This is a genomic window from Rahnella sp. CG8 (genome assembly GCF_023701875.1).
Lineage (GTDB): Bacteria > Pseudomonadota > Gammaproteobacteria > Enterobacterales > Enterobacteriaceae > Rahnella > Rahnella aceris.
In genome coordinates, this window is the sequence record NZ_JABAED010000011.1 from 115344 (window position 1) to 173014 (window position 57671).

Here is a 57671-nt window from a genome sequence, read left to right on the forward strand (position 1 = left end):
TTGCCAGCGTGTCGCCAAGGCCAGCAGCCAGCCAGCGCAACGGGGCAACAGCCAGAATTTCGCTGTCGATGATCACCGAAGCCGGTGCCTGTGGCAGCGGGAATAAATCCCGGAAATGACCGTCGTCGTGGTAACGGATGGTCAGCGGCGTGACGGCGGCGCAGGTCGCGGCAATCGTCGGAATCGTCACAACCGGCACATTGGTTTCCACGCCAACGGCTTTGCAGGTATCAAGAGATTTGCCGCCACCCACACCAATCACGATATCGGCTTTTTTATCTTTAACGATTTTAGCCAGGCGGCTGATATTGCCCTCACTGCTTTCCCCGCCAAACCATTCGCTGCCGACCAGTTCCACGGCGGAACCTTCAAGCTGGTGGCGGATTTTATCCCCCACGGCGGCCAGTGCCTGATGGCCACCAATCACCAGCGTACGCGTACCCAGCAGTGCGCAAATGTCACCAAGCTGAGAGATAACGCCGGGTCCGCGCAGGATTTGCGCCGGGAAGATAATATTCTGTGCCTGCATAACTGCCTCTCCGTGATTTTTGTATTTGACGGGTCTGATGGAAATTCTCTGAAGATGCTTTTGTTATTACTTCAAATCAATAGGGTTGTTGACGCAACAAATGCGGCCCAAGCTGGCGAACCGACGTGCAGCCAAGCTGCGCCATCGTGCGGTCAACTTCCTGCAAAATAATCTCCAGCGCCCGTTGCGCGCCCGCCTCACCGGCTGCGGCGACACCATATAACATCGGTCTGCCGAGCAGCACCGCATCCGCGCCCAGCGCCAGGGCTTTCACCACGTCAGTGCCACGGCGAAAACCGCTGTCGATGAGGATCGTCGCCTGCGAACCGCACAGCTTGCGGATTTCCGGCAGCACTTCCAGTGCACTTACCGAACCGTCGAGCTGACGCCCGCCGTGATTTGACAGCACAATGCCATCGGCTCCGCTCGCAAAAGCGAGCCGTGCATCTTCCGGCGCGAGGATCCCTTTGATCAACAATGCGCCCTGCCACTGGCTGCGGATCCAGCGCAGGGTTTCCCAGTTCAGACGGGTATCCATTTGCTCTGAAAAGTAGCTCGCCCCGCCCGCTCCTCGTTGTTTATCTGCCGGAACGTAGGGTTTGAGATTGCCGAAACCAGGCATTCCTGCCGGTTTTAAGGTTCGCCAGACCCAGCCCGGATGCAGCGCGACATCAATCATGCTCAGCACCGATAGCTTCATCGGCCGCCGGTAATTACGCTTATCTTTTTCGCGGTTACCGAAATGCACCGCATCAACCGAGACCACCAGCGTGGTGCAACCGGCTGCTCTGGCCCGCTCCAGCAGGCTGGTGGTGACGGTCCGGTCTTTGAGCACATACAACTGAAACCAGTGCTGTGGCAGATTTTGTGCCGCGATTTCTTCAAGCGAAGCGGTTGAAACCGTGCTCTGGATATAGGCGATACCCGCGCGTTTCGCTGTACGGGCCAGCATGGTATCCGCGCCGAAACGCAACATGCCGTTATAGCCTGTCGGTGCAATCAGTAACGGTGCAGAAAGCCGCTGCCCGCACACCGTGACGGACAAATCGCGCTGGCTTGAATCGTTCAATACCGGCGGAATAAAGCGCCAGCGGCCAAAAACCTCACGGTTATCCTGCAGCGTTTGCTCATCATCCGCCCCGCCTTCAACATAGCTAAACGCAAAACGGGGCAAGGCGCATTTCGCCCGCCGGCGCAGATCGTCAATGTTCAGCGCAGCACGTTTCACTCCGCCTCCTCCGTCAGGATACGTTTCAGGCTGTCGATAAACTGCCGGTTATCCTGTTCATTACCGATGGACACGCGGATCCAGTTTTCATAACCGGTTTCACGCCAGGGTTTGATAATCACGCCATAAGTAAGCAAGCGTTGTGCCAGTTCCGTAGCCGGGCGGCCGCAATCGAAGAACAGGAAGTTGGCATAGGATGAGGCGACGTTAAAACCGAGCGCGGTAAGTTCGGCCGCCATGTCCTCACGCAGTGCGGTGACCAGCGCAATGCTGTCGCGGACATGCTGTTTATCCTGCAATGCCGCCACGGCAGCCACCTGCGCCGAACGGTTGATGTTGAAAGGTGTCCGCACCCTGTCCAGCAAATTCACCAGTTCAGGGTGACTGGCTAAACCATACCCCACCCGCAGCCCGGCCAGCCCGTACGCTTTCGAGAAAGTCCGCAACACAATCCACGGTCGTGGCTGCTCAGCCAGCACCAGCAGACTGTCAGGATAGGCAGCGTCGGTTTCACAATATTCGAAATAGGCTTCGTCAATCACCAGGACGCAATCCGCTGGCGCAGCATTAATAATACGGGTGAATCCTTCCCGGTTAAGCATGCAGCCCACCGGATTGGACGGGTTGCTGAAAATCAACATTTTGGCCGGTGTGCGCAGTGCGGTTTCCCAGGCTTCAACATCAAATTCCTGCTGTGCATTCACGCCGACCATCGTGACATCCGCCCCCATCATGCGCGGGAAGATTTCGTGTAAACCAAAGGAGGGGATCAGCGTCACAACACGATCGCCGGGGTTAAGAAACGCCAGCGCCAGCATATGCAGAATGTCTTCGGAACCGTTGCCGATAACAATATTTTCGGCTGCCACGCCGGTATCCGCTGCCAGCGCGTCACGCAGCACCGCACTCGATGCATCAGAATAAATCGCACTGAAACGCGCATCCGCTTCTAACGCCACCACCACCTGCGGGCTGGCACCAAGCGGGTTTTCATTACTGGCCAGTTTGGCAATATGAGTCACGCCGTATTTTTTTTGCACAGCATCAGCCGAAAGCCCGGCGTTATAAACGCTCAGTGACCGCGCCCCGGGCCTTGCCAGATTTTTCAGAAGCTGTTGCTGCTTTTTAAATGCCGAATCAAGAACTGCCAGATCTGAAGCCATTACTTACCTCACACTGTAGATATGCTCCCGAGTATGCCGTAAATCAGCGGATTTTTACGCCACTTTTTGCAGCATTTTCCGAATGTTTTTGAAACAAAACGGGCAACGGCCTGCGCCACTGCCCGTGAGGTTTGTTCAATTTAATGTCTCAATGAATTAATCACTTACCATTATTACTTTGCGAGCATTGGCAAATTCAGGTGATGACGTTCAGCACAGTCTTTTGCCTGTTCATAGCCAGCGTCTGCGTGACGCATCACACCGGTTGCCGGGTCGTTCCACAGCACGCGGTGAAGGCGAGCATCGGCTTCCCGGGTACCGTCAGCCACAATCACCATTCCGGCGTGTTGCGAGAAGCCCATCCCGACGCCACCACCATGATGCAGACTGACCCACGTTGCGCCGCCCGCAGTATTGAGCAAAGCGTTCAGCAGCGGCCAGTCGGAAACTGCATCAGAACCGTCTTTCATGGCTTCCGTTTCACGGTTTGGTGAGGCAACAGAACCGGTGTCGAGATGGTCGCGGCCGATAACCACCGGCGCTTTCAGCTCGCCGTTACGTACCATTTCATTGAATGCCAGACCGGCAATATGGCGCTCTCCCAGCCCCAGCCAGCAAATACGCGCCGGTAACCCCTGGAAAGCGATACGTTCGCGCGCCATGTCCAGCCAGTTAATGAGGTTTGCGTTGTCGGGGAACAGTTCTTTCAGTTTGGCGTCGGTTTTGTAGATATCTTCCGGGTCCCCGGAAAGCGCCACCCAGCGGAACGGGCCTTTGCCTTCACAGAACAGCGGACGGATATAGGCAGGCACAAAACCCGGGAAATCAAAGGCATTCTCCACGCCTTCGTCTTTGGCAACCTGACGGATGTTATTGCCATAATCGACCGTCGGAATGCCCATCGCATGAAAATCGAGCATTGCCTGAACGTGTTTGGCCATCGACGCACGGGCAGCTTTCACCACCGCTTGCGGATCTGACAGTCGCGCATCCTGCCATTTTTCCAGGCTCCAGCCTTCCGGCAGATAGCCGTTCAGCGGGTCATGTGCCGAGGTCTGATCAGTGACGATATCCGGGCGCAGACCGCCTTCTTTTGCGCGGGCAACCAGTTGTGGCATCACCTCTGCGGCATTGCCCAGCAGCCCCACGGAAATGGCTTTTTTCTCGGCGCAGGCTTTTTCAATCATGGCCAGCGCTTCATCAATGCTGTGTGCTTTGTAATCGAGATAACGGGTGCGCAGACGGAAATCGATGCGCGATTCCTGACATTCAATTGCCAGTACGCAGGCTCCGGCCAGCACGCCCGCCAGTGGCTGGGCGCCGCCCATGCCGCCCAGACCGGCAGTCAGGATCCATTTGCCGCGCAGGTCGCTGTTGTAATGCTGGCGTCCCGCTTCCGCGAAGGTTTCATAAGTACCCTGCACGATGCCCTGCGCACCGATGTAAATCCAGGAACCGGCGGTCATCTGGCCGTACATCATCAGGCCAGCTTTATCCAGTTCGTGAAAGTGATCCCAGTTTGCCCAGTGCGGCACAATGTTGGAATTGGCAATCAGCACGCGGGGCGCATCGGTATGGGTGCGGAAAACGCCAACCGGCTTGCCGGATTGCACCAGCAGCGTTTCGTCTTCACGCAGCTTGCGTAAACTGTCAAGAATGCCTTCAAACGCCGGCCAGTTGCGCGCTGCTTTACCAATGCCGCCGTAAACCACCAGATCTTCCGGGCGCTCAGCGACATCCGGATCGAGGTTGTTCTGGATCATGCGGTATGCCGCTTCAATCAGCCAGTTCTGGCAGCTCAGTTCCGTGCCCTGTGGCGCACGAACAACGCGGGCAATGGCCGTTTTTTGTGGAGCGTTCATCATCATTTCCTTCTCTGAAATAGGGTGTTTGAATCAATCTTTACAGGACAAAAGTCATCAGCCAAAGCTTGGCAGCAGCGCTTCAATCGCCGCAGGCCAATGCTCGCGGGAAGCCCACAGACGCATCATTTCAACGTCCGGTGCCATCAGGCGGTCTTTTTCAAGAAACGCCACGTTTTCACGGATAGCTTTCATTTCATTTTCCAGCGTCGCTGAACTTTGCAGCGGACGAAGGAAATCAATACCCTGTGCGGCGGCCATCGCTTCAATGCCCACGACCACGCTGGTGTTAAAGCACATGTCACCCAGACGGCGGGCGGCGTAGGTTGCCATGGATACATGATCTTCCTGATTGGCCGAGGTCGGCAGGCTGTCAACGCTGCCCGGATGCGCCAGCGATTTGTTTTCCGACGCCAGTGCCGCTGCGGTTACCTGCGCAATCATAAAGCCGGAGTTCACACCGCCGTCATTGACCAGAAACGCCGGTAAACCGGAAAGCCCGGTATCGAGCAGTAACGCCATACGACGCTCGGAAATCGCGCCGATCTCAGCGACGGCCAGCGCGATGATATCGGCAGCAAAAGCCACCGGTTCGGCATGGAAGTTACCGCCGGAAATCACGTCACCGTTTTCGGAAAACACCAGCGGATTATCAGAAGCGGCATTGGCTTCAATGCGCAGGATACGGGCAGCGTGGTGCAGGTTATCCAGACAAGCCCCCATCACCTGCGGTACACAGCGGATGGAATACGGATCCTGTACGCGGCCGCAATCTGCATGAGACGTGACAATGTCACTCCCGGACAGGATCTCGCTCAGTGCCGCCGCCACCCCAATCTGACCCTGCTGGCCGCGGGCTTCATGAATGCGTGCATCCAGCGGTTTTACGGAACCTTTGATGGCTTCCAGCGACAATGCGCCCGCCACCAGTCCGGCAGAAAATACGCGTTCGGCTTCAAACAGACCGGACAACGCCAGCGAGGTGGAAACCTGTGTGCCGTTAAGCAGGGCCAGCCCTTCTTTCGGCCCAAGTTCAAATGGCTTCAGGCTTGCCGTCGCCAGACCTTCAGTCGCCGACATTTTTTCGCCTTGCACCGTGACCTGCCCCTCACCAATCAGCATCAGGGAGAGATGCGCCAGCGGCGCTAAGTCACCGGATGCTCCCACGGAGCCTTTCTCAGGAATACACGGATAAACACCGGCATTGAACAAGGTAATCAGTGCATCGATCACCTCAATGCGGATGCCGGAATGGCCGCGAGACAGGCTCAGCACTTTGGTCGCCATCACCAGACGCACCACGTTATCCGCCAGATCCTTGCCGATACCGACGCTGTGCGACAACACCAGATTGCGTTGCAGTTCCGCCAGACGCGCCGCCGGAATACGCGTCTGTGCCAGCTTGCCGAAACCGGTATTGATGCCGTAGACCACTTTCCCCGACTCAACAATGCGGGTGACCGTTTCCTGCGACGCCAGCACGCCTGCACGCGCCTCCTCAGCCAGTTCAAGGCGGACATTGCCCTGATAAATCTTGCGCAGCATCGGCAGATCAACATGACCTGGTTGCAGGCGGCAAAGGGTTAACGCATTGGATGAAGAAGCCATAATCTATTCCTGTATAGACAAGTGAAACCGGAAGTAAACCCGGCTAAGGACGCAGCCCGCCGGGCATTTACGCATTACATGACGAATCTACAATCTATTCTGTACAGATGCGGGGCGGTGAAATCAGTGGTCCATTGCCTGCATCGTTTCGGTACGAATTTCTTCGGTAACCCGCGCTTTCAGCGCCATAAATTCCGGCGACGTTTTCAGGGTGTAGTCCCGCGGATGCGGGAAATTAACCGCCACTTCGGTTTTGATCCGCCCCGGCCGGGCACTGAAAATCGCCACCTTATTAGCCATGAAAATCGCTTCGTCGATATCATGTGTCACGAACAACACGGTTTTGCGCGAGGATTCCCAAATCGATAACAGCAGTTCCTGCATCATCACGCGGGTCTGATTATCCAGGGCGCCAAAAGGCTCATCCATCAGCAAAATTTTCGGGTCATTCGCCAGTGCGCGGGCGATGGCGGTGCGTTGCTGCATCCCCCCGGAAAGTTGACGCGGGAAGTGCTGCTCAAAACCCCGCAGCCCGACCTTATTAATAAAGTAGTCGCTGCGCTCTTTTTGCGCTGCCTTACTCACGCCACGCTCCTGCAAACCGAAACGGATGTTCTGTTCAACGGTCAGCCACGGAAACAAGGTATAACTCTGAAAGACCATGCCGCGATCGGCACCGGGGCCGTCCACCTGTTCACCATCGAGCCACACTTCGCCATGCGTTGGCTGATCCAGCCCGGCGACAATGCGCAACAGCGTGGATTTACCACAGCCGGAAGGCCCGAGAATGGTGATGAAGTCGTTTTCATCAACCCGATAATCCACCGGCAACAGCGCCTGCGTTTTCTCGCCCTTCGGGCCGGTAAAAATACGTTCAACCTGACGGACACTCAGTTTCGGATGGCTCATCACAATGAACTCCATACAAACAGCCGACGGTTGGCCGCTTTGAACAACAGATCGGAGAGCAAACCAATGCAACCAATCACAATAATGCCGAAAATCATTTGCCCGGTATTGAGCAGTGCCTGACTGTTAACAATCATGTGTCCGATACCGCTCGAGGATCCGATAAGCTCCGCCACAATGACATAAGTCCATGCCCAGCCGAGCACAAGGCGCAGCAACTCAGCAATTTCCGGTGCCGCACCGGGAATGATCACCCTGCGCACCACACTCTGGTTGGTGGCACCCAGCGTATACGCGGCTTCCACCAGGTCACGCCGCGCTGCCCCCACGGTTACCGCCACCATCAGGGTGATCTGGAAGAAAGAGCCGATGAAAATCACCAGAACTTTCTGCATTTCACCAATACCCGCCCACAGGATCAGCAACGGCACAAACGCTGACGCAGGCAGATACCGGCAAAAGGACACAAACGGTTCGAAAAAAGCTTCGATCAGTTTGTAAGACCCCATGAGGATGCCGAGCGGAACGGCAATGGCGCAGGCCAGAATAAAGCCGCCCAGCACGCGCATCACCGTCATGCCTATATCAGTCGTAAAATCAAAATCGGTAAAGAGTAAAATCCCTTCCTGCAACATGCTCGCCGGGCTGGCGAGGAATGTCGGGGAAACAAGGCCGGTAAACGTCACCAGCGCCCACACAGCAAAAAACAGCACAAAGAAACAGAACCCGAGAAACCAGCGACGCCGCGACGCGACCGGACGCAAAGGCACCATCATCGGGTTATGCCAGACTTTTTTGCTTGCCGGCAACGGTGCCGGCTCGCGTAAGGCTGACTGCGAAGTCATATGTTGTTCTGCTGTCTGGCTGACAGGGCTGTTCATATCGCGGTCCTTCATGGCTATTTCACGTACTTCGCGTCATATAACGTATTGATATCCGGCGTTTTACGCAGAATTTTCATCTCAGTCAGCAGGCGCGCAGCTTCGTTAGTGAAGGTCACAATTTCACCGCTGAAGAATTTCTGATTGGCCTCACGATCCTGCCAGCGCAGATAACTGGATTCTTCTGCAAACTGTTTGCCGGTCTCTTTCACTGCTGCGCCCATGATCTCGTTGGATTTCTCCGGTTCTTTCCTGATCATATCCAGCGCTTCAAAGTAGCTGTTCACCAGCGCCTGAGCGGCTTTAGGATTTTTATCCAGCCAGTCTGGCGTACAGCCCAGCGTGTCCATCACCATCGGATATTCCAGCGTGGTTGCCAGAATCTTCCCTTTATCCGGGCTCTGGCGGATGTTGGAAAGATAGGGTTCATAGGTCACTGCCGCATCATTCTGTCCGGCAATAAAGGCATGCGCAGCGGCATCCGGCCCGAGCGTGGCGAGTTTGACGTCTTTCATCGTCATGCCGTTTTTATCGAGGATCCACGCCAGCAGGAAGTAAGAAGACGTACCCGGTGCATCCACGCTGATGGTTTTGCCTTTCAGATCGGTAATCTTGTTGATACCGCTACGCACCGCGATACCATCTGCGCCGTAAGATTTATCCAGCTGTACGATTTGTTTGATCGGCACCCCGCTGGCGTTCCAGGTTAAATAGGTTTCCACGGTGGTCGCCGCACATTGCAGGGAACCGGAAGCGATGGCCAGATGACGCGACTGCTGCGGCACCATTTTCAGCGTGACATCCAGACCGTTCTTTTTAAAGATGCCCGCTTTGTCTGCCAGGGTCAGTGGTGCGAAACCGGTCCAGCCAGAAATACCAATAGCAACCGGCGTGTTCGCCGCTTGCGCCACGCTGACTGTCACACTACCCAGCGCCACTGCCAGCCCTAACAAAGACAACGAACGCTTCAGTACAGCCCTGGAAATCATGTTGCTCATCTGCCACTCCTGCCAAAGTATCTGTCTCGGGGGAAATGCCTGTGGCAGTGAAAGCCGCAGGCAAATTACGCTACTGTATATTCTTGTCTATACAAGTCAGTCGACAATATTTAAGCAAGCTTTATGCCAGTTTCTGCACATGCACTTTTACAACATTCAGCGCCGGTTATGGGACGTTTTGCGCGGGCTGATGAATCAATTCGGTGCGCGCCATGCTCCCTTTTAGCGCAATCTTGTAAGGTATTTATCAGGTGATCGCCGCCCACAACAGCAGGCATCTCTGTTGCTGAGCAACTGGGGTCAGACTCACGGAACCCTGTTGCGATTGTGCCGCTGTCTCAGACCAGTAATATCCCTCGCCCGCCCTCAGCAGCGGGCCATCCGCCAGTTGCCACATCCCGCTGATGACATAAATCACGCCACCTTTTTCCCGCGTCACCGTCAGGTGTTCACGTGCGGCAATCACCCGTGCAGCACATTCAGTACGTCGCGTCATGATGTTAAAATCAGTTGTCACTCCCCCCAGCAGGCGGGCATGGAGCGCAGTATCACCGCTGAAGGCAAAAGGCTCACCAGCGACAACGAGTAAGTGATCGACATCAGGCTGTGCCTGCAAATGCACACCTTCCCCGCTCAGCAAGGTGATGGAACGGTCAATACCGGGAAATGTCGAGAACGGGCCATCCTGTGCGATGGTGGCAATACTGGCGCGCCAGTCAAAATCATGGCCACCGGCAGGGAAACTGAAGATTTCGCGGGTTTCGCCACCGCCGTTACGCCACGGGCTGACCGGCAGGTCATCGAAGGTGAAATGTTGCCAGGCAATCATGCAACGTCCCCCGCCAGCTGACGGAGAAGCGCGAGGAAATCCGCCGCCGCAGCCTGTTGTTGTTCATGCTGGCCGTTCACAATGCGCGCAATACCGCCGACATACACATCACGGATCTGCCCGGTATTACCGGCGAACAGCCAGCGGTTGAGCAGTTCACTGTTTTTTGCGGCGGCAAGATAGGGGTCCTGCCCGTCGAGCACCAGCCAGTCGGCACGATACCCCGCAGAAAGCTGCCCGATAGCCGCGCCGCAAGCCTGTGCACCGCCCTGTAATGCCTGCGTATACAGCACATCGCCTACAGAATTTTGCGCAGAGGTCGTCAGCCGGTTACGTCGTTGGTCACGCAGGCGTTGCCCGTATTCAAACCAGCGCAGTTCTTCAACCACGTTCAGGGAGACATGGCTGTCGGAACCGATCCCCCATCGACCTGACTGCGCCAGATAATCGACGCCGGGGAAAATGCCATCGCCCAGATTAGCCTCGGTGGTCAGACACAACCCCGCGACCGCCCCGCTGTTTGCCATGCTCGCCAGCTCGAAACGGTCAGCGTGCGTGGCGTGGATCAGACACCAGCGGGAATCAATATCCAGATTGTCATACAGCCAGGAAATCGGGCGCTGCCCGCTCCAGCCCAGACAATCGTTCACTTCTTTCTGTTGTTCGGCGATATGAATATGCACCGGCAGGTTTTTATCTGCGGACTGCAACACCTGCTGCATTTGTTCCAGCGTGACTGCGCGCAGGGAATGGAAGCACAACCCCTGATTTTGCAGGCTTTTACCGCTGAGTTGTTTGCGGATAATTTCCTGTTGTTTGAGGTAACTGTCCGTATCCTGAATAAACCGTTTCTGTCCGGCCTGTGCCGGTTGCGCGCCAAATCCGGCGTAACTGTAAAGCACCGGCAGCATGGTCAGTCCGATGCCGGTTTGTGACGCGGCTTCACTCAGATGGGCAGTCATTTCACCGTGGTCGGCATAAGTCTGACCGCTGATGTCGTTATGCAGATAGTGGAATTCAGCCACCTGCGTGTAACCCCCTTTGAGCATTTCGATATACAACTGACGGGCAATGACACCCACCTGCTCAGGTGTGAGGCGCTGCACCATGCGATACATCAGGTCACGCCAGGTCCAGAAGCTGTCCTGCGGATCACCGGCGACTTCCGCCAGCCCGGCCATCACCCGCTGAAAGGCGTGCGAATGGAGGTTCGGCATGCCCGGAACCACCGGACCGGAAAGGGGAAGACACCCCTGCGCATCGTTGTCCGGGGTCACCGCAGTCAGCATTCCGGCTGCATCGACGTCCAGCCGCACGTTATGCGCCCAGCCATCTGAAAGTAAGGCGCGTGAAGCAAAATAAGCAGGCATAACAGCATCATTCCTGAACAGTAAGAAGAAACATAAATGCAATTTTACGGAAACAATTGCAAAACTTTTAACCGACTTGTCTATACATATACATATGCCTGATTGCGCTGTAAACTTGCAACAACCCTTTTTTTTATAAATTTAGTTTTCCGTCACGCCCTTTCCGTTTACTTTCCACTGATGGAAAATGCCGGGCGAACAGGCAAGCTTTCCCAATATTTCTGGAATTTCATTGAGTGAGGTAAGAGACATGTCGGAGCCCACACCACTTTCTCAAAATGGTGCCGCGCCACATCAGGTCACACAACAACAGGGCGTGTCGCAGCAGACATTGTCCGAACTGGCGGCCGCGATGAGCGATACACCCGCACCGATTTATCAGCGGGTGAAACAGGCGATCATCAGCCAGATCCGCGCCGGCGTCTGGAAACCGCATCAGCGGGTACCTTCTGAAAGTGAGCTGGTCAATGAAATTGGCGTCAGCCGTATGACCATCAACCGTGCTTTGCGTGAACTGACCAGCGAAGGTTTTTTGATCCGCATGCAGGGTGTCGGCACGTTTGTGGCCGAAGCCAAGGCCTACACGCCGATGCTGGAAGTGCACAACATTGCCGATGAAATTGCCCAGCGCGGTCATCGCCATGACAGCAAGATTCTGGTGTGTGAAGCGCGGCTGGCGGATGCCGATCAGGCGCTGCAACTGGGTATCGCCACTGGCACGATGATGTTTTATTCGCAAATTGTTCATTACGAAAACAACGTCGCGGTGCAGATTGAAGACCGTTTTGTGAACCCGGAAACCGCACCCGATTATCTGCAACAGGTGCTGAACAAGCAGACGCCCTATACGTACCTGATGGAAATCGCGCCGCTGACGGCGGGTGAACATCGCGTTGAAGCCATCAGTGCCAGCGATGAGCAACGCGAGCTGTTGCAACTGAATGAACATGAGCCTTGTCTCCTGATCCACCGCCGGACCTGGAGCGGCAGCCGCGTAGTGACTTCCGCGCGCCTGATTTACCCGGGTTCCCGCTATCAATTATTTGGACGTTTCACCAGCCACGGCTGATTCCGGCACACCTTAATGGCGGCTTTGTACGGCCGCTATCTCTTCGTTCAAATTTTGGAAGACGTCTCGTAATAAGAAAAAACTATCGCCGGGTGCCTTGCCGGTTTAACGGTTATGCGTTAGGTTGACTTTAGTTGTCTATACAAGATGAATTCAGCCTGGAGCCTGTCATGCCGGTAGCGATATCCCCTTCTTTTTCTTCCGAACCCCCTTCCCGTTGTGACAGCGTATGGCGCGGTGCCACGCTGGTCACCATGCAGGACGGCCATTACAACCTGATTGAAAACGGGGCGATTGCTGTCGCAGGCGGGAAAATCGTCTGGACCGGCCCTGCCGCAGATTGTCCGGTTTTCGCAGGCGCCACACAGCATGAATTCAGCGGCGGGATCATCACGCCGGGCTTTGTTGACTGCCATACGCATCTGGTATTTGGCGGCGACCGCAGCGCAGAATTTGAACAGCGGCTGAACGGCGTCAGCTACGCAGAAATCGCCGCAGCCGGTGGGGGAATTCTTTCCACCGTCAATGCCACGCGCGAGGCCACCGAAGATGAACTTCTGGCTCAGGCGTTGTTCCGCTTACAACCCCTGCTGGCCGAAGGCGTAACCTGTGTTGAGATTAAATCGGGTTACGGGCTGAGTGTAGAGAGCGAGCTGAAGATGCTGCGGGTGATCCGCCGGTTAGGTGTCATGCTGCCAGTCGAGGTGAAATCCACCTGCCTTGCCGCTCATGCCCTGCCGCCGGAATTCAAAGGACGCGCTGATGACTATATTGACCTCATCTGCGACACATTATTACCGGTGGTTGCCAGTGAAAATCTGGCCGACGCCGTCGATGCCTTTTGTGAACATCTGGCATTCTCACCGGCACAGGTTGAACGGGTGTTTAATGCCGCAAAAACCTTAGGTTTACCGGTTAAATTACACGCCGAACAACTGTCTTCCCTGCATGGTAGCGCCCTGGCTGCACGACATCATGCGCTGTCAGCCGACCATCTGGAATACGCCACAGCAGAAGATGCTCAGGCAATGGCCGCCAGCGGCACCGTCGCCGTATTACTGCCGGGGGCCTATTATTTGCTGCGCGAAACACAATGCCCGCCGGTGGATGAGTTCCGCAAACATCGGGTGCCGATGGCGCTGGCCAGTGATGCCAATCCGGGCACATCGCCTGCGCTTTCATTGCGTCTGATGCTGAACATGGGATGTACCTTGTTCCGCCTGACGCCTGAAGAAGCGCTGGCCGGGATCACCTGCCATGGTGCACGTGCGCTGGGTTTACAGGACACGCACGGCACGCTGGAAGCGGGCAAAGTCGCTGACTTTATACACTGGCCACTGTCGCGTCCTGCCGGGCTGGTTTACTGGCTGGGCGGTCAGTTGCCCTGCACTGTTGTTTTTCGTGGAGAAGTACGAGGAGAGTTCCGTTCATGAGCCTTTCAACTGCCAATGTTATCGCTGAACCGTACCATTTTATCCAGGGGACAGCGCCGTTACTGATCAGTATCCCTCACGCAGGTACACATCTGACGCCAGAAGTCGCCAGCAGTCTGAGCGAAGCCGCCCTGCCGCTTTCCGATACCGACTGGCATATCCCGCAACTGTACGATTTTGCGCGCTCACTGGGTGCCAGCATTCTGGTTGGCCAGTATTCACGGTTCGTTATCGATCTCAACCGGCCTTCCGACGATAAACCGCTGTATACCACTGCCACCACGGGTTTGTATCCCGAGACGTTATTTGATGGTCGCGCGACCTTCAAACCAGGCATGACGCCGACAAATACCCAACGCCAGCAATATTTGGATCAAATCTGGCAACCGTATCACCAGAAAATCCAGTCAGAACTGGCGCGCATGAAACAGGAATTCGGTTATGCACTGCTGTTTGATGCGCATTCCATTGCATCGGTGATCCCGCGTCTTTTCGACGGCCAGTTACCGGATCTCAACCTCGGCACCAACAGCGGCGCAAGCTGTTCACCGGCGCTGAGTGAAATCCTTGAGAGAACCTGCCAGCAACAAACCCGCTTCAGCCATGTGCTTAATGGCCGTTTTAAGGGTGGATATATCACGAGGGCTTACGGCCAGCCTGATGTGGATATTCACGCTGTTCAGCTTGAGCTGGCGCAGGTGAATTACATGGAGGAGATGGAGCCATTTGCCTACTCGCCTGATAAGGCGGCTGAATTGCAGGTGTTATTGAAACAGTTGCTGGAAGGAATGGTGAGATGGGGGACGGACAGGTATAAACAAAGCGCTGTTTAATTTCGCTTTTCGCTGGCCGCTAAGGCTTGATCGAGATTATTTCGGTTTCTCAATTGTGGTTATCACCCGGCCTTTCGCGCCGAAATTGTTTTGTTTTTTTAAAAGCCAGGGGCGATTCAGAAATCTTGCTGAACGGAGCGGCCTGGAGACCAAAGGCTCCAGGACCGAGTGAAGGAACCGCAACGCGGCAAGATTTCCAGCCTGTCGCCTTGGTTCCTGAAACATAGCCAGCGAGCGAAGCGCGCAGTGAAAAAGCGCGGGAGTCCAGAGGGCGCGCGCTTACGCGTCCTCTGGGCCAGTTTGGGCGGCGAGCCCAAGGTCTTGAGGTTTAACCGCCATAACCGCTGTTAATAAACCGAAATTGTCTCGATCAAGCCCTCGCTGCAAGCGAAAAACCGCCCTAATGCCCGGTCTGGCATTATTTAAAGTCCGCATACGGCACTAACGGTTCCGGCGGCATATCCAGATCCCCTTGCCAGCCGCTCATCGAATATCTCGCGTAGAGCAGAAAGTGGCTTGGCGTGTAATCCTTCGCCTGCTGAATATCAATCCCCCCGCCGACGGTCCAGTGAGAACTGACGCGCCGTTCGAGCAGTGCCTGCAATGTATAGCCAAAACCGGATCCACTGCTGCCGGTTTCGATAGCATTTTTATCCGGTAATGAATCCGGGATCAGATTCTGGATCGGATAGCGTTTCTGATCGCTGGTTGAGGAGCGCGACCAGGAGACCGAACCGCCAAGCTGCCATGACCAGTTCTCCGTGCGCTGGCGATAACTGACCGGTACGGAGAGTGAGAAGTATTGCTGCGGGCTGTAGTAACCGCCCTGTCCCAGCGTGTAACCGCTGAGATCTTTCTGGTAATGCCAGAGCATGGAGCTGAGCCCCACCGTGGCGCGGCGGTTATCTTCGTTAATGACTTTGTAGTAATAGCCCCCCATCAGGCGTTCGCGGGTGTTGTCTTCGACATTTTCACCGGTCAGCTGATGCGCGCTGAGATCAGCCCACACGCCGTTAGCCTGCCCCTGATCGTAACTTAATCCCAGGCTGGCACCGGTCGCGCGAACGCCGCCCCAGGTGGTGCCGGTACCCGGATCTTTTGCGCCCGCGAAAGAAAGTAACGAACTGGAAACCGGACGGCGCGACACCGTGGTCGTCCAGCCGATATCGCCCCAGTCACCGCTGTAAGCCAGCCCGCCGACCCAGTCTACAACCGGGAAACCCAGTGGCGTGGTGCCTAAATCGCCTTTCCACTTGTCATTTTCCCATCCTGCGCCAAGGCTGACGCCATTGGCGTTCTGGCTGCGGTAACGGCGGCAGTTTTGATCGCTACAGGTCCCAAAACTGGCTTCGTAATTACCGTCTTCGTTATCAAAGGTTCCGGCATCCATCCGCACCCAGTCGGCCCGCAGGAATCCGCGCCCCTGATAAACCGGCATATCCGCCTGCAACATGGTGGTGTTGGCCGTGAGATCAGATTTCCCCGGCGTGCCGCTTGATGTCCACGAATCGGTGTCCAGCGTGAAATTCACATCCTGCTGACGGTACAGATCATGCGCGTCTGAACGGATACCGCGTTTCAGCCAGTCATCCGTGGCATTGTTGCGGGTCAGGCGCGTATAGCTGTCGTTATCTTCTGGGACTTGACCGGTGATGCCGCTGGCGACCATCGCCTGTGCGTAATCCTGACGCGCCGTTTGTGGCTGTCCGAGTTGCTGCTCAAGGTTGGCGGCGTTGCGATAAATCAGCGCCTTGTCTTGTCCGTCCGGCTGCGAACGCGCAGCCGTTTTCAAGGGTTGTAACAGCGCCGCCGCTTTGGTGGTTTCACCGACATCACGCCAGGCCATGGCGACCTGTCGTTGCTGATTCAGGCTGAGTTCATGCAGATCAGCCTGCTGCAACTGCTGTTTCGCCTGCGAGGTATTACCGGCAGCAAGGGAAGTATCAATGGCGGTCAGGGTTTTACCGAGCTGAATGCGCTGCGCCATTTCGCGCATGTTGTCGTCCCATTTCGCCTGCGGCAAGGTATTAAGATGGCGCAGTGCGGCGTCGTCACGATCGGAACCGGACAGATACAACGCATAAGCGTAAACCTGTTGCGGATCCACCGGACGCTTCGCCGCAAGCTGTGCAAAAGTCGCATCCGCCTGCGCCGTATCACCCGCCTCACGCAGGGCACTGGCATAATGGTAGGTCGTCCAGACATCGTCCGGATTGAGTTTCAGCACCTCGCCGTAGCGGTTCGCAGCCTGATTCCAGTTGTGTTCGGCGGCATATTTTTGCGCCTGCGCAGTGACAACGTCACTTTGCAGTCCACGCTGTTTATCGCTGAGTTTCGCCTGCGATGCACCAGGCAATGAATTAATGTAATCCAGCGCTTTTTGCGGCGACTGACGCTGATAGATATTCGCCAGCCCGCGCTGGGCGCTACTGTTATCGTGCTCCAGCTTCAGTGCGCGACGGTAAGCCTGCTCCGCCTGCGTGTCATTTTTGCGCTCAACCGCCACATCCCCAAGCCCGATCTGCGCCCACGGGTCGCGGGAGTCCAGACGTTGCGCCTGGTTGTAAGCCGCTTCGGCCTGATCAAGCAGCCCGGTTTTCAATGCCTTATCGCCCTGCTCGATTTTCAGCCAGTAGCTGTTGGACCGGATCAGGCTGTTCCATTTACCCGCGTTATAGCCATCTGTTTCGGCGGCTTTCGCCCGCTGAAACAAAGTCAGCGCCTGCTGGCGGTTACCGGCGCGGGAATAAGCCAGCCCCATCGCACCGAGGACTTCAGCATCGTCAGGTTGCGCCTGCAATGCCTGCTTCAGCGGCGCAATCGCGCCGGTGGAACCACCATTATTAATCTGCGCCAGACCACGGAGTCGCGCCTGATAACGCGGATCGGCCAGTAACGCCTGCTGGCGCTGAAGTTCCTGCTGCGCGGCAATCACCTGCGGACCGGTGTCGAACGTGGCGATAAACTGTTGCAAGGCATCGACGCTCGGGTTGCCCACAGGCTGGTCCTTAATCTTCTGCAGCCATAAATCAGCGGCCGGAGAACGCCCTTCATTGGTGGCGGCGATTTGCTTAATCAGCCCGACAGCTTTGGCGTTATCCCCTTCGTCAAACGCCATCTGCGCCAGTTGCAGACGTAACTGCACATCACCCGGATACTGATTATTCAGCGCCTGAAGCTGTGCCTGCGCACGGGCTTTTTGCCCTGGCAGCCGCGCAATAAGTTGCCAGTATTCTACTGCCAGATCCAGCGTTGGCGGCTGGCCACCAAACAACTCATCATATTGCGCTTTGGCTTCATCGAGCCGCCCTGCCGTTGCCAGTAACCGCGTCTGCTGGAGTTTTTGCTGCATTTCCGGGGAGGCGATTTTCAGGCTCAGCTGCGCCTGCCGGTATTCATCCGAACCAGGCGAAACCTGTTTAATTTTTTCCAGTTGCTGCTGTGCCTTGGCCTGATCGCCTTCGCGGAGAAGCAAACGTAAACGGGCGGACATGACTTTCGGGTTTTGCGGATCCATTAATTCCAGGCGAAACAGGGACTGACGCACCAGATCGTCCTGATGACTGGCTTCACCGACCCGCACCTGTTCCAGTAACCATTGTTCCGGTGAAACAACGGGGGCTGCAACCGCAGGCGCAGCCAGCAAGGCCAGCCCTATCGTCAGGGCCAGTCTGCTGCGCAAAAACAGATTTGTGCGCTGTGTGTTCACGAACTTATTCCTGGTCATCATCAGACAGACGACGACGGGCCAGAGAACGCAAACCGGTCCACAACAGGATTGCTGCCAGAATCACCACGATCACCGCCATAACCGCCAGCAATACCGGATGGTTCGCCAGGGCGTTCCATACCCGCTCCCACCACGGCAAATGGCCAGCATAATAGGTATCGCCGACTTTCAGACTGCTGACGCCGGAATCACGCACCACCGCCACCGAGCCAAAGACCTGCGCCCTCTGTTTGCTATCCTGCATCGACTTGTTCAGCATTTCGAAGCCCTGCTGACCGTTTGCCATCAGCGCGACCACGCTGCGCTGATCAAAGTACGGCGACTGTAACCCGACAACCGCCGCAATCGGGCCTTGCGCACTGATTTGCGCGCTGGCATCCACCCGCGCATCGCTGGCCGGTGCCGTGTTATCCGGTAACGACGTCTGGCGGACTGGCGTATTCACCGCATCGCGCGCTGCCTCGATCAGTAAGCTGGCCTTTTTCTCATCGCGCATGCTGTCGTCACGCAAATCCGCAGGCAGATTGCCGATCACCAGCAGATCGGCGTCGGTGGATTTTGCTTTTGCCGCATCTTCGGTCAGCCCCACGCCAAGCGCCGGATAACCGGTGAGTGCGCCAATATTGCCCATCGTATCAAGCAGCGTGGTTAACTGAACCGGTTGCGGTTGCGGCTGAACCACAAGCAACGTCTGGGATAAATCCGCCAGGCGGCTGAACGGGAAACCGGCGTTGGCGAAGGCGCGCAAGTCAGGCATCGCCATGAAATGGCGGTAACCGGAGAAGTCGATAGTGGAGCTGTCATCTATCACCACATGATTTGGCACGGTGTTATAGGTTTCACAGCGCCCTTCGGTGCCGCTCGCCAGCAGCGAGGTGTAGTCAAAATCGAAGCGCATCTGGTTAACCGCACCCAGTTTCAGCGCGGGAATATTCAGGTCTTTGCTGCCATCCAGCAGCCCCTGTAACAGGGACAGATGCAGTAATTGTGAATCCTCATCGTGTCCGGTTTTCAGGGTCAGATCCTGCACAAACTGGTTATTCAGGCTGATGCTCAGGCGAGAAGTGTTTTTCAGCTGTGGCGAGGTATAACGGTACTTCAGCCGCATATCGATACCGGAGCTGTTAATCAGGAACAGATCCGGCGGCAGATTAATGTTGAGCGTGATCGGATTCGGCTGGATGCCGTCAGACTGTAACTGTTCCGCATACTGTTTCAGTTCGCCAAAATTCATCGGGCGATCGGTACGCACCCAGTTTGGCGCGTCATACGGCTGGCGTGGCTGGATCCTGTCCACTTTATCGACGCCGATCGTTTCGCCACGAAACAGGATATTCCCCTGCGCAATGCCTTTTACTGCCGTCAGTAAGTCCTGATCATCACGACCGAGGATCAGCAGCATTTTGATGTACGGATTATCCGGGCGGCTGATCATCTGCACCACCGGCCCTTTCACCGGCGGCAATTCTTTGAGGAAATCAGGGCGTTTGCCATTGGTTGCAAACACCACCGCGTGGCCGTCCGGCAACTGGTTATACAACGTCGGGAAGGATTGCCCGCGCCACTGGGCTTTGGTGCCGAACCAGGAGGCCAGAATCGCCGCTGCCTGTTGCTGGCCGGCATCCGGAGACGTGGCAAAGACCATCGGCAGGCTCAGCGGACGACTGTCGCGCGCATCAAAGAACGGTACCGGGAAATGTGCCAGATCGTTGCTCAGCGGCAGTTTCTGATATTGCAGGCTAAGCGAACTGCCCTTGCCGATTTCCAGCCACAGGGTGGTGTTCGCCGGGTTTTCACAGACGTTCTGGTAGTGACCAATAAACTCCAGACGGATGCGGTTGAAGTCGGTGACATAACGCGGGTCAATGGTCATCTGCAGGTGATTTTTCTTGCCGAGCTGGTCTTTATCAATCACTTCAACGCCCATCAGTTGGTCGTTGAGATACACCTTAAGATGCGACTGAACCGGGATCAGCGATGGCGACGGCGTGAACTCGAGATTCAGTGTGGCCTGTGTCACGACTTCGTCACTGCGCACACCGAACTCAATCTGTCCGTTCGGCTGAATACCGCGCAAGGTGATGGCACCCGGCCGCGGTGCCACATCGGCAAAAGGTAATGTCACGCTGCGCACCGGCGCACCCGGAATAATCATCGGGTTTACCGCAGGCGCCACCATCGGCAGGGTCACTTCAGGCGCAGGCATGGCGTTGCCCGGTAAAACCGGTGCAGGCGCCTGTTCACTGAAGGCCGGAGCCACAGAACCCAACGCCAATGTCATCAAGGCAGATGCCATAAAAGTGGTTAACGGAAGTCTTTTCATTGTTTTGTCATCATCAGGTTGTATTCATCAGGCTGAACGGCAAGCGGCGGATTACGCGGAGCGAAAGACAGCAGCCAGCGGCCAAACGTTCGGGTTCCGGACGCCAGCGGACGGTAGCGTTGCGGGGCGATGTCCAGCATCCGCAGATAGCCACGGATCCCCAACCCCAGCACCTCACGCAGGCTTTCCATCGGTTTGTCTTCAGGGAAGTTGTCTTCGCGTAATACCCAACTGTCGGCCCGGGCAAACGTACATTGGATGAAATCGATATGTTGTTGGGTGGTTAATGGCAGTAACTGCATGCCGATGCTTTCACCAAACACGCGGCTGATCTGCATCGGGAAGGTATATTCCTGTTGTCCACGGTGAAGCAGTAACGTGACGTTGTCACCGGCATGAAACTGGCTTGCGCTCTGGGTTTCCAGTCCGACACCGTTGTCGGAGTAGTCCTGAATGGTGCAGACATAAATGTGTCCGTCGGGTTTTAACAGTGACGCGGGCATTCTGGCTTCTACACGATGTGCCTGACGCACCTGTTTGGATTCGAACGCCACGGCAATCGCCCCGCCCAGAATAATCATGTTGTAAATCACCCACGCCATACTCACCAGCACCGTCAGGATTTCATCCGGGCGGCCATAGACAATGCGGTAGGCACCGAAGAATAAACCGGCCAGATTGAGCAACATCAGGATTTGATACGGGCGGCTGATTTTCCAGTCAACGTAAGCGTGCTTATTCAGGCCGCCTTTGGCCGTGACGTTGAAAGCCCCGGCATGCGGATTAAACAACGCCACGGTGGTCGGCCTGGCGATATACCAGGCCAGCACGGTTTCGTAGATTTCATTCCAGAACGAATGGCGGTATTTGCCCTGTACGCGGGAGTTAGTCAGGCTGGCATGGATCATGTGCGGCAAGACATACAGTGCGATGGCAACGGCCGGTGCATAAATGATGTAAGCATGCAGCAGCAGAAACGCCAGGGGCGCTGTGAGGAAGATCAGGCGCGGAATACCGGCCAGAAAATGCAACATGGCGTTGGCGTAACACAACCGTTGCGCCAGCTTCAGCCCTTTACCAAACATCGGATTGTCGAGGCGGAATATCTGTACCATGCCGCGCGCCCAGCGGATCCGCTGGCTGATGTGAGCAGAGAGGCTTTCTGTCGCCAGCCCCGCCGCCTGAGGAATACGAATATACGCCGACGTGTAACCGTGGCGGTGCATCCGCAGAGACGTGTGCGCATCTTCAGTGACCGTTTCTACGGCGATACCGCCGATTTCATCAAGCACATCGCGGCGCAATACGGCGCAGGATCCACAGAAGAAACTGGCATCCCACAGGTCGTTGCCGTCCTGCACCAGTCCGTAAAACAGTTCGCCTTCGTTTGGCGTGCGGCGCATACGGCCCAGATTACGTTCGAACGGATCGGGCGAGAAAAAATGATGCGGCGTTTGCAACATGCTGAGTTTTTTATCTTTAAAGAACCAGCCGACCGTCAGTTGCAGGAAAGAACGGGTCGGCACGTGGTCGCAGTCAAAAATCGCCACAAGCTGGCTTTTCGCCTGTTTCAGTGCGTTATTGATGTTGCCCGCTTTGGCATTTTCACGCGTTTCACGGGCGATGTATTTCACACCAATTTCATGGGCAAAATCGGCGAATTCCTGCCGGTTGCCGTCATCAAGCAGATAAATGGTCAGTTTGTCCCGGGGCCAGTCGAGACCCAGCGCGGCGTACAGCGTCGGTTTCACGACGCTGAGATCTTCGTTATACGTCGGGATCAGCAGATCCACCGTCGGCCACGTCGAGACATCCGCAGGCATCGGCACCGGTTTACGGTTGAGCGGCCAGAGGGTCTGGATATAGCCCAGCACCAGCACCGTCCAGGAATAGGTTTCGGCACCTAACAGAAGCAGGCCGCAAATCAGACTCAGCGGATCTTCCCAGTTCAGCGTTGAGGTGTAGCGCCACCATAAATAACGGCAGGAAATGGTCAGCGACAACACGATCATCATCAGCGCCGGGAAGCGGCCCGGAATACGGCGAATAATCATCGCAATGCTCCACAGCAGCACCACGAAGACGAACTGTGCGATGTAACTAAAAGGCTGAGAAATACAGAACATCGCCAGGGTGAGCGCCACCAGTGCGGTCATCCAGACCAGAATACGTTTACCGAGACGGCTCATTTTGCCGATACGGCGCGTGACCTTAATTTCCAGCGGACTGTGTGTGACCTGTTCAGGTAATAATTCGAGCCACAAATGGACTTTTTTGCGCAACTGCTGTGGCCAGCGGGTGTGAATCACACGTCCGCGCCGGCTTTCAGCAGGCAGGATGATCAGCAACCACAGGCTTTGCACGATATAGCGCAGCGGATCGGCCAGACGCGGGCGCGACGGCGAAATTTGCGGATACCAGCGGGTGCGTTGTGCTTTAGCACGCTGCCAGACTGGGGATTCAAAACGCAAAAACAGCCAGCTAAGCGCCACGCAGAAAATCATTACGCCAGCGGCGGTCCGTGAGGAGTGGCTGGCGCGATAGTACCGGTAGCGGTTTTGTAATTCGAAAACTACCGGCGGCACCAGAAACAGGTTGAGCACGCGGTTCATTTTTCCGGACTCCGCCCCATTGTCTGGCTATGCACATCCCCTGAATGGCGCAAATGCAGCAGGAACCAGTTCGCCAGCGTGTTAATTTCGCGACTGATTTTACTGTTACTATTCCATTCCCCTGCCGGTTGTTTCGCCGCCAGTGACTCCGCCATGGCTTCGTCGCGGTGCAGAATTACCGGAATCAAAACGGGCAAAGTTTCCTGCCATAACAGCAAAATATCCTGCTGTAACTGACTGGAAGGAATGAACTGATTGAGCAGATAGCGCCCGTTGGCTGGCAGCACATACTGATGTAAACGGGTGTGTGACTGGGTATCGGCGTGGAGAAGCACTACCGTACTGTCGGCAATTTTTTGCGCGGTAAGCGGATCGGCTGCCGGAGAGTCGATCAGGATCCAGTCATATACGCCGGTATTTTTAAGCTGAGTGATCGCCTTTTGCCAGTCAAAATCCGGCTGACTGGCGTCGCCGGTCGTGGCATGCCCGTAAGGCAGGAAATCAAGATGAGAGTGGTAACGCAGTGCGGAGTTTTGCCACGGCTCTCCTGTATTGTGCGCATAGCGCCATCCGCGAGCCTGAGCGAAAGGCATACCAAAGTGCAATCGCAGTAAGTTTTCCGGTGAAAAGTCGATGACCAGAACCTTTTCATTTAATTGCGCAAGACCCCAGGCCAGCGCAGCCGTGACTGAAGTGGTGCCCGTACCGCCACGAATTCCCTGTAAGGCAATGACAGCCATATTATTTTTTCTCCGCGCCGCGTTCACCGTATTGCGCCAGCTCAGCCAGTAGCGGCCAGCGGGACATTAGTTGCGGAATCTTTTCTTTACGGGCTATATCGACATAATTTAATTCTGACAAAGAAAAAAGGTGACTCAGTGCAAAGAAATCATCATCTTTCGTCGGTTCGGATTCCTCCGGGTCTACAATATTGGCTCCCACCGATTCTTTCTCCCTGCTTCAATCTAAATACTGATACCACGACAGCCAAAATGCGCTTACCTGTCTGGGCTTTTTAGTATCAAACATTATTGTGAAGTATTATGATTATTTAATGTAGCAATGATAGAATTTATTATACTCACATTTCTCAGTGTGTCCCAAGCAGACTTTTAATCAAAAACGATACAAGCAGATTAACTATATGGCACTCTCCTTTTCATTGGGCATGAAGCAATTCTGGAATGGATTAGCCCGGATGCAGGCTCAGGGGCTTTACTGGGTTAACACCGAAAGTCAGGAAGCCGCTTATCATCTTTGCGGACAAACGGTTGAGGCTCAGCAAGGTGAAGTTCCGGTCAACGTTTTTTTCCCACAGCACAATTTAATTTGCACTGCACAAGAAAACAGGCTATCTGACGATGATATCCTTCTCACTTATTTAAAAAAATATCAGAAAAAAACGTTTTATTACCTGTTAGCGAATGGGAAGAAAGCATTTCTCTCTCTTGCAGCGGATATTAATCGTTTGCCTGCTCACTCAGCCTCATTAATGATTCTATTACTTCCGGTCAGTACCTGGCAGGCAGTAAATGATAAACAATGGGTCCGCTGGCTGAGTGAAATGAGCGCATGTGTCAATAATAAAGGTGCAACAATCCTTATTATCTGCTATGGAGCCGGTATTAATGCGGTTAAAACTCAGCTTCATTTATACCATCGCAATATATGCGGTCTTGCGGATTTGAAAACAGATGTTGAACCGAACCAGTGGGGCGTTTCCTGGTGGCATGACAATTTGGGGGCAGAAGCTAATACGCTTTATCCACTGACGCGCCGCCTGACCGGCTGGGAAATTCAAAAGAACGCCTCTGCCGCTGTTTCCGAACAAACCGGCGATGATCAGTGGATGCTGCTGGCCGAACGCTCAGTGCTTGAAGGCGCACCTGCACTTTCAGAACGCTGGTTCCTGTTCGATGATAATGAAGCGCTGAGCGACCGCGCGGCACATGCGCGATCGGCGACGGTCATTTTCGCCCTCACCGGTAATGACGAAGTCGAAGTGCTGGCCCGTCAGGTTCATCGTTTACGCATGCAGCGTGGCAATGGTTTAAAAATTGTCGTGCGCGAAATGAATTCTTCTTTGCGCTATGTCGATCAGCGTCTGCTCCAGGCCTGTGGTGCGAATCTGGTTGTGCCACAAGCAGCGCGCCTCTCCAACTTTCTGACCTTGCTCGATGACCTGCAAAATCTCACTTATACCCGCCATGTGCCGGATGATATCGGGCTGCTGCTCGACAGCCGTCTGCCCACGCATCATAAGGGTTATCTGCCACTGCCGGTTTTCTGCGAAGTCATGCACGATATCTGGAATCACGCCGCGCTGGCGACGGAATCCCGGGGCATTTTAATTTCGCTGCGCCCTGCCGCCGGGATCAGCCCGCAGCAGGCGATGTCTTTGTGTTCTCTGCGCCGCGACGGCGATATTCTGACCGTTACCGGGCGTCATCTGTATCTGTTCCTGTCGAACTGTCAGGTCAGCGACGTCGAAAATGTACTGGCGTTTCTGTTTAATCTGCCGGTCAAAGAAGTGTTCACCAGCCAGACGTTCTGGAGTCAGGAGCTGGATATCCGCACGGAAGTTTTGCGTCTGGCCGCCAGGCCGCCGATGGCAAATCCGGTGTCTGAAGCGCAGCCTTTTGTGGCGCATAAAACCGAACCTTTAAAACGTGCCCAGGTTCATCAGCCCGTTCCCATCACGCTGGCCGTGAGCGATACGCCAGTTATTCAGGCGCAGGAGTAAAAGAGATGGATATTCAGGATATTATCGAAATCTTTATTCTGGCGGCGGTGATTTTTATCCCGCTGGGATATGCCCTGCGTAGCCGTTTGCCGCGCTGGAAAAACCGCTTTGCGACGCGATTTCTGTCGCCGCGTTATTTAACCCCCATGACCATCAGCAGCATCAATAAGAACCGCAAACGCTCCGCTACTTTGCCTGAAACTTCTGCGGCTACAGGAAAATCCAAAACTTCACTATGAACGAATCGCAATCTTCTTCGCCGCGTTTGCGGATCTGGCAATCCTGGCGCGGCCTCGGTGCCTGGAACTATTATTTTTTACTCAAATTTGTTCTGCTTTCACAGGGTTATCTGAATTTTGATGCCCTGAGCAATGTCGTCTTTGCCGCCGTGTTGCTATTCCCGTTACGTTCGCTGCGCCTGCACCGCTGGAGACAGTGGATTGCCCTGCCTTTCGGGCTGGCGTTGCTGTATCACGATACCTGGCTGCCTGGCTGGCGTTCAATTGTCAATCAGGGGGCGGACGTAGCAGGCTTCAGTTTCAGTTATCTGCTCGAACTGGCCGATCGCTTTATCAACTGGCAGTGGATTGCCATCGGTTTCGCTTTGCTGGTCGGTTATCTGTTTATATCCCAGTGGATCCGGCTGACCACGTTTACCGTCATTGCGCTGCTGTGGCTTAACCTCAGCGGGCTGATCACACCGTTTTTCGCACATTCGCCGCCACCGGTTATCGCCCAAAATGCCGTAACGACACCAGTGACCGTTGCGCCATCAGCCACTGATAACACCGTGAACGGCCCGCCAACCAATGCCAACCTGAACGCTTATTTAGAGCAGTTCTACCAAAACGAACGGCGTAAGGCGACGAAGTTCCCCGACGCACTTCCTGCCGATGCACAGCCGTTTGACCTGCTGGTGATCAACATCTGTTCGCTGGCCTGGTCAGATCTGGACGCCGTGAATCTTTCGAATTCACCGCTGTGGTCGCGTTTTGATTTTGTGTTCAGCAATTTCAATTCAGCCACAGCCTACAGCGGCCCGGCATCCATCCGTCTGCTGCGCGCCAGTTGCGGTCAGACATCGCATCATGATTTGTATCAGCCTGCCGGTCAGCAGTGTTATCTGTTTGACGATCTCGCGCGTCTGGGCTTCACGCCTCAGCTGGCAATGGACCATACGGGTGTGTTCGGTAATTACATCGGTAACCTGCGTGATGATGCTGACATGAAAGTTCCGCTGATGTCCCAGGCCGGTCTGGGTTATGAGCTGACGTCCTTTGATGGCTCACCGATTTTCAACGACGGACAACTGTTCTCCCGCTGGCTGGAGAATCAGGAGAAAGCCGGTACCGCACGCACCGCAACCTTCTTTAACCTGATTCCGCTGCATGACGGCAACCGTTACGTGGGCAGCAATAAGGGCGCGGATTATCATAACCGTGCGCAAACTCTGCTGAATCAGCTGAATATCTTTATGGATCAGCTGGATAAATCCGGCCGCAAAGTGATGCTGGTGGTGGTGCCTGAACACGGCGCCGCGCTGGTGGGCGACAAGATGCAAATCTCGGGTCTGCGTGATATCCCGAGTCCGGGCATTACCCACATTCCTGTCGGGGTGAAATTCTTTGGGATGCAGGCACCGCACGCGCCATCACCAATGAAAATTGACGGCCAGAGCAGCTATCAGGCGATTTCAGAAATGGTCGCCCGCGCAGTCGATGGCAAAGTGTTTACCAGCCCGACGATGGACTGGAAAACCTTCGGTTCGAACCTGCCACAAACGCCGCTGGTATCTGAAAATGAGAACTCAGTGGTGATGGAATATCAGGGGAAAATCTATATTCGCCTGAATGGCGGGGGATGGGTGCCGTATCCGAGCTGAATGAAACCGGTAAGCAAGGTTTTGGTTTGCTCCTCCCCCTGCGAAGGGGGAGGACGGGAGGGGGTTTTAAGGGCTAGAACCGGGTAAGAGTAAACCTCAGGTTTAGATTTTGCCCTTAATACCCCACCCCAACCCTCCCCTTCGCAGGGGAGGGAGTTGTCCGTCTTTCTGCATTTATTCCGCAAATAACTGGTCATACACATGCTGTAAATGCCGGCTCATTCTTGCCTTCGCCCCTGCGCCATCCTGCGCCAGAATCGCGTCTAAAATCCCCTGATGATCGGCATTCATTTCACGGGCAAAATCCACTTCGGTGTAATGACTCTCCAGACGCATAAACCGACGTGAACGACGTTTATCCCACAAATATCCCATCATATCGTGCAGCACTTCGTTGCCGGTCATTTCACTGATCATCATATGGAAACGGCGGTCAGCTTCGAGAAAAGCGTCGTTATTGGCATTCAGTTCGTTTAATTCCCGGGCGATGGCTCTCAGTTTTTCACGCTGCTCTTCGGTGCCGTTAATCGCCGCCAGTTCTGCTGTCATCGATTCATAAACCTGGCGCGCTTTCACCAGCGATTGCAGGCTGAATTCCTCTTCGGTACTTACCGTTTGCACCGCAGGTGTGGCCTGCGGCAACGGGTCGCTGACGTACACGCCGTTGCCGGTACGGATTTCCACCCAGCCAGTGATCTCCAGCGCAATCAATGCCTCACGGATAGATGAACGACTGACGCCAAGTTGTTTAGACAAATCCCGTTCTGACGGGATCATCGCGCCCGGGGCAAACTGCCCGGTATTAATGCAGTTAATCAATACATTAGAAATCTGGCGATACAGCCGTTCAACTTTAAGGGTGGGTAATGCCATTATTTTCTCCGTGTTCATGCTGAATCCCAGATCTGTTATCCCGGTCACATTAATGTTCGGTTTGATGCTGAATCATATGTCGGTCTGATGGCCTGACCAGCAGACCACCTGACCAGACCGCGCATTAAGATTGAACTTATCACCGGCCCTGCGTCAACTACATTCAGACAGTCAGTTAACAATTTTAAGGAAAACACATGGAACAGACATGGCGTTGGTACGGCCCGAACGATCCGGTTTCACTTGATGATGTGCGTCAGGCTGGCGCAACCGGCGTGGTTACCGCCCTGCACCATATTCCTAACGGTGAAGTCTGGCCGGTAGAAGAGATAAAGAAACGTAAGGCGATAATTGAAGCCAAAGGTCTGGTGTGGTCCGTAGTGGAAAGCATTCCGGTGCATGAGGAAATCAAAACCCGCAGCGGAGATGTTGAAAAGCACATTGCTAACTATCAGCAATCTATCCGTAATCTGGCGGAATGCGGCATCTATACGGTCTGCTATAACTTCATGCCGGTTCTCGACTGGACACGCACGGACCTCGGCTATCTGCTGCCGGACGGTTCACGCGCCCTGCGCTTTGACCATATCGCATTTGCGGCCTTTGAATTGCATCTGCTGAAACGCGAAGGCGCGACGTCTTATTACAGCGCGGATGAGCAAAAACAGGCAGCCGAATACTTTGCGGCGATGACGCAGGCGGAGAAAGATCAGCTGGTGTCTAACATCATTGCCGGTTTACCGGGTGCGGAAGAAGGCTACACGCTGGACCAGTTCCGTGCGCGTCTGGCGACTTACGACGGTATCGACAAAGCCAAACTGCGCGAAAACATGGCGCATTTCCTGCGCAGCATTGTGCCGGTTGCCGAGCAATGCGGTTTAAGTCTGGCAGTTCACCCGGACGATCCACCGCGCCCTATTCTCGGCCTGCCGCGTATTATCTCCACCATTGAAGATATGCAGTGGTTGAAAGAAACGGTCGACAGTATCCACAACGGTTTTTGCTTCTGCACCGGTTCTTACGGCGTGCGTGAAGATAATGACCTGGTGAAAATGATGACCACTTACGCCGACCGCGTGCACTTCATCCATCTGCGCGCCACCCAGCGCGAAGACGTGCCGGAAAGCTTCCATGAAGCCGATCATTTAGATGGTGATGTGGATATGGTGGCGGTTATCAAAGCGATTCTGACGGAAGAACAAACACGTCGCCGCGCTGGCAACCTGCGCGCTATCCCGATGCGCCCGGATCACGGCCATCAGATGCTGGATGATTTGCATAAGAAAACCAATCCGGGGTATTCGGCAATTGGACGTCTGCGGGGACTGGCAGAACTGCGGGGTGTGGAGCGGGCTTTGAAACAGAGTTTTTTTAATCAATAATTTTGCACCTCCCCCTGCGAAGGGGGAGGACGGGAGGGGGTTTTAAAGGCTAACACCTATACCAAAGCAAACTTCAACTTATTTATTTGACCTTAATACCCCACCCCAACCCTCCCCTTCGCAGGGGAGGGAGCAGTTCAGTGCTTTGACTTTCCCCTGCTATGGGAGAAGAGCAAGGCAAAAACTCAAAAATGATACGCCACGGCATTTTCATGCTCAGGCCACGGATGTGATTTATACGGCTTGGCCGGATAGTTAATCTCCACACTCCGGCGGCGGAAATCACTCGGGCTGACCCCCACCCGTTTACGGAAGACCCGCGAGAAATACAACTGATCGTCATATCCCACCACGCGGCCAATCGTCGCGATGGATTCCTGCGTCGTCTGTAATAAAAGTTTGGCGCGGATCACCCGCTGATCTTCGCGCCAGCGCAGAATGTTGATCCCGACCTGTTCACGGAATAAATGCGCCAGCCGCGATGGTGAGAGGCAAACATGGCGCGCGACTTCATCGATACGCAACTCACCCGCCAGATTGCCGGTAATAAACTGGCAGGCTTCGATGACACGTGGGTCCATGATTTTCTGCGGACTCTGCGGATCTTCTTCCATGGCTCGCAGCAACAGACGTTCCAGCAGATTCATCCCCAGCTCTTCGCAAAAACGTCGCCCCGATTTTTGCGTTTGTTCGATGTTGGCAAACAGACGGTCAAATTCCAGCAACAAGGTATTATTCGGTAAAGAAAGACGCCCGACATCGCGGGTTTTGGTGTGCCATTCCAGCCAGTCTGCCCAGTAGGCGCGCGGGCGGAAATACACCCAGCGATGATACCAGGAGTCGGCGTTGGCAGAACGACTGTAAAGATGGCGGGCTTTCGGTGGGAATAACAGCAGATCACCGGGATTGCAGTAGAACGTGTCTTCGCCGTCGAAGACTTTACCCTGCCCCTTCACCGTCAAATTAAGAATGTAGCCTTTCATTCCACCCGGACGGTCGATGGCGAAATCCAGTGGCCCGTCAGCAAGGATAGGTGTCATACCGGCGACCAGATAGGCATTGAAACTGTAACCCGGTAACAGCGGATTTTGCTGCTGATCCTGAATCATACGGTGATACATCGAACCTCCTGAAACTTCACTGGACTATGGACTTTTCATCTATTCTAATCGGCAGTGAAAACGCTGCCAGTAAAGGTTGCTAAATTGTGAACAACCACGCGTTTTTTCGGCATTTAACCCGTAATAGCGTTAAATGCCGCGTGATGATTGCGTGAAAGCGTTATCACAAAACCAGATTAAACGGTCTTTTTCGCTTTCTGTTTGTAGCGGTCGAAGATAACTGCCGCCAGCAGGATCAAGCCACGAACCACATATTGCGAGAACGGAGAAATGTTCAGCAGGTTCATGGCATTTTCCACGGTACCCAGAATGAGGATCCCGGAAACCACATAGGAAATTTTACCGATACCGCCTTTCAGGGAAACGCCACCCAGTACGCAGGCAGAGATAACGATCAGCTCGAAGCCCAGTGAGGTCATCGGCTGGCCGCTGGTCATACGTGACGCCAGAATGATCCCCGCCGCCGCTGATACCAGCCCGGACAGCACGAAGATGATGATTTTCGTACGCACCACCGGCACACCGGCCAGACGTGCCGCATCTTCATTACCGCCAATCGCCAGCGTGTTACGCCCGAAGGTAGTTTTGTTCAGCAACAGACCAAAGATGATCAGACAGCCGACCGTCAGCCAGATAGGTGCAGGCAGCCCCAGCCAGTTGGCATAACCGAGGGTGAAGAAACGTTCGTCTTCGATGCCCACCGCTTTACCGTCAGAAATGATGTACGCAAGACCGCGCACAATCTGCATAGTGGCAAGCGTGGTGATCAGCGCATTGATTTTCAGACGGGCGATAACAAAACCGTTGAGCAAACCGGTCAGCATCCCGAGCAGTAAACCGGCAGCAACGCCGATCCACAGGCTTTCGGTCATGTTGATCACCACGGCGGTGGTAACGCCCGCACAGGCAATCACCGATGCAACAGACAGATCGAAGTCACCGGAAGCCAGACAGAACAGCATCCCGCAGGCCACCATGCCGGACATCGAAATCGCCAGCCCCAACCCTTTCATGTTGATGAAAGAACTGAAGTTTGGCACGAAAATGGTACAGGCGATAAACAGTACGGCGAACACCACTAACATGCCGTAACTGTCCCAGATACGCATCAGACCCTGGCCGCCGCGTGAGGCTGCTGAAGGTTGATCCGGTTTGGCTGAATTGGTTGTCATACTCGACATAATATTTTTGCTCCTCAGTCAGGCAGCGTCATGGGCAGAATCAAGAACTGGCGTGCGCAACATAGCGAGCCCCAGCGCTTTTTCTTCGGTGGCGTCGTCATGCAACAGTTCGCCGGAGATTGCGCCTTCGCGCATCACCACCACCCTGTCGGCCAGACCCAGCACTTCCGGTAAATCACTGGACGCAAACAGCACCGCAATGCCTTGTTTTGCCAGTGAATAAATCACATTATAAATTTCATGCTTGGCGCCAACGTCGATACCCCGCGTTGGTTCATCCAGCAAAATGACTTTCATTTCTTCCGACAACCAGCGGCCCAGAATGGCTTTTTGCTGATTACCCCCTGAAAGGTTCATGATCAGTTGCTGGTCGCTGGGGGTTTTGATATTCAGCGCATCGATATGTTTACGCGCATTTTTCGCTTCCCAGGCGTTGTTGATCAGGCACCCTGCCTTCACCGTTTTGCGACGGGCGCTGATGTTGATGTTATCGCGCACCGAGTGCACAGGAATAATGCCGTCAGCTTTGCGGTCTTCCGGACACAACATGATGCCCTGGCGGATCGCATCTGCCGGTTTACGAATATTCAGCGCTACACCGTCCAGCCGGACGGTACCGCCGGTAATACGCGTACCACCAAATAATCCTTTCATCAGCTCACTGCGCCCTGCACCCACCAGCCCGAACAGGCCGACGATTTCGCCCTGACGTACCGTCAGGCTGACCGGCGTTCTCACGCCCGGTGCTTTCACCTCATCCAGTTCAAGGCGAATTTCGCCGTGCGGACGCGGCGCGTAACCGTAAATGTCATCGAGATTACGGCCAACCATCGCCTGCACCAGCTTGCTGTTATCCACCTGCGTCATGTCGTCAAAGGTGCGAACGTAACGTCCGTCTTTGAAAACGGTGACAGCGTCACTTAATGCAAAGATCTCTTCCATACGATGTGAGACATATAAAATCACACGCCCTTCCGCCCGTAACTCACGGATAACACGGAACAATTGTTCAATTTCGCGTGCAGAAAGCGAACTGGTAGGTTCATCGAATGCAATAATTTTGGCATTGCGCGCCAGCGCCTTGGCAATTTCCACCATCTGCCACTGGCCGATGGAGAGATATTTCAGCGGTGTATCGGGGTCGATATCCAGCCCGAGATGTTCAAGCTGAAGTTTGGCTTCGTAACGCAGCAATTTACGGTTTACAAAACCGTGTTTGCTCGGCAACTGCCCGAGATAAATGTTCTCTGCTACCGTCATTTCCGGCACCAGATGGAGTTCCTGATAAATGATCGCCACACCGGCATCGAGCGCATCCGTGGTATGGCTGAACGCGACCGGCTGGCCTTTGATATGAATATTGCCCTGGGAAGGCTGATAGTTCCCGCTGAGGATCTTCAGCAGGGTGGATTTCCCCGCTCCGTTTTCGCCCATCAGCGCATGAATTTGTCCGGCGTAACAATTGAATGAAATACCGTCCAGCGCTTTCACGCCCGGAAAAGTTTTGCCAATGTCATGGAATTCCAGATACGGCCTGGCCGCATCAAACTCCGTCAGTGACGGTGTCAGCAAAGGCGTCTTATTATCGAAAGATTGCTGAGTCATAGTGGCTACCTGGAAGTTGAGTAAGTATGGATGCACGCCACTGCAAAGCAGAAAACAGTTCAAACTATTTAAAACTGTCGTCCGTTCTGCAGCAGCGTCTCTCCCCTTCATACTTCAAGTCGCAGATGCGTTGGCTACGCTTACTCACCCGAATCACTTACTTATGTAAGCTCATCGGGACTCGCTCACTTGCCGCCTTCCTGCAACTCGAATTATTTAGGGGTATTGCTTGTTTCAACCACATCTGAAGATCACATAAGACCTTTTTTCTTCAGCTCTTCTTTGAAGTTGTCGCGGGTAATCAGGACAACATCCGTCACTTCGGTAAATTTCGGTGGTTCAACGCCTTTGGTAACCCATTCATTCAGCATCTGGATACTTTTGTAACCGTGGATATCCGGGCTAGGTAACAGGGAACCGTAGAAGCCAGTCTGGGCGCTTTTTGACAACTCATTCACTGCATCCACACCGTTGATGCCGATGCCGATCACGTTAGCCGCTTTAAAGCCCTGACCTTCGGTTGCACGCACGCCACCCAATACGGTGTTGTCGTTCATGCCGATGATCAGCCAGTTTTTCACTTCAGGATGTTGCACCAGCAGGGAGTTACCGGCATCCAGTGCGCCCGGGATGTCGTTAGATTTAGTCGGGACTTTGTAGATTTGTTTTTCCGGGAAACCGGCAGCTTTCAGTGCCTCCATTGAACCGGAGGTGCGGCGGCGCGCCGTATCGAGTTCATCGGCAGTAATGGCCATCACGCCGGTATCAGCGACTTTCCAGCCACGTTTTTGCATTTCTTTGTACAGTTCCTGCCCCTGACGTTCGCCGATTTTGGTCGCGGCCATCATGACTAATGGCACTTCTTCCATTGGCTTGCCTTTGGCATTCACAAACTGGTCATCCACCTGGATCACTTTCATGTCATAGCTGCGCGCTTTCGCCATGATGGCAGGGCCGAGACGCGGATCCGGCGTACAGATGACAAAGCCTTTCGCCCCGTTGGCCGCCAGGCTGTCGATTGCATTCAACGTTTTTTCACCATCCGGCACGGCGATTTTAATGACGTCGAAGTGGAGATCCTTACCGGCTTTATCTGCGAACCGCCATTCAGTCTGGAACCACGGCTCTTCCGGCTGTTTAACCAGGAAGCCCAGCTTCGGATTCTCGGCTGCCATAGCTGAATGTGACATAAGGGCAGCTAACCCGACCGCCGCTAATGCCTTAGTGAATTTATGCATGATGTTCTCCGACTTTTATTGTTGTTTTTCACAATCACAGTCTTAAATCTGGTGGTTTGCCGCAATCGTGAAAACGTTATCAGTAGCGTAAAGAAACAAAGTGAAAGTGCGGCGAAGTCCAGTTTATAGAGGATTTGCGTCACACTCTCTTGTAAGACGGGTTAAGTTTTAGCGGTAATTTTGCAGCGGAATGTAGAGCGCTATCACACGGCGGGAAAACAGCAGGTTTGTGCATAGATATAGCGATTTTAGCCAAACGCTAACATTTGACCAACCTCACAGAAACATCATTGGGAGCAGATTTGTGCATACTTCCAGCTAACGCCTCCTCACTCACTTTTTTGCATCCTCCTACTGTTAGAGCAATTCGATTCGCCGCCGTAATGACTACGGCAAACCTGAAGGAGTGAGAAAGAATGACGCAAGGTGCGATTGCTCTTGGTCTTGATTTTGGCAGCGATTCCGTCCGTGCCCTGGCTGTGGATTGTCAGACCGGTGCCGAGATGGAAACCGATGTGGTTTATTATCCGCGCTGGAATGAAGGTCGCTATTGTGATGCGGCAATAAATCAGTTCCGCCATCACCCGCTCGACTATATAGAGGCAATGGAACAGGCGATTAAAAACGTAGTGCAACGGCTGGGCAGCGAGCGTGCTGCGCGCGTGGTGGGTATCGGCGTCGATTCCACCGGCTCAACCCCCGCTCCTGTCGATGAGGAAGGCAACATTCTGGCGCTGAAAGCGGAATTTGCCGAAAACCCGAATGCCATGTTTGTGCTCTGGAAAGATCATACGGCAATAGAAGAAGCGGAAGAGATCAACCGTCTGTGTCGCAGCGGCGATTTCCCCGACTATTCCCGCTATATCGGCGGCGTTTATTCCTCAGAATGGTTCTGGGCGAAAATCCTGCACGTTTCCCGTGCTGATGCTGCGGTTAAACAAGCAGCCGCGTCATGGGTTGAATTGTGCGACTGGGTGCCCGCCCTGCTTTCCGGCACCACCGCACCGGACAAAGTGGTGCGCGGACGTTGCAGCGCCGGACACAAAATGCTCTGGCATCCGTCATGGGGCGGCCTGCCACCAAAAGCGTTCTTTGCCGCCCTCGATCCGCTGCTGGTTGAACATCTGCCCTATCCGCTGTTTACCGACACCGTCACCGCCGAACAGGCTGTTGGCACACTGACACCTGAATGGGCAGAACGTCTTGGCTTACCCGCCAGTGTGGTGCTTTCGGGCGGCGCATTCGACTGCCATATGGGGGCAGTCGGCGCGGGCGCACAGCCTTATACGCTGGTCAAAGTGATCGGCACCTCCACCTGCGACATCCTGATCGCCGATAAAGAACGCGTAAACGACCGTGCTATCGCCGGGATCTGCGGACAGGTGGAAGGCAGCGTCGTGCCGGACATGATCGGGATGGAAGCCGGACAATCCGCTTTCGGCGACATGTACGCCTGGTTCAGCCGTCTGCTGAGCTGGCCGCTGATTCAGGCCGCCAAAGCCCATCCGGAAATGGCACCGCAACTGACCAGCCTGCAAAAAAATCTGCTGACCGATCTCACTGTGGCCTGGGCCGCTCATCCGAAACTGGATCATCTGCCGCTGGTGCTCGACTGGTTTAACGGCCGCCGTACACCGTTTGCCAACCAGCGCCTGAAAGGTGTCATTACCGATATCAATCTGGGCACTGAAGCACCTGAACTGTTCGGCGGCTTTATCGCAGCGACCGCTTTTGGCGCGCGCGCCATCATGGAATGTTTCGAACAGCAGGATATTCCGGTGGAAAACGTGCTGACGCTCGGGGGCATCGCGCGTAAATCGCCGGTCATCATGCAGGTTTGCGCCGATGTGATGAACCGTCCGTTGCAAATTGTCGCTTCCGATCAGTGCTGCGCACTGGGTGCCGCGATTTTCGCCGCCGTCGCTGCCGGGGAGTTCAAAGATGTTCCTGCCGCACAGGAAAAAATGGCCTGCAGCATCGAACGTACGCTGACGCCGGATCCGCAGCGCGTCGCGCAATATCAGCGCCTGTACGAACGTTATCAGCAATGGTGTGCCACGACTGAACCGCTGTTTGCAGCGAAACCGGCGCATTAACCCGTATTTCATCTATCCGATATTCAGGAGTAATAAATGGACGCGTTTAAACATCTCGAAGTGTGGTTCGCCATTGGCAGTCAGCATCTGTACGGTCCGCAGGCATTACGTCAGGTAAAAGAGAACGCCGAGAAGGTGGTCAGTAGCCTGAACAGCGAAGCCGGTTTGCCGATAAAACTGGTGCTCAAACCGCTGGTGACCACGCCGGACGAAATCACCGCATTGTGCCGTGAAGCCAACTATGACAACGCCTGCGTGGGCATCATCACCTGGCTGCATACCTTCTCGCCGGCCAAAATGTGGATTGCCGGTCTGAGCATCCTGCATAAGCCACTGATGCAGTTCCATACGCAATTCAATGCTGAAATCCCATGGGAAACCATGGACATGGACTTCATGAACCTGAACCAGACCGCGCACGGTGGCCGTGAATTCGGCTTCATCGGTGCCCGTATGCGTCAGCAACACACCGTGGTAGCCGGTCACTGGCAGGACGGTGAATCTCACCGCCGTATCGCCCAGTGGATGCGCGTTGCTGCCGCCAAAAACGAAAGCCAGCACCTGAAAGTGGCACGTTTTGGCGATAATATGCGTGAAGTTGCTGTCACCGAAGGCGATAAAGTTGCCGCTCAAATCCAGTTCGGCTACAGCATCAGTGCCTACGGAATTGGTGATTTGGTCAGCGTAATCAACGAAGTCAGCAAAGGCGACATCGATACGCTGGTGGAAGAATATGAAGCCACCTATCGCCTGACGGATGCGGTAAAAATTAACGGCGAACGTCGTGAAAACTTGCTGGATGCTGCCAAAATTGAACTTGGTATGACCCGTTTCCTCGAACAAGGTAAATTCGGGGCATTCACGACCAACTTTGAAGATCTGCACGGCATGAAACAACTGCCCGGGCTGGCAGTCCAGCGTCTGATGCAGAAAGGCTACGGCTTTGGTGGCGAAGGTGACTGGAAAACGTCTGCCCTGCTGCGCATCATGAAAGTCATGGCCAGCGGTCTGAAAGGCGGCACTTCTTTCATGGAGGATTACACCTACCACTTCAAACCAGGCAGTGATCTGGTGGTGGGCTCGCACATGCTGGAAGTGTGTCCGTCGATTGCCAAAGAAGAGAAGCCGCTGCTCGATGCGCAATATCTCGGCATAGGCGGTAAAGCGGATCCGGCGCGTCTGATTTTCTCCACACCGGCAGGTCCGGCGGTCAATGCCAGCGTCATCGACATGGGCGACCGCTTCCGTCTGCTGGTCAATCTGGTGGATACCATCGAACAGCCACACCCGCTGCCAAAACTGCCGGTTGCCCGCGCTATCTGGAAAGCCCAGCCATCACTGGCAACAGCGGCAGAAGCGTGGATCCTCGGCGGCGGCGCGCACCATACCGTGTTCTCTCAGGCACTGGATATTGACGCGCTGCGGTTATATGCGGAATTTTCCGGGATTGAATTGCTGGTGATCGATAACGACACGACGTTGCCGGACTTCAAGAATCAGATCCGGTGGAATGAAGTTTATTACAAACTTTGCAGTCGCTGATTTGTTTGCTCCTCCCACTTCAAAGAGCAGTTTTTTCTTTGCTCCTCCCCCTGCGAAGGGGGAGGCCGGGAGGGGGTTTTAAAGCCAAACACGCTGTCAAAGTACACTTCAAGTCTTTGATTTTTCCTTAATACCCCACCCCAACCCTCCCCTTCGCAGGGGAGGGAGTCGCCCCAGCCAGTCTTCACATTTCTTAAGCATCCCCGACAAGAACGAACAGAAACTGTCATCCGTCCGTCACATTCCCCCTTTACCCTCACCTGCACTAATAAGTCCCAAAGAGGATAGTACCAACCATGATCATTCCAGCTACAGCCAGCGGGAATGCGCCTTCGCGCATGTCTTCTCCCCCCGCGATCTCTGTCCATCAGGTGTCCCATTTCTTTGGGAGCAACCCGGTACTCAATCACGTCAATTTATCCGTGCCGGAAGGCACGATCCTCGCCCTGCTTGGCCCTTCCGGCTGCGGAAAAAGTACGCTGCTGAAAATGCTGGCGGGATTACTCCATCCTGCGTCAGGACAAATCAGCTTTGATGGTGTCACTGTCGCCAGCGGGAAAATCAGTCTGCCACCGGAAAAACGCAATCTCGGCATGGCCTTTCAGGATTATGCCCTGTGGCCGCACATGACCGTGCGCCAGAACGTCGCGTTTCCGTTGCAGATGCGCGGCATCCGCGGTGCGATACAGCAGGAGAAAGTGATGGCGGCGCTGGAGCGCGTCGGACTGGCGGATTTTGTCTCCCGCCGCCCTGCCGAACTTTCCGGCGGTCAGCAACAGCGTGTGGCCCTCGCCCGCGCCATTGTGGCTGAGCCACGCATTTTGCTGTTCGACGAGCCGCTGTCGAATCTTGACCGCGGCCTGCGGGAAAGCCTGTGCGAGGAAATGGCAACATTGTTGCGCCAGCTCGGCACCACGGCGGTGTATGTCACCCACGATCAGCACGAGGCTCACGCACTCGCTCACCGCATTGCGCGCATGGACAAAGGCGCGATCGCCAGCATTGACCAGATTGACCCTTCCGTTGTTTCACCTTTTGTTGCTTAACCTTTGATGGAATGAAAATGATGACCCGCACACACAACAAAACCTCCAAAACGTTTTCCCGTACCAAAACAGGCGTAATGACAGCAATGACTCTTTCTCTCGCAATGGCGGCAGGCAACGCTCAGGCACTGACGCTCTACACCGCCGGGCCGGGCTCGCTGGCAAAAAAACTGGCGGCAGGCTATGAAAAACAAACCGGCGTAAAAGTCGATGTGTTCCAGGCAACAACCGGCAAAGTGATGGCTCGCCTGGAAGCCGAACAGGCCAACCCGCGGGCCGATATACTTATCTCAGCATCCTGGGATACCGCAACCGATCTCGAACAACGTGGCTGGTTGCTTGAATACCAAAGCCCCAATGCGGCACAGGTTCCCGCGCAGTTTAAAACCCCCTATTACGTCGCTCAGGGTATTTCCGCACTGGGCATCGTCTGGAACACAAAAAGTGGGACGACCGAGCCTAAAGACTGGGGCGATTTAGCCAAACCGGAATTCAAAGACAAAGTGACCACGCCGGATCCGTCTCTCTCCGGGGCGTCTCTGGATTTGCTGATCGGTCTACAAAATGCCCACGCGCAACAGGCCTGGAAACTGTTTGAGGATCTGAAAGCCAACGGCATGATTATCGCCGGACCCAACGCACAGGCGCTGACGCCGGTCTTACAGGGCGCGAAAGCTGCGGTATTTGGCGCGGTTGATTATGTGTCTTACGCCAGTATGCAGGACGGTGAATCGGTCAAAGTGATTTTCCCGAGCAGCGGAACGGTTATCGCCCCGCGCCCGATGATGATCCTCAAATCCAGCCAGCAGCCCAAAGAAGCCAAAGCCTTTATCGATTACGCGCTGTCGCCTGAAGGCCAGAAATTGGTCGCCGATGCCTGGCTGATGCCAGCCCGTACGGATATCGACGCCAAACGCCCGCTGTTTAAATCGCTGAAATTATTACCGGAAGCATCACAGGCTTCCGCATCACGTAAAGACGTTCTCGACCGCTTCGCGAAACTGTTCGGACAGCAATAATCCCTTCCCGGGCTGTTTGAAAAAGCAGCCCGCTTCTGAGATTTAATCAATGAATAGAAATGCTTTCCTGCCGGGCATGACGGGCATTGCGCTGTTACTGCTGGTCGCGGTGCCGGTCAGTTTTGTGATTTTACAGGCGGTCTTTCCGCATCTGGATGCCGGCAGTTATTCGGCACCGTTCAGTGCATTTTATCGTGTTTTCCAAGAACCTCAGTTACGTGAACTGTTCGCGACAACATTAAAAGTCGGTCTGGGCGTGGCGATATGCAGCGGCCTGATTGGCATTCCATTAGGTGCCTTGCGCGGCCTGTTCGTGCTACCCGCCGCCGCGCTGTGGGACATCCTGTTTCTGGTGCCCTTCCTTTTACCGCCGTATATTGCCGCGCTGTCATGGATGCTGGCGTTACAGACCCACGGTTATGTCCAGCAACTGCTGCCGTGGCTGCATCTGAATGATTTTTTGTTTTCGCTGCCGGGCATGGTGATGGTGATGACGCTGAATGTGTTTCCGGTCGTGTATTTCGCGGTATCGCGCAGCATGGCCGCCAGCGGCAGTCGTCTGGCAGATGTTGCGCGTATTCATGGTGCGGGTCCGTGGCGGGCATTTTTGCGCATCACTTTACCCATGGCGTTACCGGCAATGGCCTCCAGTTTGTTACTGGCGTTTACGCTGTCGATTGAAGAATACGGCGTGCCCGGCGCGCTGGGTTCGCGCAGCGGCATTCTGATGCTCACCACCGGCATCGAACAGCGCCTTGCCGACTGGCCGATCGACCTGCCCGGCGCGGCAGTGCTGTCGCTGATGCTGGTAGCAATTGCGCTTTGTGCGTACAGCGTTCAGCGTGCAGTGCTGGCGGGCAAGAATGTGGAAAGCGTGACCGGCAAACCGGCGGACGTGACACAAAAAACGCCGGGAGTCTGGACAATTCCGGTGCTGATGTTGTTTACAGCGGTGGCAGTGATTGCCGTCGCACTGCCGATTGTCTCCACACTGGCCACGGCGTTTTCCCGCACGTTGTCCGGCGGGCTGTCGTGGCAGAATCTGACCTTCCGCCACTTCAGTAATCTGTTTGCCGCGCACGGCGACGCGCTGAGTGCGCTGTCGACCAGCCTCAGTCTGGCGCTGGGTACCGCGCTGATCGCCGGGGCGACCGGCTTTCTTGCCTCGTGGCTGGTAGTGGCACGAAAAATTCGCGGTGCGGCGGTTATCGACGGTTTATCGCTGTTACCGGCAGCATTGCCGGGGATTGTGGTGGGTGTCGGTCTGATTCTGGCCTGGAACCGCAGTTTCTGGCCGGTGACGCCGTACAACACCTGGGGAATTCTGCTGCTGGCTTACTGCTGCCTGTTGCTGCCTTATCCGGTGCGTTATGTCAGCGCCGCGTTGAAGCAGATTGGCGGCAATCTGGACGCCGCCGCACGGGTGCACGGTGCCACGGCGGCGCAGACATTGCGTCTGATCCTGCTGCCGCTGGTATTTCCGAGCCTGCTGGCATCAATGATGATGGTTTTTGCCGTGGCGTCACGGGAACTGGTGACGTCCCTGCTGCTTTCACCGGCGGGCGTACAGACCGTATCGGTGTATGTCTGGCGTCAGTTTGAACAGGGTTCGGTGGGCGACGGGATGGCGATGGCGTCGGTTGCAGTGCTGCTGAGCCTGACGCTGATGTTGATTGCGGTCAGGCTGCAACAACGACCCCCGGCTTAGCTTTCCCGCTGCGGTTCAGCGTGCGGGCGGTCACCGGAGGGGATCAGTAAACCGGCGGCGACTGCCAGTACCGAAATCACTGCAGACACCACAAATACCCAGTGCAGCGACGCCGCCACGCTGTCGGTCAGAGCACCCAGTTGCTGGCTATCCATTGCGCTGCGGGTGGCTTTCTCCATCAACAGCTGTACCGGATCGTTTACCTGCGGCAGACGATATTGCAGATTCAGATTCAACGTTGCGCCAAGCACCGCGGTGCCAATGGCGGAACCCAGCATACGGGTAAAGAGTGTTGAGGCCGTCGCGATGCCGCGGATAGCCGGTTCAACGCTGTTTTGCACCGAGACAATAAAGGTGGTATTACACAACCCCATGCCCGCGCCAATCGAAAATGCCGCCAGACGCGCCATCCACAAACCGGACGATGGCGAAAGCAGCAACAGCGCCAGACTTCCGCCGACCAGCAATAATCCGCCAATGACCGCCGTTGCACGGTATGAAGTCGCCTGCATCAGACGGCTGCTGAACATGCTCGCCAGCGGCCAGCCAATCGACATCAGCGCCAGCGTGGTGCCCGCCTGTAACGGCGTTCCGCCGAGTACGCCCTGCACATAGGTTGGCAAAAATGCGCTGATACCCATCATGGTGGCGCCAATGATCAACCCGCCAACATTTCCGGCAATAATCACTTTGCTTTGCCACAGCGCCAGCGGGAACAAAGGCTCCGGCGTTTTACGCTCCTGGCGGATAAGCAGCCATGCGCTGCAAACGGCTAATGCCATCAGTGCCAACGCCCAGTAACCCAGCACTTCAGCCTGCAACAGCGCCAGGAGTAAGGCCGCGACAGAAAGGGTCAGATAACCGGTACCGGCCAGATCCAGCTTATGTGGTTTACGCTGTCCGTCCGGCGGCAGGTATTTCACCAGAATGATCATCGCCACCAGGCCGACAGGCACGTTCACCCAAAACACCACCGCCCACGGGAAATGGGAAACAATAAACGCTCCCATCAGCGGGCCGACAATCGCCGAAACGCCCCATACGCTGGACAAATATCCCTGCGCTTTTGCCCTTTCCTGCGGGCCGTACACATTGGCAATCAGCGTGGTGGCTATCGGCGTGATTGCCCCTGCACCCAGTCCCTGCAGGGCACGAAAGCCGATCATCCAGCCAAGCGAAGGGGCGAATCCGCACAGAACAGAGCCGATCAGAAACAGCGTGGTACCGATGAAAAACATTTTCCGGCAACCATACAAATCCGCCAGCCGCCCGTAGATGGGTACGCTGATCGCCTGCGTCAGCAGATAGACGGCAAACACCCAGCCGAGCAGCGAGAACCCACCCAGATCGCCAATAATGGTCGGCATCGCCGTCGCGACAATGGTCACTTCTACGGCGGCCATAAACATCGACAACATGCAGGCGGCAAGGATTAGAGGTCGGTGAGAAGATTTAACAGCAGACTTTACTTCAGGATGATTGACGGCCATGTTCTTTGTTTTCTTTAGCATTGTTTTGATGAGTGCACGCAGGCAGATACCAAATTATAGACAAAAAAGAGGCGCCGGGTTTGCACACAGCGCCTGTTAAGGACAGTTTAATTATGACAACATCAGTTATAAGTGTTGACTAAAAAAGATGATTTATTGAGAAAGCGATTATGCGTCCTCTGGCCTGAATAAATGGATGGGTAAAGTGAGGCGTACGGGGGCTAATAAGTTGGAAAAAGCCAATGACCGGGAGGGAGCAAAATGTCCACTACCATTAGTCCAGCGCGTCAGTCGCCCGGCACTAAATACGAGCTCACCAGCGAAATAAACTCCGCGTTCCCTTTCTATTATCACTCCCCCTTTTTTATGTTCACAGATACCCGTAAGAGAAGTATGTCCATGGACATTTTGATAATCTGCCTTGCCGCAAATAACAGCCCCCGGAGCATCATCCATGATAGCAAACACCCAGCCACCTCCATTTGGTACAAGGGTGCGTTGAGGATCCATTATATTAACAAGTTTATAATTTCCCGCCGCCTCACGGATAACTTCATAAACATATAACGGATTAGCGGGCTCCTGATCGACACATTTTGGGTCGACCACTTTCATCATTTTGCGTTTAAGCAACATGCTGTTCAATTTTGAATATTGCTGTTTTTCAGGCACTTAATTCCATCCATGATAAATTTTAAAAAACCGTCAGCCTCATACTTTAATCACCATTTCCAGGTTAAAGCTGGACAGGTCGATAAACTTCGCCATATCGCGGCTTTCCGCACGAGGTAAATACGGAATTTCACCGAGCAGCGGTGCGGAAATATTGGCGCTGAGCGCATCAATCGTTTCCTGGTAGTGAGCCAGACAGGGATTAATGCGGTTCGCCACCCAACCAAGCAGTGGTAAACCATCCGCAATAATCGCCTGCGCGGTTAATAACGCATGGCTGACACAACCTTCCTGAATACCTACCACTAATACTACCGGCATATTTTGCTGGCGGACCCAGTCCGAATATAAAAGATGCGGTGTGATCAATGTTCTCCAGCCGTCGCACCCTTCCACTACAACGGAGTCAGCCTCCTTACGCATGAAATTAAGACCGTTAGTCATTATTTCAAAAACATTTTCAGGGACCTGGCTGGCATAAATATCTTCATCAGCTAATGCCAGCGGAGTTATTTTATTAAAAGGATAAGAAATTGAAGATGACTGCTGGAGCGTTACCGCATCTTTATTTCGAACCCCGTCGGCCAGCTCCTGGCTGCCTGTTGCAATAGGTTTATAGCCTAAAACGCAGCGATCCTGCGCGGCTAAAGCCTGAAGCAAGGCACGTGTGACAATGGTTTTACCTACACGGGCATCCGTACCCGTGACGAAAAAGTGCGTTAACATGGAATTCAGGCTCCGGGATCTCTCCGTCTTATTGAAAGATAGTCTCCGGTAAGAACACACCGCCAGAGACAAAGTCACGACAGAAAGTCTAGGCGATGCGGGATGAGAGCGGTTTGCGTTAGCGCAATGTTTTGTTGACTGTCCATGCAGTTAATGCAGAGGGCTTATATTTTTTTATTTACGAACACAGGTTAATGATATATCCCAATTAATGGGAATTATGACAGGGCGGCAAGGAAGAAAGTCCCGATGCGCTGACGAAGATCAAGGATTCGGGCGAATAAATGCAGCCAATGCAGAAGTATCTTCAATTACGCAGGATATTAGCCTTGCAGTAATTTAATTAACAGGGATCCGCTATATAACGCATCTTTCACTAACGCCGCGCCGGGCATCGTTCCCTGATTATAGAATTGTGTCGATTCAAGTTTGATATTTTCGCTATAGGCGGGAAGCGATTGCTGCTGAATACAGGACATTATCGCGGGATGGAGAATATCCTGAGATAAATTCAGCGGTGAGCCGATCAGCACTTTCTCCGGATTAAACAGATTGACCATGATCGCCAGAATGCGTCCAACGCTTTGTCCGACGCTAATGATCACATCACGCGCAAGCTGATCGCCACGGTTTGCTGCATCACACACGGCCTCGATAGTCAGCGACACACCATGCAATAAGCTGGCCGGAACCGGGACCGTTAACCGCTGACGAACCAGATCAAGAATGCTGTCAGTGCTGGCGACAGTTTCAAGGCAACCGTGATTGCCGCAATAACAGCGCTTGCCGTAAGGATCGACCTGCGTATGGCCAATTTCCGCCACACTGCTGCTGCCCGCGTGCAACACGCGCCCGCCCGTGATCACCCCGGCTCCGACGTTGTGATCAATCACCACCTGTACCACATTTTTACAGCCCCGGGAGGCACCGTATAGCAACTCGGCCAGCGTCCAGGCACCGATATCGTGCTGCACATACACCGGCAAACCGGTGTGCTCAGACAGCGTGTCGCCCAGCGGCATATCAAACACGTCATGATAAAACGGCATGCGGTGCACAATGCCACGCCGTGCGTCGATCATGCCCGGTAAGGTAATGGCGATGGCGGTGAGACGTTCGAGTTTGCGCTGATGACGGATAAAAAACTGATCGATTTCCGAAATAATACGTTTAAGCAGAGGTTGCGACGCCTGTTCCGGCAGCGGGAGGACTTCTTCTACCACCAGTTTACTGCTGAGATCACGCAGACCCAGGGTAATGGAACCGAGACTGATACGTGCTGAAAGGTAATGCCAGGCCTGCGTATCGAGCGCTAAACCAATGGCCGGACGCCCGCGGCTACCGGGATCCTGAAATTCAGTTTCCAGCACCAGATGCGCCTGGATTAACTCACGAACTATCTTGGTGATACTGGCAGGAGCCAGTTGTGCTTTTTTTGACAATTCAATGCGCGAAATAGGACCAAACTGATCTATCAGGCGGTACACAGCACCGACATTGGTTTGTTTTATCTGATCTATATGTCCTGGTTGCCCGTCGGGGATCACTCAAGGAACTCCTGTTATTTTCGCGCTTCAAAATAAAGATTAGGGCTATGTTGGAGTTTTTGTTATATGTCGTCAACTATTTGATTCGTTATGTGATTTGGTGCACAAATTGCGCGAAAACACGCTCAGAATTGACTGGAAATACAGCATCTTCTGACTTCGCCTCCTTATTCTTCGTGTAACAACAAATCCATAAATGCCCGGGCTGCGGCAGTCGCAGGACGCCGTGCGTGATTCACCAGCCAAAGCTCTGTCGTGCCCTGCAGTGTGCCAAATCGCAAATACCTCACCCCTTCAACCTGAATACGCAGATAAGAAGCGGGCAAAATTGACACCCCGAGACCGGCCGCGACCAGGCCGATAATGGTCAGCGGTTCGCCGACTTCCTGAGTGATATACGGCGTGATCCCCTGCACCTTGAGCTGGCCGAGTATATCGTCGTAAAGCGACGTGCCGACATCTTTGGAGAAAAACACAAAAGGCTGATCGGCAAGGTGCTGAAAAGTCAGTTCACCCTCTTTAAGCGCATTCAGCGGATGGTCTTTGTGCACCACAGCAATCAGCGGCTCGGACAGCACAAGATGGTGTTCCAGCTCCTCCGGTAACTCGCCATTACGCATAATGCCCAGATCCAGTTTTCCCTCCAGTAACGGTTCGATCTGCTGCTTGCTGTTGAGCTGCTCAATGCGAATATTGACATCCGGATAGGTCAGACGAAAACGGTGCAAGGTGCGGGAAACACGACGTAAAAACGGTGCCGAAGAGGTCAGCCCGAGGGTCAGATTGCCAGACTCGCCGCGATGAATGCGTGCCGCCTGAGCGGACGCCTCACCGACACGCTGCAAAATCTGCCGGGCTTCCGGCAGAAACGCCTGTCCCGCCTGCGTCAGCCGCACGCTGCGGTTGTTGCGGTAAAACAGCGCGGCGCCGAGATGGGTTTCCAGCGCCTGAATTTGCTGGCTCAGCGGCGGCTGGGACATGTGCAGACGTTCCGCTGCCCGGCCAAAATGCAGTTCCTCGGCAACAGCGATGAAATAACGTAAATGACGCAGTTCGATGTGGTTCATGATGTGGATTAATTCACCAGATTGATACTTTAAACGTATCGTTTTTGACTGATTAATATATTAGACAATAAACCTCGCAGCGTTAAAATTCTTATACATTTTAAAATTAAGTTTTACAGCCCCCGTATTAAGGACTTCCAGTGAAAACCTCCCGGCGGATTTCCGCTGCACCAGCCAGTGATTCAGTTAACGACGACGAGTTAAATCCTGAAACCCCCGTCGCCCGCTCCGGACTTAAAACTCCTTTTATCAAACGTGGTACGCCGCAATTTATCCGCGTCACCCTTGCGCTGTTTTCAGCGGGTCTGGCGACGTTTGCCCTGCTGTATTGCGTCCAGCCAATCCTGCCGGTGTTGTCGCATGATTTCGGCGTTTCACCGGCCACCAGCAGCCTGTCGTTGTCGTTGTCCACCGGTTTAATGGCGATTGGCCTGCTGTTCACCGGGCCAGTTTCTGATGCCGTCGGGCGTAAATCAGTAATGGTGGTGGCGTTATTTCTCGCTGCGGGCTGCACGCTGGTCTGTTCCTTTATGCAAAGCTGGGATGGCATTCTCATCATGCGTGCGCTGATCGGCCTGTCGCTGAGCGGCGTGGCGGCAGTCGCCATGACTTATCTCAGTGAGGAAATCCACCCGAGCGTGGTCGCTTTCTCGATGGGCTTATACATCAGCGGAAATTCTATCGGCGGCATGAGCGGACGTTTAGTCAGCGGCGTGCTGACGGATTTCTTCTCCTGGCGTATCGCCGTTGCCGTCGTTGGTTTCTTCGCTTTCGCGGCGGCAATTATGTTCTGGCGCATTCTGCCGCCGTCAAAACATTTCCGGGCAAGCTCGCTGAAACCACGCAAGCTGCTGATTAACTTCAAGCTGCACTGGCGCGACAGCGGCTTGCCGCTACTTTTCGCCGAAGGTTTCCTGCTGATGGGGAGTTTCGTGACCATGTTTAACTACATCGGTTACCGTCTGCTTTCATCGCCCTACAATCTGAGCCAGGCGATTGTCGGCATTATCTCTGTGGTCTATCTGATGGGCACCTACAGCTCGCCGAAAGCCGGTGCGCTGACCGGTGTTTATGGCCGCGGCCCGGTGCTGATCGGCGCAACAGCGCTCATGCTGCTGGGGATTTTGATCACCGCCTTCTCGCCGGTCTGGCTGATTTTCATCGGTATGATCCTGGTTACCGGCGGGTTCTTCGCCGCCCACTCCGTCGCCAGCGGCTGGATCGGGCGTCGTGCACGCCGCGCAAAAGGACAGGCTTCCTCGTTATACCTTTTCAGTTATTACGCAGGGTCGAGCGTCGCCGGGACATCAGGCGGATTCTTCTGGCACTCATTTGGCTGGTACGGGATTACCGGGTTTATCAGTTTGATGCTGATTGCCGGTGTCGGTGTCGGCTTTAAGCTGATGAGCTTATCTGAGGCGAAAGCGGTTTAACTGGTTTGCTCCTCACCCTTCGCAGGGGGAGGAGCAAACCCAAAATCTACTCCCCTAATTTCCCCATCCGCCGCTGGCTATCCCCCTCAAACAACTGCATTCGTGCAGTATCAATCTGTACCCACACGCGATCCCCCGGCGCGGCACCCGATCTCACCATGCTGTAAACACTCAGGCTTTCACGGCCAAATTTACCGTGGATCAGTTCGCTCAGACCGGTCGGTTCAATCAGCGTGATGTCCAGCGGCACGGCGCCCGGCGCACCCTCTTCGCACAGCACAATGGCTTCAGGGCGGACGCCATAAATCACCTCTGAACCACTTTGCAGATTCATGATTGAAGGATCCACCGGCAACGTTAATTCCGGCGTAATCCGTAACTGCGGTGCAGAATCACCCAGTTCCAGTGTGCCGTTGATGAAATTCATTGAAGGCGACCCGATAAAGCTGGCAACGAATTTATTGGCCGGTGTGTCGTACAGTTCCAGCGGCGTGCCGACCTGCTGGATCAGGCCATGATTAAGCACCACGATACGGTCGGCGAGCGTCATGGCTTCGACCTGATCGTGCGTCACATAAACAATGGTGTTTTTCATTCTCTGATGCAGGCTTTTGATTTCAATCCTCATCTGCCCGCGTAACTGCGCATCCAGGTTGGAAAGCGGTTCATCGAACAAAAACACCTGCGGTTCGCGCACGATCGCCCTGCCCATTGCCACCCGCTGACGCTGCCCGCCGGAAAGCTCTTTCGGGCGGCGATGCAGCAGCGCAGTCAGCCCGAGGATATCGGCAGCTTTATTTACCGCAGCCTCAATCTCCGCTTTCGGGCGTTTTTGCACTTCGAGGCTGAATCCCATGTTGCGCGCCACGGTCATGTGCGGATACAACGCATAACTCTGGAATACCATTGAAATGTCACGGTCTTTCGGCGCTACCTGATTCATCAGACGCGAACCAATATGAATGTCCCCCGCCGTCGCCAGTTCCAGCCCGGCGATGGTGCGCAGCAGGGTCGATTTACCGCAACCGGACGGCCCGACCAGCACCACAAACTCGCCGTCTTTAATGGTCAGGTTGATATGTCGCAACACTTCGACATTTTCGTAACGTTTTTGAAGATCGGAAATCGTAATCTGAGCCATAAAATTATCCTTTAACCGCACCCGCAGTCAGCCCCTGAACCAGGTAACGCTGAATGAACGCAAAGAACAGACAGGCAGGAATGAGCGCCAGCACGGCCGCCGCCATCATGTCGCCCCATGAAACCGCGAATTTCGACACAAAACTGAGTAAGCCAACCGGGAACGTCATCACCTCGTTTTTGTTGATGAGCATCAGCGAGAACAACAATTCGCTCCACGCGGCGGTAAACACGAAACCTAACGTTGCCGCCATGCCCGGTAACGTCAGCGGGATGATGACTTTGCGCAGCGCCATAAAGCGGCTGCACCCTTCCAGCATCGCGGACTCTTCCAGATCCTTCGGAATGCTGTCGAAAAACGACTGCATCAGGAACGTGGCAAAAGGGACGTTAAAGGCGGTGTAAATCAGCACCAGCCCCAGCAGGCTGTTGGTCAGGCCGAGCGGTGCCATTACTTTGTAAATTGGCGCGAGGATCATCACCAGCGGAAACATCTGCGTAAACAGCAGCAGCGCAGCCATCACCGTTTTGCCGCGAAAACTGAAACGGGAAAACGCAAAGCCGGCGCCGGCAGCAATGATCGTGGTCAGAAATGCCGTGCCGAATGACACAATCAGACTGTTGAAGAAATACAGTGGAAACTGGCTTTCCGTAAACACCCGCTGAAAATGTGTCAGCGTCATCTCACCCGGCCACATCCGCACGCCTTCGCTGTAGAGCAGTTTGTCCGGTGTGATTGAGATTTTGATCAGCCAGTAAATCGGGAACAGCGCGAACACCAGGTAAAACAAAATCCCCAGCCGGTGTCCGCCCTTGCGCAGCCACGCGTTGAATGACAATGCGTTCATATGAGCCTCCTTATTTCAGCAACTGATGGCGGATGCGCAGCAAAACCAGCGCGTAAAGCGTCATCAGCACCAGCAGGAACACTGCCATCGCCGACGCATAACCAAAGTCGAGTTTGCGGTACGCAGTGGTGAAGATGAAACTCGACAGAATCGAGGTGGAATTCGCCGGGCCGCCGTCAGTCATCACCACAATCAGGTCGGCGAAATTCGCAATCCAGATGGTGCGCAGCATCACCGTGATGGCAATCATCGGTGCCAGAAACGGCAGTGTAACTTTGCGAAACTGCTGCCAGCCGGTCGCCCCGTCCATGGCCGCCGCTTCGTACAAATCTTTCGGAATCGACTGCAACGCCGCCAGCAACGTTATGGCGAAAAACGGAATGCCGAACCAGACGTTGGCCACCACCGGGCCGTACAGCGCCAGTTGCGGATCAGACAGAATATTGTACGGCTCGGAAATGATATGCAGATCAGCCAGCCAGTAAGGCAGTACGCCAATCACCGGATTGAGCAACCACGCCCAGGTCAGGCCGGAGAGAAACGCCGGAACCGCCCACGGCAGAAACACCAGCGCCTGCACCCAGCGGCGGCCGGGAAACTCACGGTTGAGCAATAAGGCTAACCCCAGCCCCAGCGCGAACTGCAACACCAGTGAAGTCAGTGTCCAGTTGAAGGTATGGCGCAGCGCAGCATAGAAATGCCGGTCATCAAACATGGTGCGGAAGTTATCCAGCCCGACCCAGCCGGTATCGAAAGGGTTAAGCAACTGGATGTTCTGAAAAGCATAGGAAATGCCGATGGCCATCGGAACAAAGATAAACAGGCCGATCAGCACCAGCGTCGGGCTGAGATAAACCCAGGGTTCCAGCAGCGCCCGCAAACGCGGGAAGCGCGGCACGGCAGCGGTGTCTGGCGGTGAAACTTCCAACATCATGACGCGTCTCCGTTGAGAAGAATATCGAACTCCGGCAGCAGATTCGCGCCGGAGTTATCCGGTTTACTTTTGCGCAGCCAGCCAGGCTTTCTGTTCTTTGGTCAGGTATTTCGCCCAGTCTTTCACCATGCTTTCGGTGTCGTTCTGGCCGAGCAGCGTTTCCTGCGAACTGTCTTTCACAATCACCGAGTTGAAATAGCCCCAGCCTTTGAGGTGCGTTGGCATAGTCAGCGGGATGTAATCCGGGCTGTTCAGCTCGGCAAACCAGCCTGCAAACTGCGGCGCGTGGTAATACGCATCCTGCTCTGCGCCCTTATAAATCGGTAAGGTGCCGACAAATTTCGACCAGGTGAGGTTGTTTTCTTTGTTACTGAGGAAGGAAATCAGATCCCAGCTTTGATCCTGATGTTTGCCCTGTTTGAACATCGACCAGCCGGTATAACCGATGGTCGGATAGGCTTTGCCGTTCGGCCCGAGCGGCATTGGCGCGACCGAGAAATCGTCAGGATTCATGCTGTTTTTGATGGCGATCAGCGCGTCCGGATCCTGATCGAGCATTGCGCATTTACCGGAATAGAATCCGGAGACGATTTCGTTAAAGCCCCAGTTGACGCTGTCTTTTGGCGCATAACCCTTCTGGTACATATCCACCAGGAATTGCGCACCTTTAATCGCACCAGGTTTGGTCAGCGTGCTGTTGCCCTCTTTGTCGAAGAAGTCCGGCGAGCCGTTCATCGCCGCCATAAACATCATCCAGGCATTCGTACCGCCGACGCCGCCGCGCATGCAATAACCGCTGATGCCGTTACCCAGCGCGCTGATTTTCTTCGCATCCGCCATAAACTCGTCCATGGTTTTCGGCGCCTCGGTCAGACCCGCCTGCTGGAAGAGTTTTTTGTTCCAGAACATCGCCCGCAGATAAAAACCGTACGGGATCATGGTGGCGGTGCCGCCGGAAGAACGCGCCATGGTCAGCGTTTTGTCAGTCAGATCCGGCGTGCCCGACCAGCCTTTCAGCCGCGGTTCGAGGTCAGCCAGCATGCCGTTACTGGCATACAGCCCTTGCCAGGTGTCCGGCATTTCCACCACATCCGGGTATTGTCCGCTCTGGATCATGGTGCCAAGCTTTTCAAACGCCTGTCCCCACGGCAGCGACACCACGTCGATCTCGACATCAGGGTGCTGCGTTTTGTAAGCGGTTAACATTTTTTGCAGCATTTCAGTACGCGCCGGGCTGGTGATCACTTCCACCAGCGTCAGTTTGGTGGCGGCAAAACTGGCGCAGGAAAACAGGCTGACGCTGAGCGCCAGCAGGCTGAGCACATGACGTTTCGGGTGTCGCATAATCTTGATTCTCCACGGTGAAAAAAGTCGGAACACAGGAACGGTCTTTCAACAAAGGCCTCAGGAACAGGCGCTTTCGATGGCGTTTTTCAGGTCACGCCATAAATCTTCGGTCTCTTCCAGCCCGATAGAAATGCGGATCACGCGGGGCGACACACCGAAATCTATTGCCGAGTTGAATTCGCCCGCCTGATTCAGCACAGAAATGGCTGGCATCACCAGACTTTCGAAACCGCCCCAACTGACCCCCATACGGAACAGATTCAGCGCGTTACAGAACGTCGGAATATCGATGCCTTCGCTCAGCTCAAAGGAGAACAGACCGCTGTAGCCGGTCAGCGTGGAAGTCGGCAACGGGTCAAGTCCCGGATGATTCACCTGCGTGATGCGCGAATAGCCCTGCAACCGGCGCGCCAGTTCCAGCGCACTTTCGTGATGCTGGCGCATACGCAGCGGCAGCGTGCGCAGGCCGCGCAGCAGCAGCCAGGCTTCATTGGCAGAAAGTTTGCCGCCTAAAAACGGGCTGATATAACGACTGATGGCGCTGATGCGTTCCTGGCTGGAAATCACCAGCCCGGCGACCACGTCGCTGTGCCCGCTGATGTATTTCGACGCGGAATGAATGACCAGATCGATGCCCGCAGCCAGTGGCTTCTGGAAAATCGGCGACGCCCAGCTATTGTCGATCATCGTTATTACGCCGTATTTTTTCGCCAGTTCCGCGATGGCCCGCAGATTTTGTTCGCCCATCACCCAACTGTTCGGGCTTTCGAGATACAGCAGTTTCGCGCCCTGCATCGCCTCTTCCAGCGCGGGCAGTGAACCGCCATCGACAAACTGTGATTCAATCTGAAAACGGGTGCAGAAACCGCGCAGGAAACGGTAGGTGTCCGGGTAGACGTGATTCACGCACACCACTTTATCGCCGGGACCGGCCACGCTGAGAATGGCGTTACTGATCGCCGCCATGCCGCTGCCGAACGCCAGACAAGCTTCGCCGCCTTCCAGTTGCGCCACTTTTTTCTGCAATTCGACGACGGTCGGGTTATCAACGCGGGAATACAAAGCATGGTCGCTGTCGCCGCGGAAACGGGCAATCATGCTGTCATAATCAGTGAAACTGAATAACGAAGACTGATAGATGGGCGGCGAAATCGCTCCGCGATCGTGGCGGGCGTCGTGCACTAAACGGGTGTTTTCCCCTAACTCAACAGGCTGGCTCTTATCATCTTGCTGCATTGATCACTTCCTTCATGTCACGTTCAGTTATGTTCAGAATGTCGTTGCTTAGCCTGCGCGCGTTTTCCGGTTCACGGCGCGCAATGGCTTCAAATAACATGCGATGCAGCGGAAAAGAGTCGCTGAACAGCGCCTGCTCAGGCGGCGATTCAAAAAAGGCATGCAGCAGGTCATAAATGCCGCCGACCATTTGCAGCAGCAGCGGATTGTGCGCCGCGCTGTAGATTGCCGCGTGAAACTGCCAGTCTTCTGCCCCGGCGGAACCGACGCTCAGATGGACTTTTTCCATCACATCCAGCTTCTGTTCGATAAACAGCAAATCGCTTTCCGTCGCACGTACCGCCGCCAGCGCGGAAGCCTCGCATTCAATGATCCGGCGCACTTCCAGTGCATGAAGCATGGTGGCTGAGTCATTCTTAAAGCGCAGGGACAGAAAGCTGTCGTTAGCGGTAATTTCAGACTGCAAAAACGTGCCGCTGCCTTTTTTGCGCACGATAATCCCCAGCGCTTCCCAGCGTTTCAGCGCCTCGCGTACGGTGTTACGGCTCACCGCCAGCCCTTCGGCCAGCACGCGCTCAGGCGGCAATTTCTCGCCGATACGGGTGCCGGACTGCGCCACATAGCGGGTCAGTGCATCGAGCACCAGCGTGTCGCTTTGTTGTGGCGCAATCGGATGCAATAAATTTATGTCGCCGTTCATTGGCTTCTCCGCACTTTGGCTTGTGCAAACATCGGCCATAATTGGCCCAACAACTCAACCTATGGACCACTTTGCAATTTGTCTGCCAGTTTTAAAAACAACCGTTAAGCGAATGATTTACAGACACAATGAGTAAATTTAATCCCAAACGGGAAAGCAGCGACAAGATCGCGGTGGTGCAAAAACATGGAGTTTTGTTACGACGCTGTGCAGGAAATGTTCTGTGATGTAGCACGGGATGAATTGACGCCCACGTGTGCAAATGATAATTGTTATCATGTAAATTCATCCCGTCAGGCAGGTTGGAATGACACCGAACACTGAATCCTCCGCAGCAGCGTCCTGCTGCATCGTCGGCGGTGGCCCCGCAGGATTAATGCTGGGATACCTTCTGGCGCGAAAGGGAATTGACGTCACCGTGCTGGAAAAGCACAGCGACTTTTTACGCGATTTTCGCGGCGATACCATTCATCCGTCTACACTGGACATCATCTGGCAACTGGGTTTTCTCGACGAGTTCCTCGCCCTGCCGCATCAGCGCGCTGAAAAGCTTTATGGCGAGATCAACGGCCAGGAAACCACGCTGGCGGATTTCAGTCATCTGCCGACGCAGTGCAAATTTATCGCTTTTATGCCGCAGTGGGATTTTCTCAACTTCATCGCCAGCAAGGCTGCGCAACTGCCCAATTTCCGGCTGATTCATAACGCGCAGGTCCTGTCATTGCTGGAGGATAAATGCCAGGTATCCGGCGTTCTTGCTGAAGTGAATGGCGAAACGCAGCATTTTGATGCGGATCTGGTCGTCGGTTGCGACGGGCGTAATTCCATCGTGCGCGAACAGGCCGGGATGGAAATCCGCCGTTATGGCGCGCCACGTGACGTGTTATGGCTGAAAATCCCCAAACGCCCGGATGATCCTCTGTGGTCGATGGGGCATCGCGGGCCAAAGAAAAACTTCATCATGATCGACCGGGGTGATTACTGGCAGTGTGGGTATTCAATCCCGAAAGACAGCCTGGATGCGCTCAAAGCACAGGGCATCGCGCCTTTTCTCGACCTGCTGGCGGAAGTGTCGCCGTTTGAGCGCCAGCGCTTAGCCGACGATATTCTCAGCTGGGAAAACGTACGCTTGCTGGTGATCCGCATCGACCGTCTCAAAGAATGGGCTAAACCGGGTCTGTTGTGCATCGGCGATGCGGCACATGCTATGTCACCGATTGGCGGCGTCGGCGTGAATCTGGCGATTCAGGATGCGGTGGCGACAGCGAATATCATCACTGAACCGCTGAAGGCCGGACGTCTGACGCTGCGACACTTAAAACGTATCCAGCGCCGCCGCGCGTTCCCGACGTGGGCGACGCAGGCATTACAGATCATGATCAGTAAAGCAGGACAGAAACAAAGAAAGCGTGCCCCTTCACGGCTGGAAGCGTGGCTGCGCGGGCGGAAATTTATACCTTTCCTGTTTGGACGCCTCATCGGCGTGGGATTTTATCGGGAAATCCCGAAGCTTTGATTTTGGGTTTGCCATCCGAACTGGCCTTAAGGTCTAGGTCTAGGTCTAGGTCAACACCTTGGGTTGCCACCCAAACTGGCCTTAAGAGGCGCCTATCGCCGCGCCTCTTAAGAATCTCCGGCTCTTTTACTGCGCGCTCCGCTCGCTGGCTATGTTTCAGGTATCACCGCGACAGGCTGGAAATCTTGCCGCTTTGCGGTGC

At 54.6% G+C, this 57671-nt stretch carries 45 protein-coding genes (1 of these 45 only partly in view); 14 read left to right on the forward strand and 31 right to left on the reverse strand.

Annotated features, from left to right (window positions below):
• From HGO41_RS12600 to HGO41_RS12645, 10 genes are all read right to left on the reverse strand, one after another.
• Window positions 1–529, reverse strand: the 5' portion of a protein-coding gene (locus HGO41_RS12600) for an iron-containing alcohol dehydrogenase family protein (protein WP_250981082.1). 557 nt of this gene lie to the left of the window's left edge; the window shows 529 of its 1086 coding nt (coding positions 1–529); its start codon is at window positions 527–529; the stop codon falls past the left edge of the window.
• 76 nt (window positions 530–605) lie between these two features.
• The gene (locus HGO41_RS12605; RefSeq protein ID WP_217244113.1) at window positions 606–1757 is read right to left on the reverse strand and encodes an alpha-hydroxy acid oxidase; all 1152 of its coding nucleotides are present in this window, start codon (window positions 1755–1757) and stop codon (window positions 606–608) included.
• On the reverse strand, window positions 1754–2920 hold the full coding sequence (gene hisC / locus HGO41_RS12610; protein ID WP_013575477.1) for a histidinol-phosphate transaminase: 1167 nt from the start codon (window positions 2918–2920) through the stop codon (window positions 1754–1756). Before hisC ends, HGO41_RS12605 begins: the two co-directional genes overlap by 4 nt.
• A gap of 173 nt (window positions 2921–3093) precedes the next feature.
• Window positions 3094–4782, reverse strand: coding sequence for a urocanate hydratase (gene hutU / locus HGO41_RS12615; protein ID WP_250981083.1), 1689 nt, complete (start codon window positions 4780–4782; stop codon window positions 3094–3096).
• 57 nt (window positions 4783–4839) lie between these two features.
• On the reverse strand, window positions 4840–6390 hold the full coding sequence (gene hutH, locus HGO41_RS12620; RefSeq protein WP_250981084.1) for a histidine ammonia-lyase: 1551 nt from the start codon (window positions 6388–6390) through the stop codon (window positions 4840–4842).
• 123 nt (window positions 6391–6513) lie between these two features.
• Window positions 6514–7299, reverse strand: coding sequence for an ABC transporter ATP-binding protein (locus tag HGO41_RS12625; RefSeq protein ID WP_015689921.1), 786 nt, complete (start codon window positions 7297–7299; stop codon window positions 6514–6516).
• Window positions 7299–8180 (reverse strand): ABC transporter permease, encoded by an 882-nt coding sequence (locus tag HGO41_RS12630; protein ID WP_013575473.1) that lies wholly within the window; start codon window positions 8178–8180, stop codon window positions 7299–7301. The genes HGO41_RS12625 and HGO41_RS12630 overlap by 1 nt, the downstream gene beginning before the upstream one ends.
• A 17-nt stretch (window positions 8181–8197) precedes the next feature.
• Window positions 8198–9178 (reverse strand): ABC transporter substrate-binding protein, encoded by a 981-nt coding sequence (locus HGO41_RS12635; RefSeq protein WP_013575472.1) that lies wholly within the window; start codon window positions 9176–9178, stop codon window positions 8198–8200.
• Window positions 9179–9425: 247 nt separating this feature from the next.
• Entirely contained in the window at window positions 9426–10007 is a 582-nt protein-coding gene (locus HGO41_RS12640; protein WP_013575471.1) for a HutD/Ves family protein, read from the reverse strand.
• Window positions 10004–11377 carry a formimidoylglutamate deiminase gene (locus HGO41_RS12645; RefSeq protein WP_013575470.1) on the reverse strand — a complete coding sequence of 458 codons (1374 nt, stop codon included), beginning with the start codon at window positions 11375–11377 and terminating at the stop codon, window positions 10004–10006. The genes HGO41_RS12640 and HGO41_RS12645 overlap by 4 nt, the downstream gene beginning before the upstream one ends.
• A gap of 250 nt (window positions 11378–11627) precedes the next feature.
• On the opposite strand from HGO41_RS12645, the gene hutC reads away from it, so the two are divergent.
• The 3 genes from hutC (at window position 11628) to hutG (ending at window position 14712) form a co-directional block, all read left to right on the forward strand.
• Window positions 11628–12446 carry a histidine utilization transcriptional repressor HutC gene (gene hutC, locus HGO41_RS12650; RefSeq protein WP_013575469.1) on the forward strand — a complete coding sequence of 273 codons (819 nt, stop codon included), beginning with the start codon at window positions 11628–11630 and terminating at the stop codon, window positions 12444–12446.
• 170 nt (window positions 12447–12616) lie between these two features.
• Complete coding sequence (gene hutI / locus HGO41_RS12655; protein WP_013575468.1) at window positions 12617–13879, forward strand: imidazolonepropionase; 1263 nt, start codon at window positions 12617–12619, stop codon at window positions 13877–13879.
• Window positions 13876–14712: an N-formylglutamate deformylase gene (gene hutG / locus HGO41_RS12660; RefSeq protein ID WP_013575467.1), complete on the forward strand. Its 837-nt coding sequence runs from the start codon at window positions 13876–13878 to the stop codon at window positions 14710–14712. Before hutI ends, hutG begins: the two co-directional genes overlap by 4 nt.
• A 418-nt stretch (window positions 14713–15130) precedes the next feature.
• Here the strand turns inward: hutG and HGO41_RS12665 are convergent, their stop codons facing one another.
• The 5 genes from HGO41_RS12665 to bcsR are packed head-to-tail and all read right to left on the reverse strand — an operon-like array spanning window position 15131 to window position 24319.
• Window positions 15131–18421 (reverse strand): cellulose biosynthesis protein BcsC, encoded by a 3291-nt coding sequence (locus HGO41_RS12665; RefSeq protein ID WP_250981085.1) that lies wholly within the window; start codon window positions 18419–18421, stop codon window positions 15131–15133.
• Window positions 18422–18425: 4 nt separating this feature from the next.
• Window positions 18426–20765 (reverse strand): cellulose biosynthesis cyclic di-GMP-binding regulatory protein BcsB, encoded by a 2340-nt coding sequence (bcsB, locus tag HGO41_RS12670; protein WP_121019358.1) that lies wholly within the window; start codon window positions 20763–20765, stop codon window positions 18426–18428.
• Window positions 20762–23377: a UDP-forming cellulose synthase catalytic subunit gene (gene bcsA, locus HGO41_RS12675; RefSeq protein ID WP_250981086.1), complete on the reverse strand. Its 2616-nt coding sequence runs from the start codon at window positions 23375–23377 to the stop codon at window positions 20762–20764. The genes bcsB and bcsA overlap by 4 nt, the downstream gene beginning before the upstream one ends.
• Window positions 23374–24117, reverse strand: a complete 744-nt coding sequence (gene bcsQ, locus HGO41_RS12680) for a cellulose biosynthesis protein BcsQ (protein ID WP_013575463.1) — start codon at window positions 24115–24117, stop codon at window positions 23374–23376. Before bcsQ ends, bcsA begins: the two co-directional genes overlap by 4 nt.
• A 1-nt stretch (window position 24118) precedes the next feature.
• Complete coding sequence (gene bcsR / locus HGO41_RS12685; RefSeq protein ID WP_013575462.1) at window positions 24119–24319, reverse strand: cellulose biosynthesis protein BcsR; 201 nt, start codon at window positions 24317–24319, stop codon at window positions 24119–24121.
• A gap of 202 nt (window positions 24320–24521) precedes the next feature.
• Between bcsR and bcsE the strand changes: the two genes are divergently transcribed.
• The 3 genes from bcsE to bcsG are packed head-to-tail and all read left to right on the forward strand — an operon-like array spanning window position 24522 to window position 28002.
• A complete protein-coding gene (gene bcsE / locus HGO41_RS12690; protein ID WP_285427198.1) occupies window positions 24522–26120 on the forward strand; it encodes a cellulose biosynthesis protein BcsE in 1599 nt (532 codons plus the stop codon).
• A 5-nt stretch (window positions 26121–26125) separates the two neighbouring features.
• A complete protein-coding gene (gene bcsF, locus HGO41_RS12695; RefSeq protein ID WP_013575460.1) occupies window positions 26126–26359 on the forward strand; it encodes a cellulose biosynthesis protein BcsF in 234 nt (77 codons plus the stop codon).
• A complete protein-coding gene (gene bcsG / locus HGO41_RS12700; protein WP_166860295.1) occupies window positions 26356–28002 on the forward strand; it encodes a cellulose biosynthesis protein BcsG in 1647 nt (548 codons plus the stop codon). The genes bcsF and bcsG overlap by 4 nt, the downstream gene beginning before the upstream one ends.
• Before the next feature lie 174 nt (window positions 28003–28176).
• Here bcsG and HGO41_RS12705 read toward each other — a convergent pair whose 3' ends face one another.
• Window positions 28177–28875 carry a FadR/GntR family transcriptional regulator gene (locus HGO41_RS12705; protein ID WP_037033972.1) on the reverse strand — a complete coding sequence of 233 codons (699 nt, stop codon included), beginning with the start codon at window positions 28873–28875 and terminating at the stop codon, window positions 28177–28179.
• Between the two features lie 197 nt (window positions 28876–29072).
• On the opposite strand from HGO41_RS12705, the gene uxuA reads away from it, so the two are divergent.
• On the forward strand, window positions 29073–30257 hold the full coding sequence (gene uxuA, locus HGO41_RS12710) for a mannonate dehydratase (RefSeq protein WP_013575457.1): 1185 nt from the start codon (window positions 29073–29075) through the stop codon (window positions 30255–30257).
• 185 nt (window positions 30258–30442) lie between these two features.
• On the opposite strand, the gene araC is transcribed toward uxuA, so the two are convergent.
• The 4 genes from araC to HGO41_RS12730 all read right to left on the reverse strand — a co-directional run bounded on the left by araC (window position 30443) and on the right by HGO41_RS12730 (window position 35402).
• Entirely contained in the window at window positions 30443–31378 is a 936-nt protein-coding gene (gene araC / locus HGO41_RS12715; protein WP_013575456.1) for an arabinose operon transcriptional regulator AraC, read from the reverse strand.
• 176 nt (window positions 31379–31554) lie between these two features.
• Window positions 31555–32559, reverse strand: a complete 1005-nt coding sequence (gene araH, locus HGO41_RS12720; RefSeq protein ID WP_013575455.1) for an L-arabinose ABC transporter permease AraH — start codon at window positions 32557–32559, stop codon at window positions 31555–31557.
• 18 nt (window positions 32560–32577) lie between these two features.
• Window positions 32578–34164: an L-arabinose ABC transporter ATP-binding protein AraG gene (araG, locus tag HGO41_RS12725; protein ID WP_013575454.1), complete on the reverse strand. Its 1587-nt coding sequence runs from the start codon at window positions 34162–34164 to the stop codon at window positions 32578–32580.
• A 251-nt stretch (window positions 34165–34415) separates the two neighbouring features.
• A complete protein-coding gene (locus HGO41_RS12730) occupies window positions 34416–35402 on the reverse strand; it encodes an arabinose ABC transporter substrate-binding protein (RefSeq protein WP_013575452.1) in 987 nt (328 codons plus the stop codon).
• A gap of 416 nt (window positions 35403–35818) precedes the next feature.
• Between HGO41_RS12730 and HGO41_RS12735 the strand changes: the two genes are divergently transcribed.
• The 5 genes from HGO41_RS12735 (at window position 35819) to HGO41_RS12755 (ending at window position 42813) form a co-directional block, all read left to right on the forward strand.
• The gene (locus tag HGO41_RS12735; protein WP_013575451.1) at window positions 35819–37498 is read left to right on the forward strand and encodes a ribulokinase; all 1680 of its coding nucleotides are present in this window, start codon (window positions 35819–35821) and stop codon (window positions 37496–37498) included.
• 36 nt (window positions 37499–37534) lie between these two features.
• Window positions 37535–39040 (forward strand): L-arabinose isomerase, encoded by a 1506-nt coding sequence (araA, locus tag HGO41_RS12740; RefSeq protein WP_013575450.1) that lies wholly within the window; start codon window positions 37535–37537, stop codon window positions 39038–39040.
• Window positions 39041–39336: 296 nt separating this feature from the next.
• Window positions 39337–40086 carry an ABC transporter ATP-binding protein gene (locus HGO41_RS12745; protein ID WP_250981087.1) on the forward strand — a complete coding sequence of 250 codons (750 nt, stop codon included), beginning with the start codon at window positions 39337–39339 and terminating at the stop codon, window positions 40084–40086.
• Between the two features lie 77 nt (window positions 40087–40163).
• Window positions 40164–41105, forward strand: coding sequence for an ABC transporter substrate-binding protein (locus HGO41_RS12750; RefSeq protein WP_173362096.1), 942 nt, complete (start codon window positions 40164–40166; stop codon window positions 41103–41105).
• A gap of 49 nt (window positions 41106–41154) precedes the next feature.
• On the forward strand, window positions 41155–42813 hold the full coding sequence (locus HGO41_RS12755; protein ID WP_112198727.1) for an ABC transporter permease: 1659 nt from the start codon (window positions 41155–41157) through the stop codon (window positions 42811–42813).
• Here the strand turns inward: HGO41_RS12755 and HGO41_RS12760 are convergent.
• The 5 genes from HGO41_RS12760 to HGO41_RS12780 form a co-directional block, all read right to left on the reverse strand.
• Window positions 42810–44303, reverse strand: a complete 1494-nt coding sequence (locus tag HGO41_RS12760) for an MDR family MFS transporter (protein ID WP_112152226.1) — start codon at window positions 44301–44303, stop codon at window positions 42810–42812. The two genes, HGO41_RS12755 and HGO41_RS12760, sit on opposite strands and share 4 nt — an antisense overlap.
• 168 nt (window positions 44304–44471) lie before the next feature.
• Window positions 44472–44975: a hypothetical protein gene (locus HGO41_RS12765; protein ID WP_217244123.1), complete on the reverse strand. Its 504-nt coding sequence runs from the start codon at window positions 44973–44975 to the stop codon at window positions 44472–44474.
• A gap of 39 nt (window positions 44976–45014) precedes the next feature.
• Window positions 45015–45701, reverse strand: coding sequence for a dethiobiotin synthase (bioD, locus tag HGO41_RS12770; RefSeq protein WP_119261607.1), 687 nt, complete (start codon window positions 45699–45701; stop codon window positions 45015–45017).
• Window positions 45702–46024: 323 nt separating this feature from the next.
• On the reverse strand, window positions 46025–47248 hold the full coding sequence (gene mlc, locus HGO41_RS12775; RefSeq protein WP_013575443.1) for a sugar metabolism global transcriptional regulator Mlc: 1224 nt from the start codon (window positions 47246–47248) through the stop codon (window positions 46025–46027).
• Between the two features lie 167 nt (window positions 47249–47415).
• On the reverse strand, window positions 47416–48315 hold the full coding sequence (locus tag HGO41_RS12780; protein WP_112198729.1) for a LysR family transcriptional regulator: 900 nt from the start codon (window positions 48313–48315) through the stop codon (window positions 47416–47418).
• A 140-nt stretch (window positions 48316–48455) separates the two neighbouring features.
• On the opposite strand from HGO41_RS12780, the gene HGO41_RS12785 reads away from it, so the two are divergent.
• Window positions 48456–49748 carry an MFS transporter gene (locus HGO41_RS12785; RefSeq protein WP_013575441.1) on the forward strand — a complete coding sequence of 431 codons (1293 nt, stop codon included), beginning with the start codon at window positions 48456–48458 and terminating at the stop codon, window positions 49746–49748.
• A 46-nt stretch (window positions 49749–49794) separates the two neighbouring features.
• Here the strand turns inward: HGO41_RS12785 and HGO41_RS12790 are convergent, their stop codons facing one another.
• The 6 genes from HGO41_RS12790 to HGO41_RS12815 form a co-directional block, all read right to left on the reverse strand.
• Window positions 49795–50889 carry an ABC transporter ATP-binding protein gene (locus HGO41_RS12790; protein WP_013575440.1) on the reverse strand — a complete coding sequence of 365 codons (1095 nt, stop codon included), beginning with the start codon at window positions 50887–50889 and terminating at the stop codon, window positions 49795–49797.
• Between the two features lie 4 nt (window positions 50890–50893).
• Window positions 50894–51736: a carbohydrate ABC transporter permease gene (locus tag HGO41_RS12795; RefSeq protein WP_013575439.1), complete on the reverse strand. Its 843-nt coding sequence runs from the start codon at window positions 51734–51736 to the stop codon at window positions 50894–50896.
• A gap of 10 nt (window positions 51737–51746) precedes the next feature.
• Window positions 51747–52670 (reverse strand): carbohydrate ABC transporter permease, encoded by a 924-nt coding sequence (locus HGO41_RS12800; protein WP_013575438.1) that lies wholly within the window; start codon window positions 52668–52670, stop codon window positions 51747–51749.
• A gap of 63 nt (window positions 52671–52733) precedes the next feature.
• A complete protein-coding gene (locus HGO41_RS12805; RefSeq protein ID WP_013575437.1) occupies window positions 52734–54014 on the reverse strand; it encodes an ABC transporter substrate-binding protein in 1281 nt (426 codons plus the stop codon).
• A 60-nt stretch (window positions 54015–54074) separates the two neighbouring features.
• Complete coding sequence (locus HGO41_RS12810) at window positions 54075–55253, reverse strand: aminotransferase class I/II-fold pyridoxal phosphate-dependent enzyme (protein WP_013575436.1); 1179 nt, start codon at window positions 55251–55253, stop codon at window positions 54075–54077.
• On the reverse strand, window positions 55240–55953 hold the full coding sequence (locus HGO41_RS12815; RefSeq protein WP_013575435.1) for a FadR/GntR family transcriptional regulator: 714 nt from the start codon (window positions 55951–55953) through the stop codon (window positions 55240–55242). The genes HGO41_RS12810 and HGO41_RS12815 overlap by 14 nt, the downstream gene beginning before the upstream one ends.
• Before the next feature lie 307 nt (window positions 55954–56260).
• Between HGO41_RS12815 and HGO41_RS12820 the strand changes: the two genes are divergently transcribed.
• Entirely contained in the window at window positions 56261–57469 is a 1209-nt protein-coding gene (locus HGO41_RS12820; RefSeq protein ID WP_013575434.1) for an FAD-dependent oxidoreductase, read from the forward strand.
• Window positions 57470–57671 lie beyond the last annotated feature (202 nt).

What these genes read in the sequence shown, in the direction of transcription:
- HGO41_RS12800 (WP_013575438.1), bottom strand. Translation starts at nt 52,670, where the DNA reads ATGATGTTGGAAGTTTCACCGCCAGACACCGCTGCCGTGCCGCGCTTC.
- HGO41_RS12780 (WP_112198729.1), bottom strand. Translation starts at nt 48,315, where the DNA reads ATGAACCACATCGAACTGCGTCATTTACGTTATTTCATCGCTGTTGCC.
- HGO41_RS12760 (WP_112152226.1), bottom strand. Translation starts at nt 44,303, where the DNA reads ATGGCCGTCAATCATCCTGAAGTAAAGTCTGCTGTTAAATCTTCTCAC.
- hutU (WP_250981083.1), bottom strand. Translation starts at nt 4,782, where the DNA reads ATGAACGCTCCACAAAAAACGGCCATTGCCCGCGTTGTTCGTGCGCCA.
- araG (WP_013575454.1), bottom strand. Translation starts at nt 34,164, where the DNA reads ATGACTCAGCAATCTTTCGATAATAAGACGCCTTTGCTGACACCGTCA.
- bcsG (WP_166860295.1), top strand. Translation starts at nt 26,356, where the DNA reads ATGAACGAATCGCAATCTTCTTCGCCGCGTTTGCGGATCTGGCAATCC.
- bcsF (WP_013575460.1), top strand. Translation starts at nt 26,126, where the DNA reads ATGGATATTCAGGATATTATCGAAATCTTTATTCTGGCGGCGGTGATT.
- araA (WP_013575450.1), top strand. Translation starts at nt 37,535, where the DNA reads ATGGACGCGTTTAAACATCTCGAAGTGTGGTTCGCCATTGGCAGTCAG.
- bcsA (WP_250981086.1), bottom strand. Translation starts at nt 23,377, where the DNA reads ATGAACCGCGTGCTCAACCTGTTTCTGGTGCCGCCGGTAGTTTTCGAA.
- HGO41_RS12735 (WP_013575451.1), top strand. Translation starts at nt 35,819, where the DNA reads ATGACGCAAGGTGCGATTGCTCTTGGTCTTGATTTTGGCAGCGATTCC.
- bcsB (WP_121019358.1), bottom strand. Translation starts at nt 20,765, where the DNA reads ATGAAAAGACTTCCGTTAACCACTTTTATGGCATCTGCCTTGATGACA.
- hutH (WP_250981084.1), bottom strand. Translation starts at nt 6,390, where the DNA reads ATGGCTTCTTCATCCAATGCGTTAACCCTTTGCCGCCTGCAACCAGGT.
- HGO41_RS12640 (WP_013575471.1), bottom strand. Translation starts at nt 10,007, where the DNA reads ATGATTGCCTGGCAACATTTCACCTTCGATGACCTGCCGGTCAGCCCG.
- HGO41_RS12755 (WP_112198727.1), top strand. Translation starts at nt 41,155, where the DNA reads ATGAATAGAAATGCTTTCCTGCCGGGCATGACGGGCATTGCGCTGTTA.
- hutG (WP_013575467.1), top strand. Translation starts at nt 13,876, where the DNA reads ATGAGCCTTTCAACTGCCAATGTTATCGCTGAACCGTACCATTTTATC.
- HGO41_RS12750 (WP_173362096.1), top strand. Translation starts at nt 40,164, where the DNA reads ATGACAGCAATGACTCTTTCTCTCGCAATGGCGGCAGGCAACGCTCAG.
- hutI (WP_013575468.1), top strand. Translation starts at nt 12,617, where the DNA reads ATGCCGGTAGCGATATCCCCTTCTTTTTCTTCCGAACCCCCTTCCCGT.
- bioD (WP_119261607.1), bottom strand. Translation starts at nt 45,701, where the DNA reads ATGTTAACGCACTTTTTCGTCACGGGTACGGATGCCCGTGTAGGTAAA.
- araH (WP_013575455.1), bottom strand. Translation starts at nt 32,559, where the DNA reads ATGTCGAGTATGACAACCAATTCAGCCAAACCGGATCAACCTTCAGCA.
- bcsE (WP_285427198.1), top strand. Translation starts at nt 24,522, where the DNA reads ATGGCACTCTCCTTTTCATTGGGCATGAAGCAATTCTGGAATGGATTA.
- hisC (WP_013575477.1), bottom strand. Translation starts at nt 2,920, where the DNA reads ATGGCTTCAGATCTGGCAGTTCTTGATTCGGCATTTAAAAAGCAGCAA.
- HGO41_RS12795 (WP_013575439.1), bottom strand. Translation starts at nt 51,736, where the DNA reads ATGAACGCATTGTCATTCAACGCGTGGCTGCGCAAGGGCGGACACCGG.
- HGO41_RS12635 (WP_013575472.1), bottom strand. Translation starts at nt 9,178, where the DNA reads ATGAGCAACATGATTTCCAGGGCTGTACTGAAGCGTTCGTTGTCTTTG.
- HGO41_RS12630 (WP_013575473.1), bottom strand. Translation starts at nt 8,180, where the DNA reads ATGAACAGCCCTGTCAGCCAGACAGCAGAACAACATATGACTTCGCAG.
- hutC (WP_013575469.1), top strand. Translation starts at nt 11,628, where the DNA reads ATGTCGGAGCCCACACCACTTTCTCAAAATGGTGCCGCGCCACATCAG.
- uxuA (WP_013575457.1), top strand. Translation starts at nt 29,073, where the DNA reads ATGGAACAGACATGGCGTTGGTACGGCCCGAACGATCCGGTTTCACTT.
- araC (WP_013575456.1), bottom strand. Translation starts at nt 31,378, where the DNA reads ATGTATCACCGTATGATTCAGGATCAGCAGCAAAATCCGCTGTTACCG.
- HGO41_RS12810 (WP_013575436.1), bottom strand. Translation starts at nt 55,253, where the DNA reads ATGCAGCAAGATGATAAGAGCCAGCCTGTTGAGTTAGGGGAAAACACC.
- HGO41_RS12745 (WP_250981087.1), top strand. Translation starts at nt 39,337, where the DNA reads ATGATCATTCCAGCTACAGCCAGCGGGAATGCGCCTTCGCGCATGTCT.
- HGO41_RS12820 (WP_013575434.1), top strand. Translation starts at nt 56,261, where the DNA reads ATGACACCGAACACTGAATCCTCCGCAGCAGCGTCCTGCTGCATCGTC.
- HGO41_RS12815 (WP_013575435.1), bottom strand. Translation starts at nt 55,953, where the DNA reads ATGAACGGCGACATAAATTTATTGCATCCGATTGCGCCACAACAAAGC.
- HGO41_RS12705 (WP_037033972.1), bottom strand. Translation starts at nt 28,875, where the DNA reads ATGGCATTACCCACCCTTAAAGTTGAACGGCTGTATCGCCAGATTTCT.
- HGO41_RS12790 (WP_013575440.1), bottom strand. Translation starts at nt 50,889, where the DNA reads ATGGCTCAGATTACGATTTCCGATCTTCAAAAACGTTACGAAAATGTC.
- bcsQ (WP_013575463.1), bottom strand. Translation starts at nt 24,117, where the DNA reads ATGGCTGTCATTGCCTTACAGGGAATTCGTGGCGGTACGGGCACCACT.
- HGO41_RS12625 (WP_015689921.1), bottom strand. Translation starts at nt 7,299, where the DNA reads ATGAGCCATCCGAAACTGAGTGTCCGTCAGGTTGAACGTATTTTTACC.
- HGO41_RS12805 (WP_013575437.1), bottom strand. Translation starts at nt 54,014, where the DNA reads ATGCGACACCCGAAACGTCATGTGCTCAGCCTGCTGGCGCTCAGCGTC.
- HGO41_RS12645 (WP_013575470.1), bottom strand. Translation starts at nt 11,377, where the DNA reads ATGCCTGCTTATTTTGCTTCACGCGCCTTACTTTCAGATGGCTGGGCG.
- HGO41_RS12730 (WP_013575452.1), bottom strand. Translation starts at nt 35,402, where the DNA reads ATGCATAAATTCACTAAGGCATTAGCGGCGGTCGGGTTAGCTGCCCTT.